Below are 48,222 nucleotides of genomic sequence, written 5' to 3'. Positions count from 1 at the left end.
TGAGATTTCCCAGTATGTAAGACCCCTTGTAGACGACGAGGTAGATAGGTTCGGGGTGGAAGCGCGGCAACGTGTGGAGCTGACGAATACTAATCGGTCGAGGGCTTATCCAAAACGATTCAGCAAGCTTTGTTTCGAATCCAGTTTTCAGGGTGCAAATCCTGAACAATCCGTTTGGTGATGATGGCGGAAGGGAACCACGCGTACCCATCCCGAACACGACCGTTAAGCCTTCCAGCGTCGATGGTACTTGGACCGCAGGGTCCTGGGAGAGTAGAACGTCGCCAAGCGGATACCACATTCGTGGTGTGTATGAAACATGGCTATTCGGCTCGGTAGCTCAGTCGGTAGAGCAGAGGACTGAAAATCCTCGTGTCGGCGGTTCGATTCCGTCCCGAGCCACCACATGTTTGACCTTCAGCGTCAACATGAGGAGGCTTAGCGAAGTGGCCAAACGCAGCAGACTGTAAATCTGTTCTCTGACGAGTTCGGTGGTTCGAATCCATCAGCCTCCACCATTTAATAGTATGAGCCATTAGCTCAGTTGGTAGAGCACCTGACTTTTAATCAGGGTGTCGTAGGTTCGAGTCCTACATGGCTCACTTTTTTTCTGAATTCAATATGCGGTTGTGGTGGAATGGCAGACACGCTATCTTGAGGGGGTAGTGGGCGTACGCTCGTGGAGGTTCGAGTCCTCTCAACCGCACCATCAACAAAATATGCGTTCGTGGCGGAATTGGCAGACGCGCTAGATTCAGGTTCTAGTGGGGTAACAGCCGTGGAGGTTCGAGTCCTCTCGAGCGCATAGCTTTAAGCGGAAGTGGCTCAGCGGTAGAGCATCGCCTTGCCAAGGCGAGGGTCGCGGGTTCGATTCCCGTCTTCCGCTCCATATTTTTTTGTGCCCTTAGCTCAGCCGGATAGAGCGTTTGACTACGAATCAAAAGGTCGGGAGTTCGAATCTCTCAGGGCACGCCATTAATGCATCATTTTTGAAATACATCCATACCTGCCGGTATGGCGGAATTGGCAGACGCGCGCGACTCAAAATCGTGAGGGAAACCGTGGGGGTTCAAGTCCCTCTACCGGCATCTTAAAATAACGGGACGTAGCTCAGCTTGGTAGAGCACCTGGTTTGGGACCAGGGGGTCGCATGTTCAAATCGTGTCGTCCCGACCATTTTATTTGCGGATGTAGTTCAATGGCAGAACTCCAGCTTCCCAAGCTGGTAGCGTGGGTTCGATTCCCATCATCCGCTTATATACGAAACAAGTGAACTGCTTATCAAAGCAGTTCTTTTTTTGTTTTCCGGGGCTTAACTGAGGTACGAGAGCCAGCTGGGATATGTTTAAAATTGAAAGAGATGATGGAACTGTTGGGGAAGCAAGAACAATTGCATGCAAGAAATAAATTAATGATTTCGCTATATTGGGTGATTTTGCTGCTGGGGTTGGTTAGTAATACGATGAGTATGGCGACAGTGTAGCTGTAGTTTTGAGTGTGGTGGTTTGGAGAAAATGGTTCGTGGCTTACGTAAAGTATGGCATAAAGTTCGGGATGGCGCTTGTAAGCTTTGCATTAATTGCACAGTCCACGAGTTTTACGACTTATATTTTGTTGTATTTTAGCCTAATTCTCGTCCCCATTTATCATGATTATCGACCGATTCTTGTCTTTTGGCCTGTTTGGCATTGCTGCTACCAATTACTTTTATTCCACATTGGAGTTGATGGCCGGTTGGATCAGTCCATTCGGATGGCCAACTGCAACTCTTTATCGATGCGAGAGCTAACCGGTCAAATGTCGCACATTACGGAGCATGGCAACGCAAAGGTCGATCTTATGCAAGCCGAGATGGACAAGGTTAATGGAATTGTCAAGCAGACCGTTGAAATGATGAATAAGCTGGGCGGGCAGAGCCAGCAGATTGGGACGATTTTAACGACGATACATGAAATTTCTACCCAAACGAATTTGCTTGCGCAAATTGCAGATATTGAGGCTGCACGAGCCGGTGAGCATGGCCGCGGATTTGCATTTTGAACGAAATTCAAACCATGATGCAGCTCGCAGCAAAAGAAATCAATGACGGGTTTGAAGCGGTTAGGGCAAGTCAGAAGAAGATGGAATAGGTGGCTCAGGTGTTCTCTACGATTGTCGAGTGCTCCGAGGTGCTTGCTGTGAAGGCGGACGAAATGGAATCGGTTAGCACCCATCTAAGAGACTCCTCCGTACATATCGTTAGACGTGACTTCTGTCTCCATCATTACACAAGAAGCTGCGGTGTCGGTGAGCAAGTATTGGCGAGTGTGGAAGAGCAGCATAAGATGATCGATAACATTGTGGTTAGCATTCAAACGCTGAATCAGTTAATTACGGAATTAGAGGATGTCTTAGGGAAGTAAGGCGTGAACTCCAAATGAAAACAAAATCCAACGGCTCATGGGAAGAGATATGGGCTGTTGGATTTTTTTGTTACTACTCGTTCTTATTATCCTTGGATTTGTCTTGATCACTGGAAGATGACTTTTGCTGTTGCTGCTGCTGATTTTGCTTTTTGTCGGTACTAAACGGATTAGTGCCTTTACGAACCTTTTCTTCAAATTGATATTCGCGGCGAAGGGTTTCCTCCTGCGTTTTTTGGAGCTTTTTCAATTGATCCTTCTCGGCTTTTCGCGTTTTCTGATGCTGCTCGTATTCGGATTTTTTGACTTCCTGGTACATTTTCATTTGCTCTTGGAGCTGGGAATCGATCGGTTTGGCGTTTTGCTGGTTTTGGCTTTGGGCTTTTTGTTTCGACTGGTCTTTCCCACAGCCGGGTAGGAATAGCAGCAGACAAGCGCATAAGAGCAGAAGCTTGTACATGAATAGGACCTCCTTCAGCAATGAAGGTGATGGATGCTCCTAGTTTAACCTGTGACGAAAAAAACATGATGGTGCGGCGCAGTAATGTTTTGGATGTAAGTAAGGATTGAAGAAGTAAAAGATATGGGGTATAGTACATTTTATTAGATGTAATAGAATCTCACATGAAGTTTCAAGGAGTGAAGGAAATGGCCAAGCTAGAGGGAAAACGCATCGCACTGACCGGACCGCGCAAGGCGGCGGAGCTAAGTGTCATTGTAGAAAAGCTCGGGGGAATCCCGATTGTTCGGCCTGCCCAGGGAACGGTAGAAATTGAACGTGAAAAGGTTGAGAAGAAAGTCGTTGAGCTGATTCAGCATGGTGCGGATTGGATCATTTTGACGACGGGGGTTGGAACGGAAATGCTGGTCCAGGTGGCGGAAAGCATGGGTCTGGCAGAGGAATTTGTGAAAGCGCTCAGTCGAACCCAAATCGCGGCACGCGGCTACAAAACGGTCAAATATTTGAAGCATCTTGGACTAGAGCCTACGGTTCGTGATGATGACGGAACGACGGTAGGGATTCTAAGAGCGTTGATGCCGTACGATTTACGTGGAAATAAGGTGGCGCTGCAGCTGTATGGGGATCATGCGCCGCGGCTGGTGCAGTGGCTTCGTAAGAGCGGTGCGGAGTATTATGAGATTTTACCTTACAAGCATATCCCGCCGGAGACGGCCATCGTGGATACGCTGCTAAAGGAGATTATAGAAGGCGAGCTGGATGCGGTTACGTTCACGAGTACTCCGCAGGTGCGTTTTCTGATGGCCTACGCCAGAGATAAAGGCTGGGCCAAGCAAGTGACGCAAGCCTTTGAAGATGGCGTTGTTGCAACCGCGGTGGGGAAGGTAACGGCGGAAGCGCTGCGGGATGAAGGGATTAGCCGGGTGGTCGCTCCTGAGGAAGAACGGATGGGCAGTATGATGGTTACACTGGCAAAATATTATGATGAGCAGTAGGGATAAGTCCAGGCGGCAAGCCAATATTTGGTCGGGCTCAGAAGGTATGGTATACTTTTCCTGTTAAATGGATATTCTACCTTTTTTGCTGTTTGGGAGGTTTTATGAACACTACGCAAGTTGTTTCGCTGCAGCAGCTGACGAAGAAGATCGGCTCCAAGACGATTGTTGATGGGCTCACCTTTGAGGTGTATCCTGGTGAGGTGTTTGGATTTCTCGGCCCGAATGGTGCTGGAAAAACGACCACGATCCGAATGATGGTCGGCCTCATGTCGATCACCGAAGGGGAAGTGACGATCCAAGGCCGAAGTGTGAAGCGCCAATTTGAGGAAGCAATGGTGCACGTCGGGGCAATCGTGGAAAATCCGGAATTTTACGGTTTTATGAGCGGATATCAGAATTTGATGCATTTTGCCCGCATGATGCCGAATGTAAACAAGGATCGAATCGATGAAGTGGTCAAGCTCGTTCGGCTCGAAAACCGCATTCATGATAAAGTCAAAACCTACTCGCTAGGCATGCGCCAGCGGCTTGGCGTGGCTCAGGCCATCCTTCATCGTCCGTCCGTGCTGGTGCTGGATGAGCCTACGAACGGGCTGGATCCAGAGGGCATCCGCGAGCTTCGGGATTATTTGCGGGAGCTGTCGAGGGTAGAGGGACTTGCCGTTATCGTCTCAAGCCACCTGCTCTCCGAGATGGAGCTGATGTGCGACCGTGTCGCCATTATACAGAACGGCAAGCTGTTGGATGTACGTTCGTTTAAGGAAGCGCCTACGGAGACGGAGAAGGTGGAAGTCAGCTTCGAGGTAGGCCAGCTGGACGCGGCGCTTGAGCTGATGGAGGACGGAATGCTTGTCAAGGCCGAAGGGGCTGAGCTTGTCGTCCTGCTGGCCAACCGTCGGGAGGCGGTTGCAGCGTTCAATGCCCGGCTGGTTGAGGCGGGAATCCACGTGTTTGCCATTCGGGCTATGACCAAGACGCTGGAGGATCAATTCCTCGAGGTGACAAGGGGGAATCGGATTGTCTAGCTTTCTTCGGCTCGTGCAAAATGAGCAAACCAAAATCTACACCCGTCTGCGGACCACGGTTATGCTTGCGATTCTGGTGCTGGCGGTTATTTTGACCGGGATTTTGATGAAATATGTCATTGAAACCGGCATGAATCATGTGCTGCAATTTATGGCATTCTTACTGACTTTAAATTTTACGGCGCTAACAGCCATCTTTACTGTGATCGTGGCAGGTGATATCGTGGCTTCCGAATTCACCTGGGGAACGATTAAGCTGCTGCTGATTCGACCGGCCTCACGGGGCAAAATTTTGCTCGCAAAATATGTCTCCGTGGTTCTGTTCATGCTGACCTTCCTGCTGGTTACGCTGATTGTCAGTTATTTTACCGGATTAATCTTATTTGGAGTCTCGGGTACGGTTAGCCCTGATGCGGGGTTATCTACCATCATGAAAGCGTATGGTCTGGAATTCGTGAGCCTCTTAATGTCAGCCACCCTGTCATTCATGATCTCAGCGGTGTTTCGCAGCAGCTCGCTTGCGATTGGATTGTCTATTTTTCTGATGTTCACGTCTTCAGCAATTGTGGCCGTCCTGGCGCAATTGAAATATAGCTGGGTGAAATATTTGCTGTTTGCCAATACGAATCTGGCTCCTTATGTGAATGGCGGGAAGCCCGTGATGCCAGGCATGACGCTCGGATTTTCGGTGTCTGTACTTGTAGCGTATTGGATTGTGTTCTATGTGGTGTCTTGGCTGCTCTTTACGAAACGGGATGTAGCCGGAAGCTGATTCGAAGGTGCGTCGAATAAAACGTGATTGTCAGCCGTTAAAGGTAACGGTATGCAATCGCGTTTTTCTACTTCAAGTGAGGAGGATCGAATGGGGAACTCACTTCTACTAATCTGTGCACTAACGCTTGTTATCCATGCGGCCGAAACGCTCGGCTATGCGGTCAGACTTGCAGGCATCCGCAGCGGCAAGCTGGCGGTAGCGTTATCACTAACCGGCATCATCGTGCTAGTCTCGCGGACGTCGAACCTGGCCCAAGGGCCTTTAACCGGTGGACTCATTGATGCGGCCAAGAAGGGAACGGGCATACCGCTTCAGACGGAGTTTCATTTGATCCTGGCGGCTGCCTCGATAGGAACGATCCTCTCGATTGTACTGTTTCCGACGATGGTGTTTGTGTTTATGCGGCTGGTGGCGCATTTGGAGATTGCGGGGTCCATTCCTGCGCTGGTAAAGCAATCGGTCTCGATCGATAAGCTCAAGCGGATCAAGCGGAAGGTGCGCATGCCCCGAGTTGAAATGCTGATGCGGCTGCGGGTCGGCGGCATTCCGAAGCGACTGCTGGTATTAAATACCGCGGTGACGGGCATTTATACGGTAGGCGTGCTTTCCTCGCTCTATGCATCTTATCTCGTCCCGGCTCATGCGCTCGCGGCTTCTCAATCCTCTGGGCTCATTAACGGGATTGCGACAATCCTGCTGACGATCTTTATTGACCCACGCGTGGCGCTGCTGTCGGACAAGGCGATGGCGGGGAAGGTGCGCACGTCTGAGATGAACAAAATGTTCGGCTTGCTCATGCTATCCAGGCTGGCAGGGACCGTGCTTGCACAGCTTCTGCTGCTGCCCGGCGCCGCGGTCATTGCATGGTGGGTATCATGGCTGGCATAGTCAGAAGCTGGGTGGAAAGTCCTAGGGATATTGTAAACCGCTGAAAAATAAAGAGGATAACCGCGCTAAATGTCGAATACTATCTTGTTGGCCATTTTATTCTAACTAAAGGGGAATTCACGGAACCTATGATTGAATTTCAAAATGTATCTAAAGTGTATCCCAACGGGACGACAGGTCTAAAAAATATTAATCTTAAGATCAATAAAGGGGAATTCGTGGTTATTGTTGGGCTCTCAGGGGCCGGAAAATCAACGCTGCTGCGCTCGATCAACCGGCTGCATGAAATCACCGACGGTCAAATCCTCATCGACGGCCGCTCGATCACGGATGCGTCTGGTGTTAGCCTACGCAATTTGCGCCGCGATATCGGGATGATTTTCCAAAATTTCAATCTGGTGAAGCGCTCCTCCGTACTTCGCAATGTACTTTCTGGCCGGGTCGGATACCATTCCACGCTTCGCACGCTGCTCGGCTTGTTCCCGAAGCACGATGTAGAGCTGGCGCTCAAAGCGCTTGAACGTGTAAACATTCGGGAGAAGGCGTATGCTCGCGCAGACGAGCTGTCTGGCGGTCAGCAGCAGCGGGTTTCGATTGCCCGTGCGTTGGCGCAGGAAGCGAAAATTATTCTCGCGGACGAACCGGTGGCCTCGCTGGACCCGCTCACGACTCGTCAAGTCATGGATGACCTGAAGCGCATCAATCAAGAGCTGGGCATCACGACGGTGGTTAACCTACACTTTATCGACTTGTCCCGGGAGTACGCTACCCGCATCATCGGCTTGCGTGCAGGTGAGGTCGTATTCGACGGTCCTGTATCGGAAGCGACTGATGAAGCGTTCTCGGCGATTTACGGCCGTGCGATCAAGAAGGACGAGCTGCTGGGGGTGCAGGAGTAAATGAAGCCTGATTCGATCGGCAAAGCTGCTCCGTTACAAAAGCCCAATCGTACCAAGACGTATTTAAATGCGATCATCTTAATCTTATTACTCTGGGGCAGCGCATATAAAACGGACGCTACATTGACACAGCTCATCACCGGTACGCCGGAAATGGGTAAGCTGCTCGTGGACATGTTTCCTCCGGACTGGTCCTACATCGATGTGATTTGGAAGCCGATGATGGAGACGGTGCAAATGGCGGTGGTCGGTACGACCTTCGGAGCCATTCTTGCCATCCCCGTCTCGCTGCTTGCGGCAAGAAACGTAACCAAATCTCCGGTGCTGTACTACCCTGCAAGATTTATTCTTAACCTGGTGCGAACCATTCCGGACTTACTATTTGCGGCGGTTTTTGTTGCCATCTTCGGTTTGGGGCCCGTCGCAGGGGTGCTGGCGCTTATGTTTTTCTCGTTTGGTCTGATCTCGAAGCTTGCCTATGAATCCATCGAAGCAATCGATCCGGGGCCTCTGGAGGCGATGACGGCGGTTGGAGCGAATAAGCTGCAGTGGATTCATTTTGGCGTCGTCCCTCAGGTGCTGGCCTCGTTTATGGCTTACCTGCTGTACACGTTCGAAGTCAACGTGCGGGCGGCGGCTGTACTCGGCTTGGTCGGCGCAGGGGGGATTGGTCTGTTCCTGGATCGGTCGCTGAACCAGCTGCGATATGACCGTTCGTGCATGATTATTTTGGTGACCTTGGCGATCGTCCTGATCATCGACTACGCGAGTACTAAAATTCGGGAGAGGCTGCTATGACAAATCCATCCGTAAAAGCACCGTCAGGAGGCCGCCTCCGGTTTTGGCTGGTTGCGTTAATCATTCTGGCGATCTATATTTGGTCGTTCAACGGCATTCAATTTGAAGGCATTAAGGAAACGGCCGGACAAATTTCGAAGTCCATCCTCAAAGGACTCTTTCATCCCGACTGGTCCTATGTCTATATTCCGGAAGGTGAGGATTTGCTTCGGGGGCTGTTGGATACGCTGGCGATCTCCGTCCTGGGTACGTTTATTTCGGCGATTATTTGTGTGCCGTTTGCATTCTGGGCAGCTAATAATATGAGTAAATACCGTGCGGTTACCGCAAGCGGGAAGTTCGTGCTCAGTCTTATCCGGACGTTCCCGGAGATTGTTATGGCGATCCTGTTCATCAAGGCGGTGGGACCGACGCCATTCGCCGGGGTGCTGGCACTCGGGCTGCACTCGATCGGGATGCTCGGAAAGCTGTTCTCCGAGGCGGTCGAGAACATGGATCTCGGACCGACGGAAGCCTTGACGGCATGCGGCGCCAACCGGCTGCAGGTGCTCTGGTTCGCGGTCATTCCGCAGGTGCTGCCGGAATTCTTCTCCTTCTCGCTGTACCGCTTTGAAATCAATGTTCGCTCCGCAGCGATTCTTGGGATGATCGGCGCCGGCGGGATCGGTACTCCACTGATTTTTGCGCTGGAGGCTCGCGGTTGGAGCCGAGTAGGTATCATCCTTCTGGGCATTATCGTGATGGTCACGATCATCGATATGATCTCGACTTCGATTCGTAAACGATTGGTTTAAACCATAAGAGCCTGTCTCCACATGCGGTGGGGGCAGGCTTTTTTCAGCGCTTAAAGGCTATGCCGGATCACCTGCAGCAGCGTCTCAGCCGGCTTGGACAGCGCCTCCTGCTCTCGATAATAGACGGCGATCGGATTTACCGCTTGTATCCCCCGCACGTGTACCCGCGCCACGTCGCCGCGCTCGACATCCTCCCGTACCTCCGCGGCGGAAGCGAAAATAACGCCATAGCCTGCTTTGACCGCTTGAACGGCTTCGTTCATGCCATTCCATTGCACGGCGGCTTCGGGTGGATTCAAATTCGCGGTACGGCACAGGGCGAGCAGCATCTCACGGGTACGGCTTCCTTCCTCCCGCATGATGAACGGCTCCTGCAAAATGTCGGCCAAGCCGACCTCCTGATTCGCTAACGGATATCCCCGCGGCACCACAAACCACATCGGATCCTCCAGCAGCAGCATCCGGCCGATACCGGGCTCCGGCTCGATGCCGCCTCCAATCAAGGCCAGCTCCACCTCATAATGGGCTAGCTGGTGCATGACTTGCCGGGCATTCGCCGTTTGCAGCTTTACCTTCACGTCTCGATGTGACTGCTTGAACGCGGCAATCCAGCCTGGCAGGAGGAAGTTGGCCGGCAGGTAAGTCGCTGCGATGCGCAGGTGGCCGGTGTGTCCGGCCTTTAGATCGCTGATGCGCGCCTCGATCTCACGCTCCAGCGCGAACAGCCGACCGGCCTCGGCCGCGACGAACTCGCCGGCTTCCGTTAGCAGGATGCCGCGCCCCTTGGGAGCGATGAGGACAAGTCCGAGCTCCTGCTCCAGATTGCGAATTTGCACCGTGACAGCCGGCTGGCTGATCCGCAGTGCCTCGGAGGCTCGTGTGACACTGCCGGTTTGGGCGACGGTATTGAAAATTTTTAGGGCATGCAGGTTCATAGGCGATGGAATTCCTCTCCACAATTCATAATTATTATTTATGAGTATCTAATAAAATTATATTTTATTTATGAAATGATTTCTCTTATTCTAAGCTTATTAGCGATGGTAAGCAACCATTGAAATGAGAGGAACCCAAATGATGATGAAAATAATTTGTTACGATTGCACGCGAGCTTTTGAATGGAATACCGTGATGAGCCGCTGTGCGTGTGGAGGGTTGCTTCAGATCGAGCATGATTTTAGCGGACTGGATGCTGATGCGTTGAAAAGGCTCTTTCACGAGCGATTAGCCGAACGGACGACACCGCTGGCGGGTGGGGTATGGCGGTACAAGGAGCTGATCCACCCGCTGCTGCCTATGGATCAAATTGTAACGAAATATGAGGGCAATACAGGGCTGTACGCCTCTGAGCCGGTTAGCCGCTTCACGGGTGCGAGGAAGTTATGGCTGAAGGCGCAGAGTGAGAACCCAAGCGGATCGTTCAAGGATAACGGCATGGCGGTTGCGGTATCGCATGGCCGCTCGCTCGGGATGAACCGCTTTGCCTGCTCCTCGACGGGCAATACCTCGGCGTCGCTGGCGATGTACGCGGCGCTCTGCGGCGGCGAGTCGTACGTGTTCGTGCCAAGCGAGGGCGTGGCGGGCAGCAAGGTGCTGCAAACGCTCGCGTACGGCGGGCGGCTGGTCCGCTTTACCGGCACTTACGATGACGGTCTGCAGTTCTTAGAGACGCATGCGGAGGCGCTGGGGCTGTATGTTTGCAATTCGGTCAACCCGTTCCGGATCGAGGGGCAGAAAAGTATCATTTTCGAGATCGCGCAAATGATGGATTGGTCGCTGCCGGACTGGATTGTGCTGCCAGGGGGAGCTTTAAGCAACGCATCCGCCTTGGGGAAAGGGCTGCGGGAGCTTAAGGCGATCGGGCTCATTGAGAGGGTACCGCGCGTGGCTATTGTGCAGGCGGACGGTGCGAGTCCGTTCCACCGAATGATTGCGCAGGGAGCCGCCAGCCTGACGGCGGAGAAGCATCCGTCCACCCGTGCCAGTGCGCTGAACATCGGCAATCCCCCAAGCTGGAAGAAGGCGGTGGGTACGCTCCATTTTACGGATGGGGTGACGGTGTCCGTGTCGGATGAGGAAATTTTTGCAGCCAAATCGGTTGTGGATCGGTCTGGGATCGGCTGTGAGCCGGCTTCTGCCGCTGCGGTGGCAGGGCTGAAAAAGCTGGTCGCAAACGGGTCCATTGACCAAGAGGAGACGGCGGTCTGCATTTTGAGGGGCACTTGCTCAAGGATTCGGAGGCGCTACAAGGGTATGTACCGACTGAGGCTGATGCGCTCCAAGGAGACTGGAAGCAGATTTACGCCGCACTTTTGGTACAAATGAATTGTTGAGGTATGACGAAAAATAGCGTATGCTGGGGAAGGATGTAATAATATCAATAGATCAATTCATGAGAGATGGAATGACAAGCTTTGGGGAGGTAAATTATGCAACATGGTGAAATCAAGATATTCGCCGGCAGCTCAGGTATTGCCTTCGCTGAGGATGTGTGCCAGTATCTGGGGGTTGAGATCGGAGTAGCGGAAGCGTTTACCTTCTCGGACCGCAATACGTTCGTAAGGATCGGGGAGACGGTACGTGATAAGGATGTCTACTTAGTTCAGCCCATCGGGATGCGGCCGAATGATGAGTTCGTGGAAATTTTGTTCTGGATCGATGCCTTCAAACGGGCTAGCGCCAACACCGTGACGTTAATTTTACCTTACTTCAGCTATGCTAAAGGGGATAAAAAGGACGAGCCGCGGGTGTCCATCCGAGCTCGGGTATGTGCGGAATCGATCGAATTGGCCGGCGCAGACCGTGTCGTAGCGATGGATCTGCACAGTCACCAAATCCAGGGCTTCTTCAAAAAGCCGGTGGATCACCTCTTTGCACTCCCAGTGCTGTGCGAGACGATTACGCGGATGCAGCTGCAGGATCTGGTCGTCGTGTCTCCGGACGTTGGATTCGCCAAGCAAGCTCACAAGTTCGCCGATTACCTCGGTACGCCGTTAGCCATTGGGGATAAAACGAGGAAGGATCACAAGGAGCGGGCGGAAATTATGGAGATTATCGGAGATGTGAACGGGAAAACCGCGCTGATCGTCGATGACTTCTCGATCTCCGGCGGCACCTTGATCGAAATGGCGAAGCTGCTGAAGGAGCGGGGAGCGAAGCGCGTGCTGGCCTGTCTGTCGCATCTGGTCTTGAATGAGGCGTCGATCGCGAAGCTGGAGGAAAGTCCGCTCGAGATGATTATCGGGACTGACTCCGTGGAGAACCCTTATATCGCACAGTCGAGCAAAATCAAGCTGGTGTCGGTCGCACCGCTCTTCGGCGAAACGATTCGTCGGATTCATAAGAGCGAGTCCGTCAGCCCGCTGTTTGAGAAGGTACCGGACAAGCTGGTGACCAGCAAAATCGAATAAAAAAAAGGATGCCGGAATTGGATTCCAGCATCCTTTTTTTTGTTGGGGCTTCGCTCAGCTGAGCAGAGGAGCCTTATTTCTTTTGGCCGATTTCCTTAGCTGCCTGACGAACGATGTCGAACTTCTTATCATCGGATTTCACGTAGCCTTCGTGGGAGTATACGCTTTGGATGATTTTCTTGCTCTCTTCATTTTTGCCCAGGTCGATGAACGCTTGAGCAATCTTGTCTCTCCACGCTTGATCCATGTCGTTACGAACGGAGATGGTGTCGTTAGGGATTGGATCTGTGAATGTCAGTACGCGAACCTTGCTGAATACATCTGGGAAGTCTTTCACAACGGTTGTACGAGCGTCTTGGAATACCGCTGCTGCATCGACTTCGCCGTTCAGTACTGCCAGAACGCCTTTGTCATGGCCTTTTACCGTGATGCCTGTTACGTCCTTCTCTGGGTCAATGCCGTTCTTCTTCATCAAGATCGCTGGGTATACATAGCCTGCGGAGGACGTTACATCCTGCCAAGCGATTTTCTTGCCCTTCAGGTCTTTAATGTCTTTGATTGGGGAGTCGGCTTTTACGATGATCATGGATTTGTAGAAGTCTACCAGATCTTTCGTGTTTTGGCCGGTTTTATCGTCTACGCCAAAACGCTGTGCTTGAAGCAGCAGGTCAACGGCTTTCTTGTCGTCATGTGCGATTACATAGTTGCTTGGAGGCAGGAAGCCGATATCCACTTGCTTGGATGCCATAGCTTCGATAACGGTGTTGTAGTTGGTGGATACGGATACTTTTACAGGAATGCCAAGCTTGTCGCCAAGCAGCTTCTCAAGCGGCTTTGCTTTTGCTTCCAACGTTTCTGCTTGCTGGGACGGTACGAATTGAACACGCAATTCTTTTGGTACAAAGCCTTTTGCCGGCGCTTCTGTCTTTTTGTCGGCCGGAGCAGGTGCTGCTGGAGTTTGGTCTTTCTTAGCGCAGCCTGCAGCAATCCCTGCAGTCAGCAGCAAAGACAAGCTGATCGTTGTAAATTTTTTAAACATTTGACTTGACCTCCTGAAATTAGCTTGAAAATCCATTTACTACTATAACATAAATTGGGCTAACCGCCATAAAAAAATCGTTAAGTTTCTGCAAATTCGTGTCGAAAAACAATGAAAGGGCTTGCAGATTGTGCATGGAGACCTATTTTTGGTATAGTGTAGACAATTCGAGGAAAACGGAGTTGACACAGGGGAATGAGTCACGAACGGACGATCACGATTTTGGAAACGAGCGATGTTCATGGGAATCTGCTGCCCATTCAATATGCGAATAATTCGACGGTCGAATACGGCTTTGCCCGGCTAGCGACCTTAATTCGGCAGGAAAAGAAGCGGCATGCGTCGGTGCTGTTGATCGATAACGGCGATCTGATTCAAGGCACACCGCTGGCTTATCATCATGCAAGATTGGACGCCGCAGCGCCGAGTCCTATGGTCCAGTGCTTGAACGAGCTGGGGTATGACGCCGCTGTGATCGGCAATCATGAATTCAACTATGGGCCAGAGCTGCTGAATAAGGCGGTTCGGGAATCGGCGTTTCCGTGGCTGAGCGCGAATATTGTCAATGCTGCGACGGGGGAGCCGTACTTTGGTCAGCCCTATTGGGTAAAGACCTTTGAGGATGGTTTGAAGGTCGCAGTGCTGGGCCTCACGACCCATTACATTCCGAACTGGGAAAATCCGGAGCACATTCGCGGGTTCAAGTTTATGGATGCTTTGGAGACCGCCAAGCGTTGGGTTCGTCATCTCCGTGAAGTGGAGGGAGCGGACGTCGTCATCGTGTCCTACCACGGGGGCTTCGAGCGTAATTTGGACACTGGAGAGCCGACCGAGCCGCTGACGGGGGAAAATCAAGGCTACGCCATCTGTCAGGAGGTCGAGGGCATCGACGTCCTGCTGACAGGTCATCAGCATCGTGTGCTGGCCTCCAAGGTGAACGGCGTGACGATCGTTCAGCCGGGCAGCGCAGGCTCTTGGCTTAGCAAGGTGACGCTGAAGGTGGACAAGGTGGAGGGCGCGTGGAAGGTCGTTGAAAAAAAGGCCGAGCTCCTGTCTCCGCAAGGGGTAGAGCCGGATGAAGCTATGCTTGAGCTGGTCCGTCCGCACGAGGCGAAGACGCAGGTGTGGCTGGATCAGCCGATCGGCCGCCTGCTGGGCGATATGCGGGTGCAGGACCCGATGCAGGTCCGGCTGAAGGAGCATCCGCTGATTGAGTTCATCAATAAGGTGCAGATGGAGCTGTCCGGCGCGGCGATATCGAACACGGCGCTGTTCGATAATGTCTCGCCCGGGTTCCCTGAAAATATAACGATGCGCGACATCGTATCGAACTATATTTACCCGAACACGCTGCAAGTGATTCGGGTGAGCGGGAGCGACATCCGGGCGGCGCTAGAGCGTTCGGCATCTTATTTTGCCACCTATCATGGTAACGGCCCGGTTGAAGTAAGCCCGGAGTTCAGTGATCCGAAACCGGCGCACTACAACTACGATATGTGGGAAGGCATCGAGTATCAGTTGAACATTTCGCGCCCGGTTGGCGAGCGGGTGACGCGGCTGGAGATTGAAGGACGGCCGATCGATCCGGACGGGCAGTACGATGTGGTGATGAACAATTACCGCGCGGGCGGCGGCGGGAATTATATGATGTTCCAGGGCAAGCCCGTGGTGAAGGATATCCCCACCGATATGGCGGAGCTGCTGGCTTCGTACATTATGGAGCGAGGAACGATTGAAGCTTCGCTGAACAGCAATTGGGAAGTCGTTTGGGAGTAAAAAGTAAAGGTCATCAATCATTCACGGGGTGAGTGATTGATGACCTTTTTTTGTTGGTGGCCGCCGAACGCAAGCAAGTACGGGAAATATCCCGTACAAAGGGCGTGGTGGCGGCTGAGGGGCTACAAGCCCAGCGACCGGAGCGTTTCCGGCCGACTCAAGCCTTCCCCCGCGTAGGAGACGAGCGGGGAAATCTCGACCTGGCGGCCGGCCAGCGCCTCCGGAGAGACACCTGCGGCCAGCAGCCATTGCCGGTGCAGCTCAAGCACCAGCTCGCGCGCAGTGGCGGGGCTGTCGACGCCTTCTTTATTTTTGACCGGGGCGAACTCTTCTTCACGCTTCATGTTCAGTACGGTCATCTGCTCGGCGAGCGGGAAGAAATCAAAAATAAACCGTTCGAACTTGTACGCATTCGGCGCTTCCGGCTGAACCAGATCCCCGCTGTTATCGATGTATTTAATTTTCTTATGCGCCTTATGGTAAGGCACGCCGGTCTCGGCCTGCTGCTCGATGAAATCCCGCCGGAATAAATGAATCGAAATGTTCCCCAGCCCGTAGGTCAGCCGCCCGTCAGGCTCCCGCAGCTGCATGACCTCCTCCGGCACGTCGGTGTACTCCACCACCGCAGGGCGGCCGCCCTTCAGGCAGAGGATGCCGACCTTCTCCTCCGGATAGGCCTTCTCCACCGTCTTGGTCGCAATCGGGTAATCGTAGTGCGCAGCAACGCCGACAAACAGCGGGTCCGCCACCTTGATCAGCGCGTTATCCACGTTGTAGTAGAACAGCCATTCCACGCCGCGCTGCTTCATGTCTCGCAAGGCGCCGCTCTGCTGGAGCGCTGCGAAGCATTCCCCGTTGCCGCTGGGCGCAAAGCCGATCTCACCCTTGTCTGCCAGCAGGATGCGGCCTTCGGTATCGATAGCAGGCATCACGCGCTGCTGGAAAAAGAAGCAATCATCTTCGGCATACCCAAAGAAATCGGCCACACGGAAAAACTGTACCGTCTCCTCATGATTTTCCGGACTCGTCATGATGTACCACGGGATCGGCCGTCCGGCCTGCCCGCCCAGATTCAGCAAGCGCTCCGCTTGCAGTTGAAACAAGGATTTGCCGGATGGCAATCCGATATCGAACGTGCCCTTCGGGCCCTCATGCCCTAACCGGCTCCCTTGGCCGCCGGCCACTACCAGAGCGCCGACTTTGCCCCGACGCAGCATGTCCCAGCCCTTCTCGGCGAAAAACGCCTGCTCCTGCGCATCGAACGTGTCCCAGTCGTGGGCTGGTACAGGCTCTAGGCTTGCTGAGGCAGATGTTGAGGCAGATGTTGAGGCAGATGCTGATGCTGATGCACCCTTCACCTCAGCAGGGTCCGGCTGCGACAGCTCCTGTAATAGCTCGAACGGCAGCTTCACGATTTGATCGAGCAGCTGCTCCTTCGCCTCCTCGGATAGCTCAGGATAAAACTGAAGCAGGTGTTCCTGCCCGTATTGCTTTACTAATGCCGCCGCTTGCTCATAGTTCGTTTGCATAGCCTAATGCCCCCTTTTTTCGACACATTTTTTCTTGTCCTAGTTTAACATATCCCCTATAATTTGTTAGCAAAAGAATTGATTAAACCGGTTTTTCAAAGAGAGGATGAGCATTAGCGCATGAAGAAAGCGGAAAAATCGGCGTTTTCGTTTCACCCTATCGTCCAATGTTTATTCGCGGGAACGGCCATGTCACGCATTGCGACGTCGATGACGGTTCCGTTTCTGACGATCTTTTTGGCGAAGCATACGGATATGAGCCCCGCAGGCATTGGCTTTACCGTCGGAGCGGGGGCGCTGGCAGGGATGCTCTTCGGTTTTTTCGGGGGAGCGCTCTCCGACAAGTGGGGGCGGCTGCGCATTTTGAATGTGTCGCTGTGGCTGTGGGCGGCGGTCTTTTTCCTGTTCGCATGGAATACATATACCCCGTTGTTCGTGCTGCTCAATGTGCTTAACGGGCTGTGCCGCTCGAGCTTTGAGCCGGTGTCGGTAGCGCTGATCAGCGACTTGACGCCTAGTGAGCGCCGGGTGCGCGCGTATTCGATCCGCTACACCTGGAACAACGTGGGCTTCGCCATCGGTCCGATCGTCGGGGCGCTAATGGGCCTGAATGGCGGGGATGCGGCGTTTGTGGTGACGGGCGCTTTTTATGCGCTGTACGCCTTCGCTTTGTTTATCTTGCTAAAAATATACAATGTTAAGGATTCGGAGGATTCGACCCATACGGTGCACAAAGAGCCAATCACGTTGGGGCTAGCGCTGCAGACGGTCGCTCGGGACCGCGCTTTGCTGTGGTTTTTGCTGGGCGGGATCTTAATGCAGTTCACTTATTCGCAGCTGTCGACGATGGCGCCGTTTGTGGCTGATCATTTTGACAAGGGGGTCTGGCTGTATTCCTGGCTTATGACTACCAATGGCTTGACCGTCATCTGCTGCCAAATCCCGCTGACATTCTGGAGCGAGAAGCGGTCTCCTCTCGTGTCGGTGAAGGCTGGTAACGTGCTGTACGCGCTGGGCGGGCTAGGGTTCGCCCTGGCGGACTCTTGGTGGGCGATGATTGCTGCGATGGTCGTTTTCTCGATCGGAGAGGTGCTGTGCTTCCCGGCCGGGAATGCCTTGACGGATATGATCGCTCCGGAAAAGCTGCGGGGAGCGTACTTCGGCGCGCAAACGTTCCGTGAGCTTGGCCGGTTCGCCGGACCGCTCGTGGGGATGCCGCTGCTGTCTCATTGGGGCATGCTGCCTTTGTTTATCGTGGTTGGCGTCCTCTCGCTGCTTAGTACAACGTGCTATCGGTCGGGGGAAAAGCACATGGAGCGCCCAAGTCACGGGACGGAGCCTGCATTGGCGCAGTAGAGAGGGGTGGGTGGAAAATTATCCTTCAATCCGCTTAGGGCTTGTAGTATGCTTTTCTATGAGTTCACACTATGAGGAGGTAGCTTGAAGATGAGTATGCTGCTATGGCCGGGAGGCACTCCCAATGCACTAGGTAATGAAGCCGAAGATGTACCGACGCTGGTCCCTTTTTTGATCCCAAGTGAGACACCTACGGCTGTAGTCGTTGTCTGCCCGGGCGGCGGGTATGCAAGAAGAGCCCCGCATGAAGGCGATCCGGTGGCACAATGGCTGAATACACTGGGCATCTCCGCCGTCGTCCTGCATTACCGGGTTGCGCCGTATCGTCACCCTAATCCACTGATGGATGCCCAGCGGGCGATCCGGACCGTGCGGCACCACGCCGCCGAGTGGAACATCGACCCGAAGCGGGTCGGAATCCTCGGCTTCTCCGCCGGAGGACACTTGGCCTCCAGCGCCAGCACGCACTATGATCTGGGCAACGCGGCTGCGGAAGATCCGATTGAGCGCGAGAGCTCGCGGCCGGATGTGCAGGTGTTGTGCTATCCGGTCATCACGTTCCAAAGCCAGTTCCATAGCGGTTCCAAAGCGAATCTGCTTGGGGAGCCGGCCGATCCGGCGCTCGTGGAGCTGATGTCCAGCGAAAATCAAGTCACGGAGGATACGCCTCCGGCCTTTATTTGGCACACGGCCGATGACGCTGCGGTGCCGGTCGCCAATGCGCTGGTTTACGCTTCCGCATTAAGCCAGAATCAAGTTCCGTTCGAGCTGCATGTGTATGAGAGCGGACGGCATGGGCTGGGGCTGGCCGAAGAGCATCCGCAGGTTCGTACATGGACGGATGTATGCGCCAACTGGCTGAAGAAGCAAGGGTTTTAAATTCGGCTAGGAATAAATCGTTATAATCATTCTGACACCTTGCTGCTGGACGCGCAATATGAGTTAATAAGGTTGTAGCCGGCCAGCTGACGCTAAAGGAAAGGAGTGATCGTGAACAATGATTACAACAAATACTGAGGTGGTCTCTGCGTAAGCAGAGGCCCGGTATTACCGGGGGGGCCTTCGGGCTCCCTTTTATACGAATTAGGCGTCCCTAGGTCTTTCCTCCCTACTTGCTCCCGTCAGGTTCCGTTCAACTGGACAGAATTGGGAAAGTATGGTTAAATAAATTCAGGTTCAACAACTATAACAAAACTCAGGTGAAAGGAGTGCAGGTAAAATGAATTTGTTTACAAGCGCAGTTAAAAAACGTATGGGGTTTGCTCGCAAGTGAATATGCATTTTCTCCAATCACCGTCACCTGAAATGACATAGAAAAAGCATTCGGGCACGATGTGGTAGATCGTGTTTTTTTTATTCCAAGGGTGGTTTGCCATAGGCAATCGCTCAGGAGGTGTGAAGATGAAAATGCTGATACTTTCGAGGCTCGGTTTCAACACGGCACGAAAGGAGGCTTTCATCGGTGGGGTACAAGAACGGGAAGGACATTTTGCCTGCTAGCCTGCTGAAGCAGCTGCAGGATTACATCCAGGGCGAGATCATTTATATTCCGAAAAAGGAACAGACACGCGCAGGCTGGGGCGAGAACAACGGCACGCGGCAATCGATTTTGCGCCGAAACCATGAGATTTACCGGTTATACCAGAACGGTCACAGCGTGACTGAGCTGATCCGTCAGTTCCATCTGTCGGAGGACAGCATTCGCAAAATCATTGTAAAAACGCGCGGGCTCACAACCAGACAGCAGGAAGCGGCGTCTTCAATGCATTAACGACCAACAGGTTAATATATATAGCTCCGGATCGGAGCGGGAGAAACAGCCAGAAGTGGACGCTTTTGGCTTTTTTCTATTCCTGCCGAAAAATAAAAAAGGCCGCTCCTCGACCATTATTCTGCGGGTAGAGAAACGGCTTTTGCGTTGGCGTTACTTTTTGATGTCGGGAATGACCTCGTTGTTGTACAAATGATAATGAGCGTGCCCTTAACAGGCTTATTTACTCCTCCGGCTGCCCTGAAGCTTTCCGCAGTTCATTGGCTAACCGATTGAATTCCTTTCGGGCTTCCTCGGAATCGGTACAATAATAAGCGGCGGATAAAAAGCGAATAATTTTGTTCGCATCGTCTGGACTTAACAAGCGGCTCCCTCCTTTGATCCTGTTGCAACCGTTACATCGTACATAGCGATGTCGGTTGTCAACAGTAGCGGATATATTAGGGTATGCCGCAGGTAGGAGAGAGGTTCAAGGCTAGGGCTCCAGCACGAAGGCTGCCAGTCTCGGGACTAGGTTGCTGAAGCTGTTTATTAACAAAGAGGAAAGGGCGGGTGTCATGATCTCTGTGTTTGTGTATGGTACGCTGCTCGTCGGACAGTCGAATCACCATGTAGTGGCTCCGTATCTGCTGTCGGTGCGAGCCGGGGCGGTTCGCGGCTTTCTCTACGACTACGGGACATATCCTGGGCTGGTCCTGTCGGATGCGGAAAATTGCCTGCCGGTGGAAGGCGAATGGCTGCTAGTTACGCCTGAGGGATTGGAACGAATGGATGAGCTCGAGGACTATTACGGTCCCGGACAGCTCAATGATTACGAGCGGGTTTGGGTTCGCGATGCCAGGGATGAGGGACTTGAAGGCTGGGTGTATGTCTGGGAAGATTCCCGCGGCTGTCCGCTGATTCCCGGAGGCTCCTGGCGGAGGCGCCACCAACCGGGCTCAAGCTAAGAAAGCTTTATTGGACACGCCGGGATTGGGGACGCCAGTCTTGCTTCTCGTATTTCTTGATGATCTCCGTAATCCGCAGCACGATATTGCTGTAATCCTCTTCACCGATCGAGCGCTGCAGCTGGTCATGCGACAGGTTGTCCTGCAGCAGCTTGCGGGTGACATTGCTCTCCTTATACCATGCTTCCGTAATAGCGAACGAGCCTTCCTTCTTGAGCCACACCTCGTGGTAATACTGTTCTTGCTCATTCTTGCTCTGCATGGTTAAGTAATACGCCAGCATCGGGATTCGGGGATCGGAGAGGCGTTGGCTCACTACCGAACCAGCCGAAACCGGGTTGCCGAATGCGACGTATTTGGACATCTTCCGGATTAAATTGTCTATAGAAGTCGTCATCATCAAACACCCTTTCAATAGGTCGTTTTGCCTAAGTATTGTCAATTTCACATCAAATATATCTGAATAAACCCACTATATCATAGTTCCAATGTCTTAGGTATCCTCCTTTTGAATCAGTCGCGGCTGCGAAGCATGGGAGATAAAAAGAAACCTGTCCGAGAAGAGCGAAGCCTCTCCTTAGGCAGGTTTCTTCATCTATATACCTATTTGGGGTTAGCCCATATTGAAGTTGAAATCTTCGTCCTTCAGCGGCTCTACATGAATGGTGCGGATATAGCCATTGCCTTTTTTCGAGAAAAAATCATGCTGCTTGGTGCGGGTGCTGATGCCGTTGAAGACGATCGGGTTCACGTCCTCCTCTGGGAACAGAGGCTCCAGACCGAGGTTCATGAGCGCTTTATTCGCGTTGTAGCGCACGAACTTCCTCACTTCCTCCGTCAGACCGATTGTGCCATAGAGCTCCTCGGTGTACCGCTCCTCGTTCGCGTGCAGCGTGCGCAGCAGCTCGTGGAACGTGTCCAACGCCTCTTGCTGTTCCGCCGGCTCCAGCTTGGCGAACTGCTCCTGTGCCAGTACGCCGACGTAAAGGCCGTGGATGCTCTCGTCTCGCAGGATGAGGTCGATGATCTCGCCGCTGCTCGTCATTTTTCCTTGTCCGGCCAAATAGAGCGGGAAGAAGAAGCCGCTGTAGAACAAGTAGCTTTCCAGCAGCACCGAAGCTGCCATGGCCAAATACAGATCCTTAGGCGTGTGGATGCCTTGATAAAAACGCGACACCGTCTCCGCCTTCGTCTGCAGGCATGGGTTCTCCTCCACCCAGCGGAAGACGCGGTCGATTTCTTCGCCCGTCGCGAGCGTGGTGAAGATGCTGCTGTACGATTTGGCGTGGATTTGCTCCATCATGCCCATAAACCCGAGTACCGCTTTGCGCTGCAGTCCGTCGACGTGCTCCAATATTTTCGGCATGCCGACGCCGCCCTGCACCGTATCGAGCAGCGTCAAGCCGCCCAGCACCTTCATATACAGCGCACGCTCGTCCTCGCTGAGCTCGTTCCACGACTTTTTGTCGTCGGATAACGGAATTTCCTCGTCGGTCCAAAACTGCATAATGTTCTGATTCCAGAACGTAATCGAGAAATCATCGTCCGGCCGGTTCCAGTTGACGGCTTTCATGACGGTCATGATCGGTTCACCTATCCTTATCCTTGTCCATTTCCCTTTATACGGAACAGCTAACGCATTCCTCCACGGATAACCGGTTCGTCCGCGTGTAGTATAGAGATTTCAACCCTTTGCGGGCGGCATAAATATAGTAGCGGGCCAGCTGCCGCGTCGTGACGTCGCTGTTGACATGCAGCACGGTGGAGATACCCTGATCGACGTGCGGCTGAATTTCCGCGATCAGATCCAGTACCTTGAACTGGTCCATCTGATAGGCCGATTTGTAGAAAAAGAAGTTGTCCTGCGACATGTACGGCATCGGATAATACGTCGTCGAGTTGGCGTACGTCCGGGTTTCAATCGGCTCCACAATCGGCATAACGCTGGATGTGGCATTTTGAATGTAGCTGATAGACTGCGTCGGAGCGATGGCCAGCCTATAGGCGTTGTAAAGGCCATGCTGCATGACGGCGGTCCTCAGAGCCGCCCAGTCGTCAGGGGATGGAACCGGGATGCCTTCGAACAGCTGCTGCACCTTTTCTGATACCGGACGGTAGTCGTTCAGGAGGTAGCGGTCGAAGTAGCTGCCGCTGGCATAGTCCGATTGCTCGAAGCCTTCGAAGGTGATGCCTGTATCCCGTGCAATTTCCATGCTCTTTTCAATCGAGTGGAAGTTCAAAGCCATGAAGAAGGCGCGGGCGAATTCCTTCGCTTCCGGGCTTTCATAGGCGATTTTATTTTTGGCCAGATAGCCGTGCAAATTCATGGCGCCCAGACCGACTGAGTGCAGCTCGCGGTTCGCTTTGGCCGTACCCGGAGCGTTGGCGATGCTGGTCATGTCACTGACCGCCGTCAGCGCGAGCATGCCCGCGTGCACCGATTCCTTGATTTTTTTATGCTCCATCACGTTCACGATGTTGAGCGAGGCCAGATTGCAGCTGATATCCCGGCGTATGATGTCCGGAGTGCCGTAGTCGCCGATCTCGGACGTCTCTTGCAATTGAAAAATTTCGGTCATATACCTTCACATAGGTTCGCTACGCCTATATCGCCTTTCGGCTGCTCTAAGTCACCATAGAGATGAGACTATATCATGAACTTTTACAGCCGGTCCTGTAAAAGCCCCCTTGCGTTTCGAATACCAATCGCTTGTATTCTACTCTACTCCCTTCCGCCTGTTCAGGGGCGTGGTTTCGATAGTCGTTAGGCATTACCAATCCAAACGTCTAAAATTAGGATGTTTATCACTACTTAGCAGCCTATTTACCCATTGCACACATAAACCGGCTGCATTTGCATATTCTTTTGCGCTACTGTAAATTTGTCCGTCCACTTCGATTCTAGTTACCCTTGCGTTTATGGTTTTGTCTGCTTTCCAGCCATAACCTTGATAATCAGGGTAGCCTTTGCTAGAGATTCTATAATGGATAACGGAAATGGGTACTTCCAATGCTGCTGCACATTCAGAAATACTTGAGTAAACAATTTCCGTTTACAATAATCGGCTTAGAATTCGCATCTTTAACGGATTGAATCATTCTTTGTGTTTTCGGTTTTTGGTATTGATGATTACCTGTACCAGACATTTGAGATACTCGCATTTTTCGAATGTTCTCTTTATCTGGGTGGATAACTTCCAGAGCCAAGGTAATTTTCCCAACCATTTTTTCTTTTGAAAACACATTTTCCGATATATTTCATTCCGTTAATAAGGTTTGTAGTTTCATAAACGAACCCATAATATTTGTTTTCCATAAAATCAGCCTCGTTTAGTTGTATAACCTAAAGTTGGACGCTTTATTTGGATTGGTTTAGCACGGGATTGTCTTAGTATCGTCAGAACTAAGGGTTCCCCCGTTTAGCAAGGTTTTCGATGTGCATCGCTGCACAAAGGTGCTACCATTTAACACAAATTCGACATCTTGATCGAGCCGATGCTGTTCAGCGCGTGCGCGCGGTTGGCGTTCGATTTGTTCATAATGTACGGGTAGCCGGATTCCAGCTGGATCGTGGCGATCTTAACCAGCATGTCGCGCGCGCTCATGATTACTTTCTTTTTCACGCGGTCGTCGGCCAGCAGCTTGTCGTACATCTCGTCGAGGTCCATATCGTCCAGATGCGAGCCATAAGCTTTATAAACCGTATATGGTGCAAACACGTGCAGCGGCAGGTTCGCTTCAGCGAGCTGGTAGAACTTGTTCGGAACGATCAGGCCGATGGACAGCGTTTTGAGCCGCATTTTCTCATCCGCGTTGATCTTCTTGCTATCGAGAAACTCCATAACGTCCCAGCCAAAAATGTTATAGTACCCCGCGCCCGAGCCTTTGCGCTGTCCCATCTGATCGGCGTACGAGAATGCGTCCTCCATCAGCTTCAGCACCGGCATGATGCCTTTGGCTGCGCCTTCCACGCCCTTGATCGCTTCTCCGCGTCCGCGCAGCTTGGACAAATTCACCGCCACGCCGCCGCCGACTTTGGAGAGCTGCATGCACGTGCCCAGCACGTAGTTGATCGAGTTGAGCGAATCGTCCATCTCCAGCAGGAAGCAGGAGACCATTTCGCCGCGACGGCTTTTGCCTGCGTTGAGGAACGTCGGCGTCGCCGGCTGCACCCGCTGCTCCATGATCGCGGAAGCCAGCGTCTTCGCTGCCTCAATGTTTCGGCGTCCCAGATGAAGCGCCACTATGGCAGCCCGGTCTGCGTAGTGTTCAAGGTACTGTGAGCGATCGTCGCTTTTCAAGGCGTAATCCTCGTAAAATTTCGATGCGGCCATGTAGGACGCAAATTCAAAGCCGTAGCTGTGCGTGATGCGGTAGACGTCGTCAATCTCGTCAGCGGTGTATTGCTCATATATATTCTCATAAAAATCGTGATCGACCATGTAGCGAACTTTGGCCTGCGTCGAGTCGAAGTGCACGCTTCGGCGGTTCACTTCCTCCATGTAGGCTTCGACGGCCTCGCGGTCTTTATCCAATTGGAAAAAGCCGTCCGCACCGCGCTGCATTAGCAAGTTATTAAGCTCAATATGCCGCAACTGCCAGCACCCCCTGTGTAAATGTTTCTACATCGCGCCCCGTGCCCGACAGCTCGAACTTGGTGAGCACCGGTACACGGTACTGCTCGGCAATCCGGTCCGCGCTGCGCGCGAAGCCTTCGCCCCAATTGCGGTTGCCGCTGGCCGATACCCCACGAAGCCACTGGTGATTCCGCCTAAGGAACGTCATCACCTTGTCGGGCGCTTGTCCGAACCCGGTCGTATAGGTGACGAGCACGAACGGTTCGTTCACGGTCATCGCCTCTTCGATCTGAATGGAAGGCAGGTTACACTTTTGGATAAATCGTCGTACATTGCCTGTCTTGGAATCATAAGCAATCAACACGGTCGATGTCTCTCCTTTACAGAGCCCTGTAGCGCATAAAAAGAGGCGCATCCGGCGATAATCAAGGGCCGGATGCGCCGCGAATGTGCAGGTCAAAACAAACCCGTCAGCATCAAGGGCGGTTCGGACACCTTCCCTATCTGCCGTAGGGGCGTGTCAGCTGCAGGCTAGGTATCTGGCTTGGACCTTTTCGTGCAAGCATGCTGCAATGGACTCGATGGGACGGAGTGCAATGGCAACCCCGAACCCTGTCGGATGCTGTCGGAAAAGGTACCTTACAGTGGCGGGACCGCGCCGGTTTCGCACCGGCCTTCCCTATTAAGCTTCCTATCCAAATTGGGAGGAAGCACCTGCACTTAACAATATGTAGATGATAAATTAAAATTTATATCAAGATATGGTATCTGTCAATCAAAATAATAGTTTGTCACATAAAAAAAAGACTTGACTTTGCAAGATGCCAACGTACATTTGGTTCGACACAGCATTGTGTGCTAAATTAGAAAGAAAAGGGAACATTAGCCCAATTTACCGCGTATATCCGCACCAGGTTGGGTTAGGTTCGAGGGGGACTATCGTCGATGAAGAAGTATTTCACACCGGAAGAGGCGAACGCGCTGCTTCCTTCCGTCCGGCATGACCTGGAGCGGCTGCAGGCGATCAAGCGGCGCTTTGAGGTGAAATTCGCTCAGCTGCACGCGCTGAAGGAGCATGTGCGCAAGTACGGGAAGCCGGAAGGAGAGGATCCGTTCTTCGCGCTCGAGTGCGAGCTGGAGATGATGCAGCTGGAGGCCGACACCGGGATTCGGAGCCTGCAGCTGAAGGGGGCGGAGCTGAAGGACGTCGACAGCGGCTTGATCGATTTTCCGGCTCAGATTGACGGGGAGGAAGTATTGCTGTGCTGGAAGCAAGGGGAAGAGCGGATTGAATATTACCACGGGCTGCATGACGGCTTTATTGGACGCAAGCGGCTGTCGGGGGAGTAATGGACCAACGGGGGGCGGGTAAGGTGGGTCATCGAACAAAGGGCACAGGGCTGCTGCTTCGCGGAGCTGCGTTCCTATGGATACTGTGCTTATGTACGGCTGTGCTGTTCATGAGCTGGGTGGGGAAGGCGAGCGCGCATGCCAGTCTGGTGGATGCGTCACCGGCGGTGAATGCGGAGCTGCAGCAAGCGCCGGGGCAAATTGCTTTGACGTTCAACGAGCGCCTGGAGGATGGACTGTACTATATTCGCATCTTTGATACGAACAAGAAGCGGCTGACCGACCGCGCGGCCGTGCTGAATGAGACGCACACCGTGCTGTCGCTGGAGCTGCCGAAGCTTGGCCAAGGCAATTATATCGTTACTTATCATGTAATTTCTGCGGACGGCCATCCGATTGACGGGACGTATTTGTTCGCAGTCGGCCAGAGTTTAACTGAACAGCCGGGGGTGGCTTCACAGCCCGATGCGCACAACCATATGCACGGAGGGCTTTTGACTCAGTTTACGATGGCTGACGCCTTCCAGTTTGCTACACGCATTGCGTTCTATCTCACCATGCTGGTGTTTACCGGATGGGTATTATGGCAGCGATGGTTCGGCAGCACTTGTACGGAGAGGGTCCGAGACCGACTAAAATCCTGGGGTGATCGCTGGCAGCAGGCGTATTTGATCTGCTACATCTTGTTCATGTGGACGCATCTATGGGAGATGGTGGGCGACAGCGGCGGAGACGTGCTGGAAATGTTTACCCAGACCACCGTTGGTTATGCTTGGATCGCGGGGCTTCTGCTTGCTCTCATGTCCTTTGTTGTCATCTATCGCAGCGCCCTGCTGGATCTGTTGCTCGTGGCGCTGATCTGGATCGCCAAGAGCTTTCTGGGCCATGCCGCGGCGTTTGAGCCGAGAGGTGAGACGATACTGCTCGATGCGCTGCATTTGGGGGCTGCGGCGGTGTGGGCCGGCGGCCTCGTGATGATGCTGGCCCTGTGGAGAGCGGAGCGGGAGAGCGCAAAGCGGTTTTTTGCCTCCTTTACGCTGGCGGCTTTGCTGAGCATTTTACTGCTGATTGTCTCGGGAGTGCTCTCGGTCTTCATTTTCCTCCCGAATGTCACCTACATCGTAGAAACGGAATGGGGTAAGCTGCTGCTGGCCAAAACCGGGCTCGTTCTGCTCGTGGTGGTCACTGCGGCTCTGATTCGCTGGATGTTTCGCCGGAGGAAAGATCGCGCCACAGGCGTGCTGATCCGAATCGATGCCGTTCTCATGGCGTTGATAATCGGCATTGTGGGAGTGTTCACTTACTTGACGCCGGTGCCGGCCAATCAGCCCTTGAGCTGGCATGTGATGGGCGAGAAGATTCACATGACCACGCTGATTTCACCGGCGGTACCGGGCGTGAACGATTTTACCGTGAAGGTATGGCTGCCGGAGAGTCTGACGCCGAAGCAAGTGATTCTGAAGCTGCAGGAGCAGGGCAGCGCCGAGATCGCCCCGATCGAGGTTCCGGTGGAGGCGGTTCAGGAGAAGGCTACGGACGAAACGTACGGCGGCTTGAAGCAGTATACCTACAAAACGCGCGGCGCCTACCTGCCCTATCCGGGGCATTGGAACGTTGAAGTTCGCGTGCTCGATAGCAATGACGATGAGACGGTGTACGATAAGCAGATTCGTGTATATTGATGATAAACTTCTACAAAGTGCGCAGAAATGCGCGGAATTTCGCCGAAACATGAGTCAAAGGTTCCAAATTTTCCTTGTTCTTTTGAATGCTACGTTTTACAATATAGGCAACACGGTTCAGGGAAGCAGAGGATTGATATGGTAAGCAATCAGAATCCAAGAAGCACGGGAACGGCCAGAATGAGGGCATTGCGCGATTTTTTTTTCCAAAATGCCTACTTTCTGCGCTTGTGGCTCGTGTTTATTGGTACGGAAATCGTTATTATGGCGCTGCGCCAGCTTGCTGGGCAGAGCATTGATGGTACCGACTACATAGGTTCTGCTGTTGTGGTACTTTGTTCAATCCCTATACTTTATTTTTCGGTTATGAATGATCGAATCAAGCCCGTCCGCATGTTCGGATTGCTGCTGCTGCTCATGATTTTGGTGGAAGCGGTCAAGTTGATGGTTCGCGGGCAGGTGCTCCACACGACGAACGATTGGTGTGGCAGCTTGGCGGATATTGCGGGAGGACTCCTGCTGGCCTTGCCGCTGCTCAATTTTGTCATCATGGATATTCGCCACAGAGAGTTTACGGAGCGTCAGCTGACCTACTTGGCTTATCACGACGTGCTGACCGGCCTGCCGAACCGGCAGATGTTCCAGCAGTCCTTAAGCTTATCCATCCGCGGGGCGAAGGCGTCAGGCCGTCAGCTCGCGGTGATGTTCATCGATTTGAGCCGTTTTAATCATGTGAACGATACGTTTGGCCATACGTTTGGGGATAAGCTGCTGATCGAAGCGGCGGAGCGGCTCAAAGCGGGACTCCATGCCGGAGACCGGGTTTCGCGCCAGGGCGGAGACGAATTTACGATACTCGTGGAGGACATCGAGAGCGCCCAAGATGCGGAGAAGATCGCCAGCAAGCTCATTAAGCTGCTAGGCCGTCCATTCAAGATCGAAGGCCATGAGATGCGCGTTGGCTGCAGCATCGGGATCGCGATGTACCCGCTGGACGGTGAGGATGCCGTCACCCTGATGAAGAATGCGGACAACGCGATGTACCGGGCGAAGGAACGGGGCAAGAACAACAGCCAGTTCTATAAGCCGGAGATGAACGAGACGGTCATCCAGAAGCTTGTCATGGAGGAATGGCTGAATAAGGCGCTGGAGCAGGACGAGTTCGTCCTGTACTATCAGCCGCAGATCGATATTTTCAGCAGCCAGATGAATGGGATGGAGGCGCTGATCCGGTGGAACCACCCGAGCCTGGGCTTCATTTCGCCGGGAGAATTCATTCCGCTGGCCGAAGAGACCGGACTTATTATTCCGCTGGGGAATTGGGTGCTGCGTACGGCCTGCATGCAAAATAAATATTGGCAGCGGCTCGGATTCACACCGCTCAAGATGGCTGTCAATATTTCGCCGATACAGTTCCATCAGCCAGACTTTGTGAACGTGGTGCTCGACGCGCTGAACGAGAGCGGACTGGAGCCGCGCTATCTGGAGCTGGAGATTACGGAAGGCATCGCCATGCATCATGTGGATCAAGTCATCGAGAAGCTGCAAACGCTGCGCGACCTCGGCATACATATCTCCATGGATGATTTCGGCACAGGCTATTCGTCGCTGAATTACTTAAAGAAATTCCCGATCAACAAACTCAAGATCGCCCAGCAGTTCGTCCGTGACATCGGAGAGGATCCGGATGACGCGGCCATCGTTCACGCGATCATGGCCATGGCGCACAGCCTGAAGCTGAATGTGATCGCCGAGGGCGTGGAGACGGAAGAACAGCTCGCCTTCCTGCTGGATGCGAACTGCCGCGAGATTCAAGGCTACATTTACAGCAAGCCGATTCCATCGGAGGATTTTACCGCGTTGCTGAAACGGATTCCAGCGTAATCCTAATACAAGAAAAGCGTCCCCACCGGGTTAACGGTGATAGGACGCTTTTTCGTTACCTTACATATGCGCTTGTGGGGAGGGAGACTTCGGTGCTTTCCGTGTGACCGCCGCGGACTCTGTTTCCGTGCCTCGGTAGGAAAAATAAAATAGCAGCCGTGTGACGGCGATGACGACGAAGCAGCCCCAGAGCGGGAGAACGGCCGTTAAAGCCCCTGCAATTAAGGCGCCGACCCCGTTCCCGGCATTCATCAGAAGCTGGAAATCGGAGAAATAAGCCATTTCCTTCTTGTGCTTGGCTGCCTCGTTCATCATGACCGTTTGCGAAGCCACCTCGTGAATCGCCAAACACAGCCCCAGCCACCCTTGAAGCGCAAGCAGCGCCCAAAAGTTATGAATCCAGCCGTAGGGCAGGACAGCTACGGACATGCCCAAGACGGCGATACCGTACATCCGCATCAGGCCGAACCGTTCCATCCAATGCCTTGCAAGGGGAAGCAGCAGGGTGGAGACGATCCCGGCCGTCACTACAAAATAAGCGATCTGTGAATTGCTCAGATTCAGCACCTTGACGTGGTAAATGATGAACAGCGGCGCAACCATCGCGATGCCTGCGTTGTTGAGTCCCATCCACCAGGTTTTGCGATCCGCTTCCTGGAGGGGCCGGACCCAGGTCAAGCGGATCGGCTGCTTCCCCTTCGGCGCCAGCTCAGCTATGAGTGCCATACCGGTAAACGTTGCCCCGCAGCCCACGAGCATCGAGATCACATAGTTGAGCGGAAAAATATCGTTGTACGCGTCAAGATAATGACCGATGGCGAAGCTGCCCAGTGTGACAATCACGATGCCGATCATTTTGTTATTGCTAAAAATTCTAGGGAATTCGCTAGGCTCTACCCATTTGCGTAAAATCGCCGGCTGCTGCGCTCCGGTAATCATCACCGCCACCGCATTGATGGACCAGAAAAACAGCAAATACGGAATTGGGTGTGGCAGAAGCACGGACAGTGCCATGGACAAAAAGGCGAACTGCCGCACATACCCGCTGGTTAGAAAAACGCCTCTGGTCAGCGGCAGCTGTCGCGTCAGGAAGGCGAGGGACAGTGCGCAGAACAGAGGCGGTAAGGAATTGGCGAGCGACAGCTCGAAGTTACTGGCTCCCAGACGGGCGATCAACACTTGCAAAAAGGTGAAAAAGCTGACGCCTTTAATGTTCTGTAAGGCAGCATCCAAGTAGATTCGTGTCGACAGCTTCATGAGTTCTCAAGACCTTTCCGCAGGTAATTTCCGTATGTAAGCTCGACAACTGACAGCGCGCTATAGCTGTAACAGTTGTAACGGATTTAGCATACCGCGGCTAGAGACCCTTTCCCATGGACGGTTCGACTGAAAAACATGGATTTTTATGCTTTGGGCTCCGATTCGACATTCCAATTTTGTGGATGTCCTTCGCCCACATATGCAGCTGCGGCTGCGTTGGAGATCACCTGCTCCGGGCTCTTACAGCCTGGAATAACGGCTGTGACCGCCGGGTGCTTCAAGCACCAAGCGAGCGCCCAGGTGGCCATGTCCATCCCAGCAGGCACCTCCTGCTCGCGGATGTGTTCGACCTCCTGCAGCTTGCGCAGCGTTTGTTCCTTGTCGTGCCGGTGACGTACATCGTTGTCCCCGAAGGTCGCGCCCGGCTTGTATTTGCCGCTCAAATAGCCGCTCGCAAGCGGTACGCGCGCCAGAACGCCGAGATCCTGCTGCTCGCAGGAAGGGAACACGCGCTCCTCCGGCTTTCGGTCGAGCCGGTTATATACGACCTGAATGACCTGCGAGCCGACTTTGGTCGATGCTTCCGTTTGGTGCAGGTTATCGTTGCTGCCGATGGAGGTGCCGAGGTGGCGGATTTTACCGGCTTGGACCTGTTTGTCCAGCAGGGTCCAGAGCTCGTCTTGGTCAAACATCGGATCCGGGCCCGAATGGAATTGATAAATATCTATGTAATCGGTTTGCAAAGCTTTAAGCGAGGCGTCCAGCTGACCTAATACGTCCTGAGGCGTCCAATGCTCGCTACGAGTAAAATTTGAATGAAAATGATGGCCGAACTTCGTAGCGATTACCCAGTCCTCTCGGCGTCTGCGGGCAATATAATCCCCGATCAGTCTTTCAGAGGTATGGTCTCCATAACATTCCGCGGTGTCAATCAGATTAATGCCGCTGGCTTGCGCTTGATCCAGAATGGCGTCCGCCTCGTCCTGCGAGAATGGCTTGCCCCATTCGCCACCGAACTGCCAAGTACCTACGCCGATGACCGAAACCTTCAAATTCGTCTTGCCCAATCTGCGGTATTTCATAGTTAGGATGATCCCTCCAGCACCATTTTATAAAAAATGTAATCTATTTCATTCTAACAAAAGATGGAAGCGGTGATCAAATGCTGGACTTTTAAGTTATTTTAATCTTTCGCCCGGCGAGATCGGGTATAGTGTTTAGAGTAAGATGCAGGAATGGAGGAGACCGATATGGGAAAAATAAAACGCTGGGTCCGGGAATGGGTGCCGGCGCTGGCTATAGCAGGCATTATCAGCTTTTCGTTCAATACGTACGTAGCGCAGGGGATGACGATCCCATCCGGCTCCATGCTGCCGACCATTCAATTGGATGACAAAGTATTCGTGGAAAAAATGGTTTCGCTGACCGATTTTCAATTCGGAGATATTGTAGTGTTTTACCCACCGCTGCCGGGTCATGAAAATGAAAAGTTCATCAAGCGGCTGATCGGGCTGCCTGGCGATACAATTGAAATAAAGAACGGCCAGCTCATTCGTAATGGTTCCGTTGTGGACGAGCCTTACGTAAAGGAAAGAATGACGTATTCGTTTGGACCAGTGACGGTGCCTCAAAATCAGTATTTGTTTCTAGGCGACAACCGCAACGACAGCTTGGACGCGCACCTGTGGCCGACACCGTTCGTCGACAAAAGCAAAATCGTAGGCAAAGCGATGTTCCGCTACTATCCATTGCCGGAGATCGGGGAGATCAAATAACAGATGGCTCAGAAGGACGGTAAGGATAAGGATAAGGTGGAATTGCAGGGAAGAGTGGCCTTTGACGTGGAAAACCGGGAGTGGGTCATGTGGGACGAGACCGCTTTTATCGGGATGGAGGAGCTGTATGCGGGCATCAACGCGTTCTTGAAGCTGCGCCAGCTCCCTCCCCTCAAGGTCGGCGATGAAATCTCACTTACGGTCAAGCGCGGCTGATCGTGAGCGAGGCGTCTTCGCTTTTGCTCTAGCAAATGCAGTGATTTTGCTAGACAAATAAGCGGGGAGCCGCTATAATTTGAAATTGTAAGCCCTTACCTAATTTCATGTGCGGGTGTAGTTCAATGGCAGAACTCCAGCTTCCCAAGCTGGTGGCGTGGGTTCGATTCCCATCACCCGCTTACCGCGAAAACCTTGAGAAATCAAGGTTTTTTTGTTTGTTCATTTTTAGAAGTGGTGGGTAAAATGGATCAGGTGTATGGAGCGTTCGCAGAGCTGCAGCGGGGCAAAACGAAGAAGGAGTTTGTCACGATGTACCTTACGCCATCGCATACTCCTTTTCAGCTGACGTTCAGTTAATCTTTAGTTTACTTTAAGGTTTGATTCATACCCATTTCATCATGGGCTCCTATAATTCGATGTATGTAAGGTACATATCAAGTTAAAGGTGGGAGAACATTGTCCTATTTAAAATGGTTGGGCGCGTGTGCGCTTATTGCGGTAATGTTAAGCGGTTGCGGTTCGAAGCCGGAGGCTACTCCAGTGAATGCGGCGGGCGGCGGAAGTAGCGCTTCGACTCCAGCTCCAGCAGCTTCGGGGGATCAGTCGCAGCAAAAGCAGGATAAATCGGCTCAAGGCAAGCCGCAAGGACAACAAATGAGCGAGCAGGAACGCACAATGTCGATGGAGTTTCTGACGCTGACTCGAATGGATAAATCGGACGGGCTCGCGATAACTAAAGAAGAAGCGCAGGTCATGCTGCCGATCGTGCAGGATGCCATCACCAAGAAAGAGCTCACAGCGGATGCCAAGACGAAGCTGGAGGAGAAGCTGACGGCGGATCAGAAAAAATTCCTGACCGACGCAGGCTCCCGGATGCAAAGACCTGACCCATCCCAAATGACCGACGAGCAGAAGCAGAAAATGGAAGAGATGCGAAAGCAGCGTGCTGATCAAAATGGCGGCAAAGGTGGCAGCGGTACGAACGCAGGCAATAACGCTCAAGGGGGCAATGCTCCTCAGGGGGGAACCAAGCCTCAAGGCGGCGGCAATGGTGCTCAAGGCGGTAACGCCGGCGGTAATGGCAATGGCGGCCGAGGAGGCTTCGGCGGAGGCGGCATGAACGCGGGCCAGCAGCTCGTGGATCTGCTGCAAGCGAAGCTGAAGTAAGCTCTGAAAAATACTCTAGTCATGTAAGAATAGACCTTCAAATTTCACCAGAGAGTGGTGTGATTGAAGGTCTATTTTTTACTGTTTAATATACTTAAAAAAATGCCGTGATATGATCTCATCCCCCAGCGCGCTGAGCGCTTTTGCGGAAGCTCCGGGGCGTGGCGCCGGTGAACGTCTTGAACGTCTGCCCGAAGTACGAAAAGCTGTTGAAGCCGACGCTCTCGGCGACCTCCGAGATGGGCATATTCGTATGCATCAGCATGCGCTTGGCGTTATGGATCCGGGTTTGCAGCAGGAAGTCGGTGATCGTGATGCCGAGCGTTTTTTTGAACAGGTGGCACAGGTAGTATTGGTTGAGGTAGAGCTCTTGCGCGATTTTTTCCAGAGTCAGCTGCTCGGCGTAATGGTTGGAGATGTATTTGACGGCCTGTTCGACCTTCGGATTGATGGAGCGCCTGTCGGCGGGCTCTTTGCCGTGGGCGGATTCGTTCTGGATGTAGCGGCGAAGCAGCAGCAGCAGCTCGCTCATATAAATGCGGATGGCCATTATCTGATCGCCGGACCGCGCGGTGTATTCCTCATGCAGCCGATCAAGCAAATAGTAGTAGCGGTTTAGCTGCTCAGCATCCAGGCGGAGATGGCGGCGGTCCAGCCCATGGCGGAAGATTTCAAGTAAAGCGTCACGCGAGGGTTCATCGAGCAGCTCCGGCAAAAAATGAAGCACACTTCGCGTACTCGGACCGTCCAGCTTGGGGGAGCTTTTGTGCGACTCGTTCTGGCTGATCAGAATCAGGTCCTTCCCCTCCAGCGGATAAATCTGGTCTTCAATCAGAAAATAGCCGCTGCCCTCCTCGAAAAAATAAATCTCATACCCCTGATGCGAATGAAAATCCATATAAAAATGCATCTCGGTTTCCTTATATTTCATCGAGAGCGGCAAGTCTTGGAGCTGATTGTTTACAAATTCATCGGTTCGTCTGATGGGAACTGCCTGTGCCTGCATGCTTTTCACCACTTTCTACAGCGCTTTCATTTTACTGTACTCCCTTGCCGCGAAAAAAACAATCCTGTTATAATTTTTCATCAAGACCCATGTTAAAAATTCCCAAGCCAGCATTGTCAGTGACGTCAACAGCAAGATTCTGATATTTTTGCACAATGCTCTTAGAGAAGCAGTGGATGGAGCGATTTATAATAAAACTATAGCTTTTGCAATCGCTTACTTTTATTATTAATTCATACGAATGGGGAGAATGCGGCTTGGTGCAGGTACAGGACACTTTACAAAAGGTATACCGTTACATGACAACTTCCGATTCGGAAGCTTGGGGCATGGATATTCATAAGTGGGATTGGACGCCGGGGGTTGGGGTCATTTCGATTTTGCATTATTTTGAAGCGTCGGGTGACCCAAAGGTAATGGAATTCCTAGAGCAGTGGGTGGAGAAGAACAAAGAGAAAGCGGCCGAAGCGAAGGTCGTCAACTCCATGGCGCCGTATGCGCTGTTCCCTGAGCTGTACCGCAGGACGAACAATCTGTTCTATTTGGATGAAGCGGTCAAAATTGGCGATTGGATGCTGAGGGAGGCCCCGCGAACGAGAGAAGGCGCACTGGAGCACACCGTCACGGAAAAAGCGAGCTTCCCCGAGCAGGTATGGGCGGACACGATTTTTATGGCGGTGCTGTTCCTGGCGAGGCTGGCTGCAGTCACCGGTCGAAAAGACTATGCGGAAGAAGCGCTGCTGCAAACGGAGCTTCACTTCAAGCTGCTTCAAGACGAGACAACCGGCGTACTGTTCCATGGCTGGAACTGCAAAGCGGGCGATCACATGTCGGCGGCCAAATGGACTCGCGCTAACGCATGGGTGGTCATCGGGTTCCCGCTGATTGTGAAGGAACTAAAAGGTCTGGTTCAGGTTCCTACACACTTGGTGGATCAATACCGCGCATTGGTGGACGGCCTCCTCACTTACCGGGCAGCGAACGGCTTGTGGCATACGGTGATGGACCGGCCGGAGTTTTACCAAGAAACCTCGGGAAGCGCCGGTATCGCTGCCGGGATTATGTGCTCGGTGCGGCTCGGTTTGCTGGATCCTTCCTATTTGGACCACACGGCTTCGACCTGCAGTGCAGTGATCGGCCAGGTGGATGAGAGCGGATTGGTGCAAAGCGTTTCCGGCGGCACGCCGATAAAAAATACAATCGAAGACTATAACACGATACCGGTCATTCCGACGCTTTATGGACAAGGTCTGACGTTGATTTTGCTGTCGGAGATGATTCAGACGGCTGCTTTAACTCGATAAAAATCATCTATGGGAGGGTTTGCGATGAAAAGAACGAAATTAACCGTGATTGCGTCCACGCTTGCGGCGATGGCACTGCTTACCGCTTGTGCAGGAAAAACGGAGGTAGCGCCTGCGGCTGCACCCGCTGCATCGCCAGCCGCGGCTCCGGCTGCTCAAGAAGATACGAAGCCGGTCACGATCAAAATTTATCAGTGGGGCGCGTTTTCCGACGAGCAGTGGCAGCAATTATTCGTAGAACCGGTGAAAAAGAAATACCCCTACATCACACTAGAGCAGGTCGTACGCGGCAAAGGGACGAATCCGGATGAGCTGGTGGCGAGCGGCCAATTCCCGGACATTTACTCCGTGACGAATGACGCGCAGAATCAGTTTGTCACTCTCGGCTTGACGCAGGATCAATCGGCCCTCATTAAAAAGCAGAATATCGACCTGGCCAAATTCGACCCTGCGCAGCTGGAGCGAAGCAAGGTCGGGGACCAGCTGATCTCGCTGCCGTTCAACATGGTGTACAGCGTCATGTTCTATAACAAGGACATCTTCGATAAATTCGGTGTGCCGTACCCGAAAGACGGCATGTATTGGGATGAAGTTATCAACCTGGCGAAGCAGGTGACGAAGTCTGACGCCGGCTTCCAATACAAGGGGATGCACCCGCAAAGCTTGTTCGCCATGAAGGCCGGACTGCCGATCGATCTGCTCGATAACAAAACCGACGCGTCCACGGTGAATACCGATGCATGGAAAAATATTGTGACGCAGTACAAGGATTTGCTGACGATTCCGGGCAACGATCCAAAAGGGACTGCGTTTGCCGACGTGGTGAACGCGTTCATTAAGGATAAGAATACCGCAATGGTCATCTCCAACGTGATGAGCTCCATGCCAGACGCCACAAAAAACGGCTTCAACTGGGATATGGCACAAGCGCCTAGTCATCGCGGACTGGATGGAGTCAACGGTGGAGGACAAACGCTGGTTTTTGGCGTCACCAAAACCAGCAAAAACCAAGAGGCAGCGATGAAGGTCATCTCCGTGCTGACCTCGGATGAAGTTCAGGGCATTGCCGCCAAGAAGTTCGGCTATTTTCCTGCGCTAAACAGCAAAGAAATTCGCGACGCGTTCGGGGCGGATATGCCGTTCTTGAAAGGCAAAAATGTGCAGAGTATATTTAAAGGAAAGCCGGCGCCTTACATGGTTTCATCACCGTTCTCCGGGAACGCGGATGTCCGCAAAATTTTTAACGACAAGGTCGCTGACTTCGTAGCCGGGAAAAAGGACGTCAATACCGCGCTGCGTGAGGCGGACGAGGAAATCAATAAGAAGATGCCGCAGCTCAAGCAAAAGTAAAAGCGTATAGCGAGATGATAAGTAGAGTCATTCTGCGATGGGCGGATTGTCCTTCTATGAACAAACAGAGGGTCAATCTGCCAAGCGGAATGACTCTCTTCTGCTGCTTGCTGGAATGAAAGAGGGGGAGTCACGGATGCTGACAAGCGAGACGATGATGCGCATACGCGCAGAGCTGAAGCCGACGATGGAGGTACGCCGCTTTTTGGGGGAAGCGATGAAAGAGCTAAAAGAGGACGCGGAGCACGGTCCGCAGCTTGCGCTGCTCCGGTTAAAGCTGCTGACGGAAGCATGGGCCGAGGCTCGAGAAGCGAGCGAGCTAGAGGAGCACCCGGATCGTCTGCATTCCGCTGCTCATTCAGGAGCCTCGATTCGGCAGACGCTGCAAAGCTGCTTTTTCTCGCAAGGGTACTACTTTCAGCTGCTGGCTCAGGTTCGTCAGCTGGGGCTTGTCGATGCATCGCTCCGCAGGATGGCGGCGGCTATGGCTCAAGATATATTGAAGCCGGCGGAGCGGGCAGCGAATAACCGGTCGTTTTTATTTGCGCTCGGGCATGCGCATGCCTCGAGGCTTTTTCCGGAGCTGCCGGAAGCGGAGGCATGGTCTGCGTATGCCGAAGGCGTATGGAGCGACTGGTATGAGCCGGGCGATTGCTACGAGCCGGGGTATGTGGCGCACAACATCAAGCCGGTCATCGAGCTGGGCCTCGCGCTGGGTAAGGATGCAGAACTGCAGAGTGAGAAGTCGCAAGCGGCGTATCGGCGCTATCTCGATCACATCAGCCCGTCAGGATTGGCGATACAGCCGGGCGATGGCGGGAATCAGTCGGCCTATGTGGATGCGCTTACACTAATGGCGGAGCTGACGGGCGACGGCGCTTATCTGTGGGCAGCCAAGCAGGCATTGACGGCCGGGGAGTACGGCGGGTACTACAACGCCAAGGGGGGCCGATTGCCGGCAGATCACGTCGCCTCGACGCTGGAAGCGAAGTTCGCGGACGTCGGTGATGTTAAGCCAGTGCGGCCTCCGGCAGCGGGCGGCGTGCAATACATGTACCCGCAGACCTACCGGATTGCCGATCGGCTTATTTTGAACGCATCCCGTGAATTGTTCGGCAAGCCGTATGCCGCCTTCTACTTGAACGACCGGATGGAGACGCATCATCATGCGCATGAGGACAACCGTGGCGACCTGTACCATTACGAGGTCGATGGAGTGATGTACCTGAAGCGCTCCGGCTGGCACAAGTGGGCGGGGCAGAGCAACACATTCGTGGTGGATGATGCGACGTCGGAGTTTCCTTTTTGCTATACGAAGGGGCTTCGGTCGAACCATTGGTACCAAGCGTCCTCGAATCTACGCCTCTTGAGCGACTATATGCCGTCGGAAAGGTTCAAGCAGCTGTACACAACGCCCGAGTCGTTCAAGCATGCCGGAGAGCCGGTCAGCGGGGATGAGACGATGCTGCCGCTGCCGCATTTTTATGTGGATCAGGAGAGTCCGCATGGCGTGTTCCTCATTAATCCCGAAGGGATGGCCGGGAAAAATGAGCAGCTGACGGTTCGCAGCATCACGATCTCGATTAATACGTTCCCGCGCGGGGGAGAGGCGAAGTTTCCGCGGAGCATCGCTTGGTACCGGGATTTCCGCGAGGTGGCGCCGTCCGACGGACCGGTGGAGCTGCTGATCAAGGATATCCACTTGGGAGGGCCGAAGGGAAAGCTGTCGCTTGTCAATCTGGAGACGTTCGCGGACGATTTGGAAGTGACCTTTTACGAGGATGGAAAAAAGGGAACGGCCGATGAGAAGCGTGTGTTGACTCGCGAGGAGGTTCGTCAGATGGTGTCTCTCGTAACGGATGAGCGAATGGGTGAGCCTGCATTGAGAGTCATTTCAGGGCCGGGACGGTTGGACTTGACGTGGATGGGGCTTCAGGAGCCGGTGCATTTGACGGAGGAGTACCAGCGCGTCGGGTTCGATTATTTATACGTCAGCGATGTGCGGGAATTCCTGCGAACGCCGATTCGGATATTCGTGAACGGGTTGACGTGCCGCAGCTTTTATCCGGACCGGCAGCAGGGCGGTGTGTTGAAGGAAGCAGTCTCGGAGCGGCAGGGCGAGGACAGCTTTGGCTCGATGATGTATGAGGGCGTGTATACGTACGATTCGAAGTGGACGCGCCAGACGCTGCTGACCGAGGAAGGCTTCTTGCTTGTGGTGGATCGGTTTAGGCCGGGAGCCGAAGCCGACGGAATGGCGGGCGGCCCGGTATGGCAGATCGGACGGCCGGAAGAGCAAGGGCTGAACTGGTTTGATGCGACCGCAGATGCGCAGCAGGGCAAGAAGCTGATGGTGTACTTCCATCCGCAGCGGGGCTGCCAGTACGGCGTTCAGTTTCAGCCGAAGCTGTGGCATGACCAGGCGTATGCCGCTTATGCGAAGGCGGAGCTGCAGTCGGGGCGCGAGGAGACGTTCGTCTCCGTGATCGTGCCGCACGATGCGGCCGTCTCCGGAGTGGCGGTGAGCGGCAAAGCGAATTACCATTCGCTCCTTGTCCGGCCCGGCGAAGAGAGCAAAGGGATCTTCACCGATATCCAGCCGGACGGGACGGTGAAGGTGACGCTTCACCCTGCGGCTAGCGGGCAGTCGACCCCGCTGAAGCTGGAGCTCAGTCGGGACGGCGGCTGGCGCGTGAGCCGGTAAGCGCTTTGGCGATGGGGCATGTATGGGAGAGGATTTCCCGCACACGCTCCAATCCACCCCGTGAACCGCTGCTCTTTTAGCCCCCGTACTTCTTCTGCAGCTCGCGGATTCGATCGATCAGCTCTTTTCCAATGATGCGTTGGAACTGGGAGTAAATCGGGTTCAGAGCCTCCATCCATTCCGCGCGCTCGCTGCTGGTCTGCACGTGAATTTGAATCGTGGAGCGCTGTCGGATCTCTTCCAGCTGCTGCTCATTCATTTGCACGGCATTTTGATTTGCCCATCGAGAGGTCTCCTCGAGAGCCGCTCGAATCTGCTGCTTCAATACATCTGGAAGATGATCCCAGTAATCCTTGTTCATCAAAACGCCGTAGCCGAGATAGCCGTGATTGCTGAGGGTCATAAATTTTTGTACCTGATAAAAGCGTTTTGTGTAAATATTGGAGATCGTATTTTCTCCCCCGTCCGCAATCCCCGATTCGAAGCCGCGATACACGTCATTGAACGGAATGGCGGTCGTTTTGGCATCAAACTGACGGAACTGCGCTTCGATGACTTGGCTCGGCAGAATGCGGAAGCGTTGGCCTTTAAAATCGGACGGATGAATCAGCGGCCCGCGATTGGAGGTCATTTGTTTGAAGCCATTGCCCCAGTAGGCGAGGCCGACCATATTTTTACTCTCCAGCTTCTGATACAGCATCCGGCCGATCTCTCCGTTGAATGCTTCCTGCACCGCCTCGTTCGAAAGAAACGCATAGGGCAAGTCAAAGACCTGCCACGCCGGAACCTGCTCGGAAATATTGGAAAATGACGGGGCGATCATCTGAACTTTGCCGTGCATCAGCGCTTCGACCTCATCCGGCTCGTTATATAACACGCCATTCGGAAAGACCTCCACCTTGACCTGGTTGTTCGTCTTCTCCTTCACGAGTCGGGCAAACTCCTGAGCCGCTAAGCCTTTAGGCGTATTTTCAGCCACGACATGACTGAATTTAATGACCAGCTCTTTGTCAAATCCAGTCTGTTCGTCATCGATTACAACCGGGGCGGAAACAAACGCAGGATAAAACCCGATGGCCGCCGCCGCAGCTAGACCCAGCAAAACGAACACCACCGTACCTACAAATGGCCGCATACTATAGCTTCCTCCTCTCCGTAAGATCACATGCATCATTGGATTAGTATACATGAAAACATTGAAAAAACACTCCGTCATCCCTCCGAGTAACCATTCAACCTCCGGGCACCCATTGGCCGTCGTGCCGTCGCCGTTTTTTATTTTCATCCCAATTGAGGTAAAGTAGAAAGAAGACCGACGGACAAGAACGAAGCGATGCTACGAGGTAAAGGAGAGGGAGGGTCCATGCTGCAGCGTTTGAAAATTAATTGGAAAATCGCGCTCCTCTCGTTCGGCATCGTCCTTTTCTCCCTGTGTATCGGCGGAACCATTCTCCTGGGCGGCATCGTCCGCCTAAAGGAGGAAGAGCTCGGGCGGCGTCTGGTCGTCACCGCCCAAACGGTGGCGCAGATGCCGGAGGTTGCCGCCGGCATCGCCAGACCCGAGATGCGCGAAGGCGTCCAGCCGGCCGCCGAGCGCATCCGCATCATCAACGACGTGACCTACGTCGTTGTGATGGACATGAATCGGGTGAGGCTGTCGCACCCGATTCAAAGTAAGATCGGCACCGTCTCCAGCGGTGCCGATGAAGGGGCCGCCTTTGCCGAGCACACGTACGTGTCCAAGGCAAAGGGAGAGCTGGGCACGGCGCTGCGCGCGTTCGTGCCGATCATGAACGCCGACCATGTGCAGGTCGGCGTGGCGCTCGTCGGCCGCATCCTGCCGACGGTGGGGCAGGTGCTGCTGGACCTGAGCGGTCAAGCCTATGTGGTGCTGCTGCTCTCGCTGTTGTTCGGGCTTTGGGGCTCATGGAAGCTCGCCCAGCATATCAAGCAGCAGATGTTCGAGCTGGAGCCGCACGAAATCGCCCGTCTGCTCGTCGAACGGACGGCGACCTTCCATGCGATGCATGAGGGCGTCATTGCCATCGATAAGGAGGAGCGGATCACCATCTTTAATGAGAGGGCGAAGCAAATGCTGAGCATTGCCGGCGAAGTCATCGGCAGGCCGATTCGAGAGGTGGTCCCCGACACCCGGCTGCCGGAAATTCTGGATTTGAACCGCCCGATTTACAATCAAGAGCTGACGGTGCAAGGGACCGACATCATGAGCAACCGGGTGCCGATCACGGTGAACGGGCAAAAGGTGGGGGCGGTGGCCATTTTTCAGGACCGGACAGAGGTGAAGCGAATGGCGGAAGAGCTGACCGGCGTTCGCGCCTTCGTGGATGCGCTTCGTGTTCAGAATCATGAATACATGAACAAGCTGCATACCATAGGCGGCCTAATTCAGCTCGGGAATAATGAGAAGGCGCTCGAGTATTTGTTTGAAATTACCGAGCAGAAGGAGGAGCTGACCCGGTTTCTGACCGAGCGGTTCAAGAACGAGAGCCTGACCGGCCTCTTAATCGGCAAAATCAGCCGCGGTCAGGAGCTCGGCATTCAGGTGACGATCGACCGTCAAAGTCGGCTGGACCGCTTCCCGTTGCGGCTGGATCATCACGATTTGGTCATTTTGCTCGGCAATCTGCTCGAAAATGCCTTCGATGCCCTGCAGCAGCAGGCGGGATCCAAGAAACAAGTATTTATCAGCATTGAGCAGGATGAAGACGTCCTATCCATTCTGGTCGAGGATAACGGCGGTGGAATGAACGAATCGGTCCAAGCGCGGATGTTCGAGCGCGGATTCACGACGAAGGAAGGGGAAGGGCATGGGATCGGGCTTCATTTGGTCGCCGGGATCGTGGAGAAGGGAGCGGGCTCTGTTCAGATCGATTCCACACCCGGAGAGGGCACATCCGTTACCATCACCTTTCCTATGACATAAATCAGGGAATAAAGCGAGGAATCACCATCCGATGAAAGAGTATCAAGTATTGTTAATCGAAGACGACCCTATGGTTCAAGAGGTGAACCGGCAGTTTGTCGAACGTGTGGAGGGCTTTCAGGTGCTCGGGGTGGCATCCAGCGGTGCCGAAGGCATCGAGCTGATTCGACAGCGGAAGCCGGACCTGGTGATCCTGGATATTTTCATGCCCGTACAGGACGGTATGGAAACACTGAAAAGGATTCGCGGGGAACAGCTTCCTGTGGATGTCATGGTCATCAGCGCGGCCAATGATATGCGGACGATCGAGCGGATGCTGCAAAACGGAGCCATCGACTTTATTATGAAGCCCTTTAAATTCGACCGGGTTAAACAATCGCTGACGCACTATAGACAGATGAAAGAAACGCTGGCGAACGACCGAACGGCCACGCAAACCGATGTGGACCGGATGCTGTTCGGACGAACATCGGCCGTCGATTCGGGGGAGAGCCTTACGGAAGTCCTAATCCCGTCAGAGCTCCCTAAAGGGCTGCATGCGGTGACGCTAAAGCAAATCCTGCAATTTTTAAACGGTCATACGGCCCCGCTTTCGGCGGAAGAAGTGGCGGAGGGGGTCGGTATTGCCCGGGTCACCGCAAGGCGGTACTTGGATTACCTGGAGAAAAGCGGCCAAGTGCGGCTGGATCTCCAGTATGGTGTCGGCCGTCCCGTCAATAAATATGTGCTCTGCCTTCGCTCCGATGGATCGCGTTGATCTCCCAACATGCGGTCCTTTTTTGTGACCAAAAAGACCAAAATAACCATTATGGCCATATGATTTCATTTTTAAGTTGAAAGCGGTATCATCAAAACGACCAAAGAGAACAAAGGAAGTGTAGCGACCATGTCTATCCCATCAGGTGCCCATACTAGCATTATTCTTCGACTAGAGCTCAATAAAGAGATTGCCGTCTTCGGCTCCATCGCAACCGCCATTGGGGACAGCGGAGGAGATATTGTCGCCATCGACGTTAACCGGTCGGATAAAACGACGACCATACGGGACATCACCGTGAACGTATTTGACCAAAAGCATGTGGAGCTTATCGTGCAAGCCGTCAATGCCATTCCCGGCGTCAAGGTCATTCATGTGTCCGATCAAACGTTTTTGCTTCATATCGGCGGCAAGCTCGAAACGACACCCAAAACGCCGATCAAAAATCGTGACGACCTCTCGCGCGTATACACCCCCGGCGTAGCCCGCATTTGTATGGCGATTCACGAGAAGCCTGACCGCGCCCATTCGCTCACGATTAAGCGCAATACGATCGCCGTGGTATCCGATGGCTCCGCGGTGCTCGGTCTGGGCAACATCGGCCCGGAGGCCGCGATGCCTGTGATGGAAGGAAAAGCCGTCTTATTTAAGCAATTTGCCGGAGTAGATGCGTTTCCTATTTGTCTCAACACGCAAGATACGGAAGAAATTATCGCTATCGTGAAAGCGATTGCACCTTCGTTTGGGGGGATCAATCTCGAAGACATCTCATCCCCTAGGTGCTTTGAAATTGAGCAGCGTCTGATTGAGGAGCTGGATATTCCCGTATTTCACGATGATCAGCATGGTACGGCCGTCGTTCTGCTCGCGGGATTGCTGAATGCGGTAAAGATCGTCGGCAAGCAGCTTTCCGATTGCAAAGTGGTCGTATGCGGGATCGGCGCCGCGGGCATTGCCTGCTCTAAAATGCTAATGGCCGCAGGTGTCCGCAACATTATCGGTGTAGACCGAGCCGGCGCCATTGTCCGCGGGGAAGTCTATTCGAACCCGGCTTGGCAGTGGTATGCCGACCATACGAACCCGGACCGGCTGACCGGCTCCTTGTCGGAGGTCATTCGCGGTGCAGACGTATTTATCGGCGTATCCGGGCCGGGTGTGCTTAAGGTGGAAGATATCAAGAAGATGGCCGCGGATCCGATCGTCTTTGCCATGGCGAATCCGACACCGGAGATTTTGCCGGAAGAAGCGGAGCCATATGTACGTGTGATGGCTACCGGACGCTCGGATTATCCGAATCAAATCAACAACGTGCTGTGCTTCCCGGGGATTTTCCGCGGTGTGCTGGACTGCCGGGCTTCCCGAGTGACCGAAGAAATGAAGCTTGCCGCAGCCAAAGCCATAGCCTCCGTAGTCAGTGAAGAAGAGTTGAACGAGTACTATATTATACCAAGTGTGTTTAATGCTAATGTGGTAGAACGCGTCCGTGAAGCAGTCATTCAAGCCGCTTATGACTCCGGTGTAGCCCGCAAGCCGCAGCCGACAGCCTCGAAACAGCCAGTGAACCAATACTAACCAAAGAAAAGAGGAGCTTCGATGCGAATCAATCTGAAAAACCTTACTGTTCAGGTACTTATCGCTATTGTTATCGGGATTTTGATCGGACAGTTTTTCCCGGCTTTCGGTGTGCAGCTTAAGGTGCTCGGCGATATTTTCGTCAAGCTGATCAAAATGATAATCGCCCCGATTGTCTTCTTCACCATTGTCATCGGCTTCGCCAATATGGGTGATATGAAAAAGATCGGCCGGATCGGCGGCAAGGCGCTGCTGTATTTTGAAATCATCACGACCTTCGCTATGGCAATCGGTATTGCGGTCATGTACGTGATCTCCCCGGGCTCCGGGATGGATATCAGCAAAGTGGGGGCCAAAGCGGCCGATGTCGCCAAATATGCGAAGCAAGCGGCAGAAACGCCTCATGGGTTTGTGGATTTCTTGATGAGCATTATCCCCGATAGTGTTGTCGGTGCCCTTGCGAAGGGTGAAATGCTGCCGGTGCTGTTCTTCTCCGTGTTATTCGGTTTGTCTATGGCGGGTCTGGGCGAGAAGGCCAAACCGGTGACCGTGTTTTTTGAAAAATTAAACGAGATTTTCTTCCGGCTCGTGGCCTTGATTATGCGGTTCTCACCGTTCGCTGCGGGCGGTGCCATGGCCTACACCATCGGGAATTTCGGGATTGCCTCGCTCTTCTCGTTAGGAAAGATGATGGGGTCCGTCTATATCACCATGATCCTCTTTGTCGTGCTTATTCTTGGGACCGTTGCCCGGTTTTACGGCTTCAGCATTTTCAACTTGCTTAAGTTCATTAAAGAAGAGATTTTGCTCGTGCTGGGTACCTCCTCCTCCGAGTCCGCGCTGCCGCGGCTGATGGAGCGTTTGGAGAAGTACGGCTGCTCCAAATCGGTTGTCGGTCTAGTAGTGCCGACAGGCTATTCCTTTAACCTGGACGGTACGTCCATCTATCTATCGATGGCAGCATTATTCATCGCTCAAGCTTATGGCATTGAATTAACGCTTGTGCAAATCTTGACGCTGCTCGGCGTTCTGATGCTTACCTCCAAAGGGGCGGCTGGCGTAACGGGCTCCGGCTTCATCACACTTGCTGCAACCTTGGCGGCCATTCCGGGTAACGTGATTCCCGTTGAAGGCATGGCGCTGCTGCTCGGCGTAGACCGCTTTATGTCCGAAGCGCGTGCGATTACCAATCTGATCGGGAACAGCGTGGCTACCGTCGTCATTGCCAAAAGCGAGAACCAGTTCAACCCGGCGCAGACGCAGGCATCGGAGGCATCAACATCCTCCATGGGTACGGATTCGGGAAGCTTGATCGCAGGTTCGAATTAAACGAAAAAAAATCCAACCGTTCCATCCATTCGATGGTCGGTTGGATTTTTTCTTGTCTTAGCAGCAGTTGCTACTGGAGCCGGTAATCGTCCGTTTTTTCGCCGTCTTCCCAAACTTCCACGAACAAGGCGTCGCAATCCTCAAAGTCAGCGGTGGTCTTGGACAGCGCTAGCTCCTCGTCCGCCGTTACAAACACATTTTCCATTTGCTCCTCGCGTAGGGCGATGAGTACAAAAATTTTCATCTTGTCGTCCTCCAGCTATCCTTTCATCATCCGTAAATTATAGCACAAACGGGAGCTTGCACCGAAAGTGCTCGCCGAAACACCAAAAAAAGTCCACCTGCCCTCAATTGGTCAAGACCCCATTTAATGGACATTGAAAAAAGCCCTAAGCTGCAAGCTGGCGTCGGTATTCAACCGGCGTCAGCTTGTTTAGTTTTCTTTGTGCTCTTTCCTCGTTATAAAAGCGAATAA

Annotated in this window: 42 protein-coding genes, 11 tRNA genes, 2 rRNA genes, 3 pseudogenes and 1 riboswitch; of the genes and pseudogenes, 42 read left to right on the top strand and 16 right to left on the bottom strand. The window is 53.3% G+C overall.

The genetic code is table 11. The features are described from left to right. The 14 genes from FPZ49_RS29880 to FPZ49_RS29815 all read left to right on the top strand — a co-directional run. A 23S ribosomal RNA gene (locus FPZ49_RS29880) occupies nt 1-113 on the top strand; the annotation flags it as partial. A 60-nt stretch (nt 114-173) separates the two neighbouring features. After that, nucleotides 174-290, top strand: a 5S ribosomal RNA gene (gene rrf / locus FPZ49_RS29875). Between the two features lie 39 nt (nt 291-329). Then, nucleotides 330-405: transfer RNA gene (locus FPZ49_RS29870), tRNA-Phe, on the top strand. Between the two features lie 27 nt (nt 406-432). Further along, nucleotides 433-518 (top strand) — tRNA-Tyr (locus FPZ49_RS29865). 11 nt (nt 519-529) lie between these two features. Continuing rightward, a tRNA-Lys gene (locus FPZ49_RS29860) sits at nt 530-602 on the top strand. A gap of 21 nt (nt 603-623) precedes the next feature. Further along, nucleotides 624-709, top strand: a tRNA-Leu gene (locus FPZ49_RS29855). A gap of 12 nt (nt 710-721) precedes the next feature. Further along, nucleotides 722-805: transfer RNA gene (locus FPZ49_RS29850), tRNA-Leu, on the top strand. A 9-nt stretch (nt 806-814) separates the two neighbouring features. Then, nucleotides 815-889: transfer RNA gene (locus tag FPZ49_RS29845), tRNA-Gly, on the top strand. Nucleotides 890-898: 9 nt separating this feature from the next. Further along, a tRNA-Arg gene (locus FPZ49_RS29840) sits at nt 899-975 on the top strand. Nucleotides 976-1,008: 33 nt separating this feature from the next. After that, nucleotides 1,009-1,088 (top strand) — tRNA-Leu (locus tag FPZ49_RS29835). Nucleotides 1,089-1,099: 11 nt separating this feature from the next. Next, nucleotides 1,100-1,176: transfer RNA gene (locus FPZ49_RS29830), tRNA-Pro, on the top strand. Nucleotides 1,177-1,184: 8 nt separating this feature from the next. Beyond that, nucleotides 1,185-1,255, top strand: a tRNA-Gly gene (locus FPZ49_RS29825). A gap of 479 nt (nt 1,256-1,734) precedes the next feature. Then, on the top strand, nt 1,735-2,040 hold the full coding sequence (locus FPZ49_RS37335) for a methyl-accepting chemotaxis protein (RefSeq protein WP_315899213.1): 306 nt from the start codon (nt 1,735-1,737) through the stop codon (nt 2,038-2,040). 89 nt (nt 2,041-2,129) lie between these two features. Continuing rightward, nucleotides 2,130-2,402: a hypothetical protein gene (locus tag FPZ49_RS29815; RefSeq protein WP_144854018.1), complete on the top strand. Its 273-nt coding sequence runs from the start codon at nt 2,130-2,132 to the stop codon at nt 2,400-2,402. Nucleotides 2,403-2,475: 73 nt separating this feature from the next. On the opposite strand, the gene FPZ49_RS29810 is transcribed toward FPZ49_RS29815, so the two are convergent. Further along, complete coding sequence (locus tag FPZ49_RS29810; RefSeq protein ID WP_144854017.1) at nt 2,476-2,862, bottom strand: hypothetical protein; 387 nt, start codon at nt 2,860-2,862, stop codon at nt 2,476-2,478. Between the two features lie 188 nt (nt 2,863-3,050). On the opposite strand from FPZ49_RS29810, the gene FPZ49_RS29805 reads away from it, so the two are divergent. The 7 genes from FPZ49_RS29805 to phnE (FPZ49_RS29775) all read left to right on the top strand — a co-directional run bounded on the left by FPZ49_RS29805 (nt 3,051) and on the right by phnE (FPZ49_RS29775) (nt 9,039). Then, nucleotides 3,051-3,857, top strand: a complete 807-nt coding sequence (locus FPZ49_RS29805; RefSeq protein WP_144854016.1) for a uroporphyrinogen-III synthase — start codon at nt 3,051-3,053, stop codon at nt 3,855-3,857. Nucleotides 3,858-3,961: 104 nt separating this feature from the next. Further along, on the top strand, nt 3,962-4,885 hold the full coding sequence (locus FPZ49_RS29800) for an ABC transporter ATP-binding protein (protein ID WP_144854015.1): 924 nt from the start codon (nt 3,962-3,964) through the stop codon (nt 4,883-4,885). After that, a complete protein-coding gene (locus FPZ49_RS29795) occupies nt 4,878-5,657 on the top strand; it encodes an ABC transporter permease (protein ID WP_144854014.1) in 780 nt (259 codons plus the stop codon). Before FPZ49_RS29800 ends, FPZ49_RS29795 begins: the two co-directional genes overlap by 8 nt. Nucleotides 5,658-5,747: 90 nt before the next feature. Further along, complete coding sequence (locus tag FPZ49_RS29790; RefSeq protein ID WP_144854013.1) at nt 5,748-6,548, top strand: lipid II flippase Amj family protein; 801 nt, start codon at nt 5,748-5,750, stop codon at nt 6,546-6,548. Nucleotides 6,549-6,676: 128 nt separating this feature from the next. Beyond that, the gene (gene phnC / locus FPZ49_RS29785; protein ID WP_144854012.1) at nt 6,677-7,447 is read left to right on the top strand and encodes a phosphonate ABC transporter ATP-binding protein; all 771 of its coding nucleotides are present in this window, start codon (nt 6,677-6,679) and stop codon (nt 7,445-7,447) included. Beyond that, nucleotides 7,448-8,245 (top strand): phosphonate ABC transporter, permease protein PhnE, encoded by a 798-nt coding sequence (phnE, locus tag FPZ49_RS29780; RefSeq protein WP_144854011.1) that lies wholly within the window; start codon nt 7,448-7,450, stop codon nt 8,243-8,245. Continuing rightward, entirely contained in the window at nt 8,242-9,039 is a 798-nt protein-coding gene (gene phnE, locus FPZ49_RS29775) for a phosphonate ABC transporter, permease protein PhnE (RefSeq protein WP_144854010.1), read from the top strand. Before phnE (FPZ49_RS29780) ends, phnE (FPZ49_RS29775) begins: the two co-directional genes overlap by 4 nt. A gap of 50 nt (nt 9,040-9,089) precedes the next feature. Here the strand turns inward: phnE (FPZ49_RS29775) and FPZ49_RS29770 are convergent, their stop codons facing one another. Next, a complete protein-coding gene (locus FPZ49_RS29770; protein WP_144854009.1) occupies nt 9,090-9,974 on the bottom strand; it encodes a LysR family transcriptional regulator in 885 nt (294 codons plus the stop codon). 145 nt (nt 9,975-10,119) lie between these two features. Between FPZ49_RS29770 and thrC the strand changes: the two are divergent. Both thrC and FPZ49_RS29760 read left to right on the top strand, forming a co-directional pair. Continuing rightward, nucleotides 10,120-11,372, top strand: a pseudogene (thrC, locus tag FPZ49_RS29765) (threonine synthase). A 96-nt stretch (nt 11,373-11,468) separates the two neighbouring features. Next, the gene (locus tag FPZ49_RS29760; protein ID WP_144854008.1) at nt 11,469-12,449 is read left to right on the top strand and encodes a ribose-phosphate diphosphokinase; all 981 of its coding nucleotides are present in this window, start codon (nt 11,469-11,471) and stop codon (nt 12,447-12,449) included. 73 nt (nt 12,450-12,522) lie between these two features. Here the strand turns inward: FPZ49_RS29760 and FPZ49_RS29755 are convergent, their stop codons facing one another. Further along, nucleotides 12,523-13,488: a phosphate/phosphite/phosphonate ABC transporter substrate-binding protein gene (locus tag FPZ49_RS29755; RefSeq protein WP_144854007.1), complete on the bottom strand. Its 966-nt coding sequence runs from the start codon at nt 13,486-13,488 to the stop codon at nt 12,523-12,525. Between the two features lie 195 nt (nt 13,489-13,683). Here FPZ49_RS29755 and FPZ49_RS29750 point away from each other — a divergent pair, with 195 nt between their 5' ends. Then, complete coding sequence (locus FPZ49_RS29750; protein ID WP_144854006.1) at nt 13,684-15,264, top strand: bifunctional metallophosphatase/5'-nucleotidase; 1,581 nt, start codon at nt 13,684-13,686, stop codon at nt 15,262-15,264. 122 nt (nt 15,265-15,386) lie between these two features. On the opposite strand, the gene FPZ49_RS29745 is transcribed toward FPZ49_RS29750, so the two are convergent. Next, entirely contained in the window at nt 15,387-16,793 is a 1,407-nt protein-coding gene (locus FPZ49_RS29745) for a UTP--glucose-1-phosphate uridylyltransferase (RefSeq protein ID WP_144854005.1), read from the bottom strand. Between the two features lie 120 nt (nt 16,794-16,913). On the opposite strand from FPZ49_RS29745, the gene FPZ49_RS29740 reads away from it, so the two are divergent. The 3 genes from FPZ49_RS29740 to FPZ49_RS29730 all read left to right on the top strand — a co-directional run bounded on the left by FPZ49_RS29740 (nt 16,914) and on the right by FPZ49_RS29730 (nt 19,920). After that, nucleotides 16,914-18,149: an MDR family MFS transporter gene (locus FPZ49_RS29740; protein WP_144854004.1), complete on the top strand. Its 1,236-nt coding sequence runs from the start codon at nt 16,914-16,916 to the stop codon at nt 18,147-18,149. A 90-nt stretch (nt 18,150-18,239) separates the two neighbouring features. Beyond that, on the top strand, nt 18,240-19,028 hold the full coding sequence (locus FPZ49_RS29735; protein WP_144854003.1) for an alpha/beta hydrolase: 789 nt from the start codon (nt 18,240-18,242) through the stop codon (nt 19,026-19,028). Between the two features lie 583 nt (nt 19,029-19,611). After that, nucleotides 19,612-19,920: a CD3324 family protein gene (locus FPZ49_RS29730; RefSeq protein WP_144854002.1), complete on the top strand. Its 309-nt coding sequence runs from the start codon at nt 19,612-19,614 to the stop codon at nt 19,918-19,920. A 223-nt stretch (nt 19,921-20,143) separates the two neighbouring features. Here the strand turns inward: FPZ49_RS29730 and FPZ49_RS29725 are convergent, their stop codons facing one another. Next, entirely contained in the window at nt 20,144-20,284 is a 141-nt protein-coding gene (locus tag FPZ49_RS29725; RefSeq protein ID WP_144854001.1) for an N-acetylmuramoyl-L-alanine amidase, read from the bottom strand. Nucleotides 20,285-20,477: 193 nt separating this feature from the next. On the opposite strand from FPZ49_RS29725, the gene FPZ49_RS29720 reads away from it, so the two are divergent. Then, nucleotides 20,478-20,867, top strand: coding sequence for a gamma-glutamylcyclotransferase family protein (locus tag FPZ49_RS29720; RefSeq protein WP_144854000.1), 390 nt, complete (start codon nt 20,478-20,480; stop codon nt 20,865-20,867). A 7-nt stretch (nt 20,868-20,874) separates the two neighbouring features. On the opposite strand, the gene FPZ49_RS29715 is transcribed toward FPZ49_RS29720, so the two are convergent. From FPZ49_RS29715 to nrdI, 5 genes and pseudogenes are all read right to left on the bottom strand, one after another. Then, nucleotides 20,875-21,264 carry a hypothetical protein gene (locus FPZ49_RS29715; protein WP_144854022.1) on the bottom strand — a complete coding sequence of 130 codons (390 nt, stop codon included), beginning with the start codon at nt 21,262-21,264 and terminating at the stop codon, nt 20,875-20,877. Between the two features lie 216 nt (nt 21,265-21,480). Beyond that, nucleotides 21,481-22,449 (bottom strand): class 1b ribonucleoside-diphosphate reductase subunit beta, encoded by a 969-nt coding sequence (gene nrdF / locus FPZ49_RS29710; protein WP_144853999.1) that lies wholly within the window; start codon nt 22,447-22,449, stop codon nt 21,481-21,483. A gap of 37 nt (nt 22,450-22,486) precedes the next feature. After that, a pseudogene (locus FPZ49_RS29705) lies at nt 22,487-23,443 on the bottom strand (ribonucleotide-diphosphate reductase subunit alpha); the annotation flags it as partial. 891 nt (nt 23,444-24,334) lie between these two features. After that, nucleotides 24,335-25,462: pseudogene (locus FPZ49_RS29700) on the bottom strand (ribonucleotide reductase N-terminal alpha domain-containing protein); the annotation flags it as partial. Next, entirely contained in the window at nt 25,449-25,808 is a 360-nt protein-coding gene (nrdI, locus tag FPZ49_RS29695; RefSeq protein WP_144853998.1) for a class Ib ribonucleoside-diphosphate reductase assembly flavoprotein NrdI, read from the bottom strand. The gene nrdI and the pseudogene FPZ49_RS29700, both read right to left, overlap by 14 nt. A 148-nt stretch (nt 25,809-25,956) precedes the next feature. After that, nucleotides 25,957-26,177, bottom strand: a riboswitch (cobalamin riboswitch). Nucleotides 26,178-26,389: 212 nt separating this feature from the next. On the opposite strand from nrdI, the gene FPZ49_RS29690 reads away from it, so the two are divergent. The 3 genes from FPZ49_RS29690 (at nt 26,390) to FPZ49_RS29680 (ending at nt 30,360) form a co-directional block, all read left to right on the top strand. Beyond that, nucleotides 26,390-26,794 (top strand): DUF2203 domain-containing protein, encoded by a 405-nt coding sequence (locus FPZ49_RS29690; RefSeq protein WP_144853997.1) that lies wholly within the window; start codon nt 26,390-26,392, stop codon nt 26,792-26,794. 23 nt (nt 26,795-26,817) lie between these two features. Then, a complete protein-coding gene (locus FPZ49_RS29685) occupies nt 26,818-28,476 on the top strand; it encodes a copper resistance CopC/CopD family protein (protein WP_261381680.1) in 1,659 nt (552 codons plus the stop codon). Nucleotides 28,477-28,614: 138 nt separating this feature from the next. Then, nucleotides 28,615-30,360, top strand: a complete 1,746-nt coding sequence (locus tag FPZ49_RS29680; protein ID WP_144853996.1) for a putative bifunctional diguanylate cyclase/phosphodiesterase — start codon at nt 28,615-28,617, stop codon at nt 30,358-30,360. Nucleotides 30,361-30,420: 60 nt separating this feature from the next. Here the strand turns inward: FPZ49_RS29680 and FPZ49_RS29675 are convergent, their stop codons facing one another. Next, nucleotides 30,421-31,617 (bottom strand): MFS transporter, encoded by a 1,197-nt coding sequence (locus FPZ49_RS29675; RefSeq protein WP_144853995.1) that lies wholly within the window; start codon nt 31,615-31,617, stop codon nt 30,421-30,423. 146 nt (nt 31,618-31,763) lie between these two features. Beyond that, the gene (locus tag FPZ49_RS29670) at nt 31,764-32,702 is read right to left on the bottom strand and encodes an aldo/keto reductase (RefSeq protein WP_144853994.1); all 939 of its coding nucleotides are present in this window, start codon (nt 32,700-32,702) and stop codon (nt 31,764-31,766) included. 168 nt (nt 32,703-32,870) lie between these two features. Between FPZ49_RS29670 and lepB the strand changes: the two genes are divergently transcribed. From lepB to FPZ49_RS29645, 4 genes are all read left to right on the top strand, one after another. Further along, complete coding sequence (lepB, locus tag FPZ49_RS29665; RefSeq protein WP_144853993.1) at nt 32,871-33,395, top strand: signal peptidase I; 525 nt, start codon at nt 32,871-32,873, stop codon at nt 33,393-33,395. A 3-nt stretch (nt 33,396-33,398) separates the two neighbouring features. Continuing rightward, entirely contained in the window at nt 33,399-33,611 is a 213-nt protein-coding gene (locus tag FPZ49_RS29660) for a hypothetical protein (RefSeq protein ID WP_144853992.1), read from the top strand. Between the two features lie 111 nt (nt 33,612-33,722). Further along, a tRNA-Gly gene (locus FPZ49_RS29655) sits at nt 33,723-33,793 on the top strand. 277 nt (nt 33,794-34,070) lie between these two features. Beyond that, nucleotides 34,071-34,781, top strand: a complete 711-nt coding sequence (locus FPZ49_RS29645) for a hypothetical protein (protein WP_144853991.1) — start codon at nt 34,071-34,073, stop codon at nt 34,779-34,781. A gap of 118 nt (nt 34,782-34,899) precedes the next feature. Here FPZ49_RS29645 and FPZ49_RS29640 read toward each other — a convergent pair whose 3' ends face one another. Continuing rightward, nucleotides 34,900-35,787, bottom strand: coding sequence for a helix-turn-helix transcriptional regulator (locus tag FPZ49_RS29640; protein ID WP_144853990.1), 888 nt, complete (start codon nt 35,785-35,787; stop codon nt 34,900-34,902). Nucleotides 35,788-36,047: 260 nt separating this feature from the next. Here FPZ49_RS29640 and FPZ49_RS29635 point away from each other — a divergent pair, with 260 nt between their 5' ends. From FPZ49_RS29635 to FPZ49_RS29625, 3 genes are all read left to right on the top strand, one after another. Further along, nucleotides 36,048-37,091, top strand: a complete 1,044-nt coding sequence (locus FPZ49_RS29635; RefSeq protein ID WP_261381682.1) for a glycoside hydrolase family 88/105 protein — start codon at nt 36,048-36,050, stop codon at nt 37,089-37,091. Between the two features lie 24 nt (nt 37,092-37,115). Beyond that, nucleotides 37,116-38,441 (top strand): ABC transporter substrate-binding protein, encoded by a 1,326-nt coding sequence (locus FPZ49_RS29630; RefSeq protein ID WP_186446172.1) that lies wholly within the window; start codon nt 37,116-37,118, stop codon nt 38,439-38,441. A gap of 136 nt (nt 38,442-38,577) precedes the next feature. Then, nucleotides 38,578-41,145, top strand: a complete 2,568-nt coding sequence (locus FPZ49_RS29625) for a hypothetical protein (protein WP_144853988.1) — start codon at nt 38,578-38,580, stop codon at nt 41,143-41,145. A 76-nt stretch (nt 41,146-41,221) separates the two neighbouring features. On the opposite strand, the gene FPZ49_RS29620 is transcribed toward FPZ49_RS29625, so the two are convergent. Continuing rightward, nucleotides 41,222-42,280, bottom strand: coding sequence for a DctP family TRAP transporter solute-binding subunit (locus FPZ49_RS29620; RefSeq protein ID WP_144853987.1), 1,059 nt, complete (start codon nt 42,278-42,280; stop codon nt 41,222-41,224). A 228-nt stretch (nt 42,281-42,508) separates the two neighbouring features. Between FPZ49_RS29620 and FPZ49_RS29615 the strand changes: the two genes are divergently transcribed. From FPZ49_RS29615 to FPZ49_RS29600, 4 genes are all read left to right on the top strand, one after another. Further along, nucleotides 42,509-44,089 (top strand): ATP-binding protein, encoded by a 1,581-nt coding sequence (locus FPZ49_RS29615; RefSeq protein WP_144853986.1) that lies wholly within the window; start codon nt 42,509-42,511, stop codon nt 44,087-44,089. A gap of 31 nt (nt 44,090-44,120) precedes the next feature. Next, a complete protein-coding gene (locus FPZ49_RS29610) occupies nt 44,121-44,846 on the top strand; it encodes a response regulator (protein WP_144853985.1) in 726 nt (241 codons plus the stop codon). 129 nt (nt 44,847-44,975) lie between these two features. After that, complete coding sequence (locus FPZ49_RS29605; protein ID WP_144853984.1) at nt 44,976-46,418, top strand: NAD-dependent malic enzyme; 1,443 nt, start codon at nt 44,976-44,978, stop codon at nt 46,416-46,418. 21 nt (nt 46,419-46,439) lie between these two features. Then, nucleotides 46,440-47,747, top strand: a complete 1,308-nt coding sequence (locus FPZ49_RS29600; protein ID WP_144853983.1) for a dicarboxylate/amino acid:cation symporter — start codon at nt 46,440-46,442, stop codon at nt 47,745-47,747. A gap of 70 nt (nt 47,748-47,817) precedes the next feature. On the opposite strand, the gene FPZ49_RS36135 is transcribed toward FPZ49_RS29600, so the two are convergent. Together FPZ49_RS36135 and FPZ49_RS29595 are read right to left on the bottom strand one after the other, a co-directional pair. Beyond that, complete coding sequence (locus tag FPZ49_RS36135) at nt 47,818-47,991, bottom strand: hypothetical protein (RefSeq protein ID WP_186446171.1); 174 nt, start codon at nt 47,989-47,991, stop codon at nt 47,818-47,820. Between the two features lie 145 nt (nt 47,992-48,136). Beyond that, nucleotides 48,137-48,220, bottom strand: coding sequence for an IS3 family transposase (locus FPZ49_RS29595; RefSeq protein ID WP_261381681.1), 84 nt, complete (start codon nt 48,218-48,220; stop codon nt 48,137-48,139). Nucleotides 48,221-48,222: the final 2 nt, after the last annotated feature.

The sequence above is a fragment of the Paenibacillus cremeus genome (assembly GCF_007786445.1).
Classification (GTDB): domain Bacteria; phylum Bacillota; class Bacilli; order Paenibacillales; family NBRC-103111; genus Paenibacillus_G; species Paenibacillus_G cremeus.
Note: the sequence above shows the minus strand (reverse complement) of the source record. Positions and strands in the feature narration are given on the sequence as shown.

Excerpts from the sequence above, each read along its gene's own strand:
- FPZ49_RS29810 (WP_144854017.1), bottom strand. The coding sequence starts at position 2,862 with ATGTACAAGCTTCTGCTCTTATGCGCTTGTCTGCTGCTATTCCTACCC.
- FPZ49_RS29805 (WP_144854016.1), top strand. The coding sequence starts at position 3,051 with ATGGCCAAGCTAGAGGGAAAACGCATCGCACTGACCGGACCGCGCAAG.
- FPZ49_RS29800 (WP_144854015.1), top strand. The coding sequence starts at position 3,962 with ATGAACACTACGCAAGTTGTTTCGCTGCAGCAGCTGACGAAGAAGATC.
- FPZ49_RS29790 (WP_144854013.1), top strand. The coding sequence starts at position 5,748 with ATGGGGAACTCACTTCTACTAATCTGTGCACTAACGCTTGTTATCCAT.
- phnC (WP_144854012.1), top strand. The coding sequence starts at position 6,677 with ATGATTGAATTTCAAAATGTATCTAAAGTGTATCCCAACGGGACGACA.
- phnE (WP_144854011.1), top strand. The coding sequence starts at position 7,448 with ATGAAGCCTGATTCGATCGGCAAAGCTGCTCCGTTACAAAAGCCCAAT.
- phnE (WP_144854010.1), top strand. The coding sequence starts at position 8,242 with ATGACAAATCCATCCGTAAAAGCACCGTCAGGAGGCCGCCTCCGGTTT.
- FPZ49_RS29770 (WP_144854009.1), bottom strand. The coding sequence starts at position 9,974 with ATGAACCTGCATGCCCTAAAAATTTTCAATACCGTCGCCCAAACCGGC.
- FPZ49_RS29760 (WP_144854008.1), top strand. The coding sequence starts at position 11,469 with ATGCAACATGGTGAAATCAAGATATTCGCCGGCAGCTCAGGTATTGCC.
- FPZ49_RS29755 (WP_144854007.1), bottom strand. The coding sequence starts at position 13,488 with ATGTTTAAAAAATTTACAACGATCAGCTTGTCTTTGCTGCTGACTGCA.
- FPZ49_RS29750 (WP_144854006.1), top strand. The coding sequence starts at position 13,684 with ATGAGTCACGAACGGACGATCACGATTTTGGAAACGAGCGATGTTCAT.
- FPZ49_RS29745 (WP_144854005.1), bottom strand. The coding sequence starts at position 16,793 with ATGCAAACGAACTATGAGCAAGCGGCGGCATTAGTAAAGCAATACGGG.
- FPZ49_RS29740 (WP_144854004.1), top strand. The coding sequence starts at position 16,914 with ATGAAGAAAGCGGAAAAATCGGCGTTTTCGTTTCACCCTATCGTCCAA.
- FPZ49_RS29735 (WP_144854003.1), top strand. The coding sequence starts at position 18,240 with ATGAGTATGCTGCTATGGCCGGGAGGCACTCCCAATGCACTAGGTAAT.
- FPZ49_RS29720 (WP_144854000.1), top strand. The coding sequence starts at position 20,478 with ATGATCTCTGTGTTTGTGTATGGTACGCTGCTCGTCGGACAGTCGAAT.
- FPZ49_RS29715 (WP_144854022.1), bottom strand. The coding sequence starts at position 21,264 with ATGACGACTTCTATAGACAATTTAATCCGGAAGATGTCCAAATACGTC.
- nrdF (WP_144853999.1), bottom strand. The coding sequence starts at position 22,449 with ATGACCGTCATGAAAGCCGTCAACTGGAACCGGCCGGACGATGATTTC.
- FPZ49_RS29690 (WP_144853997.1), top strand. The coding sequence starts at position 26,390 with ATGAAGAAGTATTTCACACCGGAAGAGGCGAACGCGCTGCTTCCTTCC.
- FPZ49_RS29680 (WP_144853996.1), top strand. The coding sequence starts at position 28,615 with ATGGTAAGCAATCAGAATCCAAGAAGCACGGGAACGGCCAGAATGAGG.
- FPZ49_RS29675 (WP_144853995.1), bottom strand. The coding sequence starts at position 31,617 with ATGAAGCTGTCGACACGAATCTACTTGGATGCTGCCTTACAGAACATT.
- FPZ49_RS29670 (WP_144853994.1), bottom strand. The coding sequence starts at position 32,702 with ATGAAATACCGCAGATTGGGCAAGACGAATTTGAAGGTTTCGGTCATC.
- lepB (WP_144853993.1), top strand. The coding sequence starts at position 32,871 with ATGGGAAAAATAAAACGCTGGGTCCGGGAATGGGTGCCGGCGCTGGCT.
- FPZ49_RS29660 (WP_144853992.1), top strand. The coding sequence starts at position 33,399 with ATGGCTCAGAAGGACGGTAAGGATAAGGATAAGGTGGAATTGCAGGGA.
- FPZ49_RS29640 (WP_144853990.1), bottom strand. The coding sequence starts at position 35,787 with ATGCAGGCACAGGCAGTTCCCATCAGACGAACCGATGAATTTGTAAAC.
- FPZ49_RS29630 (WP_186446172.1), top strand. The coding sequence starts at position 37,116 with ATGAAAAGAACGAAATTAACCGTGATTGCGTCCACGCTTGCGGCGATG.
- FPZ49_RS29625 (WP_144853988.1), top strand. The coding sequence starts at position 38,578 with ATGCTGACAAGCGAGACGATGATGCGCATACGCGCAGAGCTGAAGCCG.
- FPZ49_RS29620 (WP_144853987.1), bottom strand. The coding sequence starts at position 42,280 with ATGCGGCCATTTGTAGGTACGGTGGTGTTCGTTTTGCTGGGTCTAGCT.
- FPZ49_RS29615 (WP_144853986.1), top strand. The coding sequence starts at position 42,509 with ATGCTGCAGCGTTTGAAAATTAATTGGAAAATCGCGCTCCTCTCGTTC.
- FPZ49_RS29610 (WP_144853985.1), top strand. The coding sequence starts at position 44,121 with ATGAAAGAGTATCAAGTATTGTTAATCGAAGACGACCCTATGGTTCAA.
- FPZ49_RS29605 (WP_144853984.1), top strand. The coding sequence starts at position 44,976 with ATGTCTATCCCATCAGGTGCCCATACTAGCATTATTCTTCGACTAGAG.
- FPZ49_RS29600 (WP_144853983.1), top strand. The coding sequence starts at position 46,440 with ATGCGAATCAATCTGAAAAACCTTACTGTTCAGGTACTTATCGCTATT.
- FPZ49_RS36135 (WP_186446171.1), bottom strand. The coding sequence starts at position 47,991 with ATGAAAATTTTTGTACTCATCGCCCTACGCGAGGAGCAAATGGAAAAT.